Source organism: Butyrivibrio sp. ob235 (genome assembly GCF_900109475.1).
In the GTDB taxonomy this organism is placed as follows: domain Bacteria; phylum Bacillota; class Clostridia; order Lachnospirales; family Lachnospiraceae; genus Butyrivibrio.
Map to the genome: position 1 here is coordinate 1 of NZ_FOBE01000015.1, position 57671 is coordinate 57671.

Annotated in this window: 45 protein-coding genes and 1 pseudogene (1 of these 46 running past the window's edge); 43 read left to right on the plus strand and 3 right to left on the minus strand. The window is 43.5% G+C overall.

The features are described from left to right. Window positions 1-421: 421 nt before the first annotated feature. The 15 genes from BMW61_RS11555 (at window position 422) to BMW61_RS11625 (ending at window position 16608) form a co-directional block, all read left to right on the plus strand. Window positions 422-664, plus strand: a complete 243-nt coding sequence (locus BMW61_RS11555) for a hypothetical protein (RefSeq protein ID WP_022760705.1) — start codon at window positions 422-424, stop codon at window positions 662-664. A gap of 391 nt (window positions 665-1055) precedes the next feature. Beyond that, window positions 1056-1634, plus strand: a complete 579-nt coding sequence (locus BMW61_RS11560) for a glycerol-3-phosphate responsive antiterminator (protein WP_091822045.1) — start codon at window positions 1056-1058, stop codon at window positions 1632-1634. A 53-nt stretch (window positions 1635-1687) separates the two neighbouring features. Beyond that, window positions 1688-3187 (plus strand): glycerol kinase GlpK, encoded by a 1500-nt coding sequence (gene glpK, locus BMW61_RS11565; RefSeq protein ID WP_091822047.1) that lies wholly within the window; start codon window positions 1688-1690, stop codon window positions 3185-3187. Between the two features lie 92 nt (window positions 3188-3279). Next, a complete protein-coding gene (locus tag BMW61_RS11570; RefSeq protein WP_022760702.1) occupies window positions 3280-4002 on the plus strand; it encodes an MIP/aquaporin family protein in 723 nt (240 codons plus the stop codon). 295 nt (window positions 4003-4297) lie between these two features. Next, the gene (locus tag BMW61_RS11575; protein WP_022760701.1) at window positions 4298-5758 is read left to right on the plus strand and encodes an NAD(P)/FAD-dependent oxidoreductase; all 1461 of its coding nucleotides are present in this window, start codon (window positions 4298-4300) and stop codon (window positions 5756-5758) included. After that, window positions 5758-7020, plus strand: coding sequence for an NAD(P)/FAD-dependent oxidoreductase (locus BMW61_RS11580; protein WP_022760700.1), 1263 nt, complete (start codon window positions 5758-5760; stop codon window positions 7018-7020). Before BMW61_RS11575 ends, BMW61_RS11580 begins: the two co-directional genes overlap by 1 nt. Before the next feature lie 2 nt (window positions 7021-7022). Further along, a complete protein-coding gene (locus BMW61_RS11585; protein WP_022760699.1) occupies window positions 7023-7388 on the plus strand; it encodes a DUF1667 domain-containing protein in 366 nt (121 codons plus the stop codon). A gap of 162 nt (window positions 7389-7550) precedes the next feature. Continuing rightward, window positions 7551-8666, plus strand: a complete 1116-nt coding sequence (locus tag BMW61_RS11590) for a phosphate/phosphite/phosphonate ABC transporter substrate-binding protein (protein ID WP_026497893.1) — start codon at window positions 7551-7553, stop codon at window positions 8664-8666. 227 nt (window positions 8667-8893) lie between these two features. After that, window positions 8894-9667 carry a phosphonate ABC transporter ATP-binding protein gene (gene phnC / locus BMW61_RS11595; RefSeq protein WP_091822049.1) on the plus strand — a complete coding sequence of 258 codons (774 nt, stop codon included), beginning with the start codon at window positions 8894-8896 and terminating at the stop codon, window positions 9665-9667. A gap of 5 nt (window positions 9668-9672) precedes the next feature. Continuing rightward, window positions 9673-10494 carry a phosphonate ABC transporter, permease protein PhnE gene (gene phnE, locus BMW61_RS11600; RefSeq protein ID WP_026497892.1) on the plus strand — a complete coding sequence of 274 codons (822 nt, stop codon included), beginning with the start codon at window positions 9673-9675 and terminating at the stop codon, window positions 10492-10494. Window positions 10495-10555: 61 nt separating this feature from the next. Then, window positions 10556-11365 carry a phosphonate ABC transporter, permease protein PhnE gene (gene phnE, locus BMW61_RS11605; protein ID WP_022760695.1) on the plus strand — a complete coding sequence of 270 codons (810 nt, stop codon included), beginning with the start codon at window positions 10556-10558 and terminating at the stop codon, window positions 11363-11365. 3 nt (window positions 11366-11368) lie between these two features. Then, a complete protein-coding gene (locus BMW61_RS11610; RefSeq protein WP_091822052.1) occupies window positions 11369-12955 on the plus strand; it encodes a bifunctional metallophosphatase/5'-nucleotidase in 1587 nt (528 codons plus the stop codon). Window positions 12956-13245: 290 nt separating this feature from the next. Further along, window positions 13246-14304 (plus strand): FIST signal transduction protein, encoded by a 1059-nt coding sequence (locus BMW61_RS11615; RefSeq protein WP_026497890.1) that lies wholly within the window; start codon window positions 13246-13248, stop codon window positions 14302-14304. Window positions 14305-14317: 13 nt separating this feature from the next. Continuing rightward, window positions 14318-15277 carry a methyl-accepting chemotaxis protein gene (locus BMW61_RS11620; protein WP_022760692.1) on the plus strand — a complete coding sequence of 320 codons (960 nt, stop codon included), beginning with the start codon at window positions 14318-14320 and terminating at the stop codon, window positions 15275-15277. Further along, on the plus strand, window positions 15274-16608 hold the full coding sequence (locus BMW61_RS11625; protein ID WP_091822055.1) for an MATE family efflux transporter: 1335 nt from the start codon (window positions 15274-15276) through the stop codon (window positions 16606-16608). Before BMW61_RS11620 ends, BMW61_RS11625 begins: the two co-directional genes overlap by 4 nt. An 87-nt stretch (window positions 16609-16695) precedes the next feature. On the opposite strand, the gene BMW61_RS11630 is transcribed toward BMW61_RS11625, so the two are convergent. Beyond that, on the minus strand, window positions 16696-17817 hold the full coding sequence (locus tag BMW61_RS11630; protein WP_091822058.1) for a hypothetical protein: 1122 nt from the start codon (window positions 17815-17817) through the stop codon (window positions 16696-16698). 679 nt (window positions 17818-18496) lie between these two features. On the opposite strand from BMW61_RS11630, the gene trpD reads away from it, so the two are divergent. The 17 genes from trpD (at window position 18497) to BMW61_RS11715 (ending at window position 40006) form a co-directional block, all read left to right on the plus strand. Continuing rightward, window positions 18497-19531, plus strand: coding sequence for an anthranilate phosphoribosyltransferase (trpD, locus tag BMW61_RS11635; protein WP_091822062.1), 1035 nt, complete (start codon window positions 18497-18499; stop codon window positions 19529-19531). A gap of 117 nt (window positions 19532-19648) precedes the next feature. Further along, a complete protein-coding gene (gene trpC / locus BMW61_RS11640) occupies window positions 19649-20425 on the plus strand; it encodes an indole-3-glycerol phosphate synthase TrpC (protein WP_091822065.1) in 777 nt (258 codons plus the stop codon). Window positions 20426-20582: 157 nt separating this feature from the next. After that, window positions 20583-21206 (plus strand): phosphoribosylanthranilate isomerase, encoded by a 624-nt coding sequence (locus BMW61_RS11645; RefSeq protein WP_091822068.1) that lies wholly within the window; start codon window positions 20583-20585, stop codon window positions 21204-21206. Window positions 21207-21276: 70 nt separating this feature from the next. Further along, on the plus strand, window positions 21277-22467 hold the full coding sequence (gene trpB / locus BMW61_RS11650) for a tryptophan synthase subunit beta (protein WP_026671197.1): 1191 nt from the start codon (window positions 21277-21279) through the stop codon (window positions 22465-22467). Next, complete coding sequence (gene trpA / locus BMW61_RS11655) at window positions 22460-23236, plus strand: tryptophan synthase subunit alpha (RefSeq protein WP_022760687.1); 777 nt, start codon at window positions 22460-22462, stop codon at window positions 23234-23236. The genes trpB and trpA overlap by 8 nt, the downstream gene beginning before the upstream one ends. Before the next feature lie 59 nt (window positions 23237-23295). Continuing rightward, window positions 23296-24774, plus strand: a complete 1479-nt coding sequence (gene trpE / locus BMW61_RS11660; protein ID WP_091822070.1) for an anthranilate synthase component I — start codon at window positions 23296-23298, stop codon at window positions 24772-24774. A 66-nt stretch (window positions 24775-24840) separates the two neighbouring features. After that, complete coding sequence (locus BMW61_RS11665; RefSeq protein ID WP_022760685.1) at window positions 24841-25404, plus strand: anthranilate synthase component II; 564 nt, start codon at window positions 24841-24843, stop codon at window positions 25402-25404. Between the two features lie 203 nt (window positions 25405-25607). Continuing rightward, window positions 25608-30368 carry a leucine-rich repeat protein gene (locus BMW61_RS11670; RefSeq protein ID WP_091822073.1) on the plus strand — a complete coding sequence of 1587 codons (4761 nt, stop codon included), beginning with the start codon at window positions 25608-25610 and terminating at the stop codon, window positions 30366-30368. A gap of 113 nt (window positions 30369-30481) precedes the next feature. Beyond that, window positions 30482-31546 carry a class B sortase gene (gene srtB, locus BMW61_RS11675; protein ID WP_091822076.1) on the plus strand — a complete coding sequence of 355 codons (1065 nt, stop codon included), beginning with the start codon at window positions 30482-30484 and terminating at the stop codon, window positions 31544-31546. Between the two features lie 71 nt (window positions 31547-31617). Further along, window positions 31618-32799 (plus strand): flavodoxin family protein, encoded by a 1182-nt coding sequence (locus BMW61_RS11680; protein ID WP_091822078.1) that lies wholly within the window; start codon window positions 31618-31620, stop codon window positions 32797-32799. 8 nt (window positions 32800-32807) lie between these two features. Then, window positions 32808-33800, plus strand: coding sequence for an AEC family transporter (locus tag BMW61_RS11685; protein WP_091822081.1), 993 nt, complete (start codon window positions 32808-32810; stop codon window positions 33798-33800). Window positions 33801-33843: 43 nt separating this feature from the next. Continuing rightward, window positions 33844-35232 (plus strand): TrkH family potassium uptake protein, encoded by a 1389-nt coding sequence (locus BMW61_RS11690; RefSeq protein ID WP_242876714.1) that lies wholly within the window; start codon window positions 33844-33846, stop codon window positions 35230-35232. 15 nt (window positions 35233-35247) lie between these two features. Then, on the plus strand, window positions 35248-35907 hold the full coding sequence (locus BMW61_RS11695) for a potassium channel family protein (RefSeq protein ID WP_026497881.1): 660 nt from the start codon (window positions 35248-35250) through the stop codon (window positions 35905-35907). 10 nt (window positions 35908-35917) lie between these two features. Continuing rightward, entirely contained in the window at window positions 35918-36676 is a 759-nt protein-coding gene (locus BMW61_RS11700) for an SDR family NAD(P)-dependent oxidoreductase (protein ID WP_026497880.1), read from the plus strand. Between the two features lie 5 nt (window positions 36677-36681). Continuing rightward, window positions 36682-36981: an ATP-dependent Clp protease adaptor ClpS gene (locus BMW61_RS11705; RefSeq protein WP_091822083.1), complete on the plus strand. Its 300-nt coding sequence runs from the start codon at window positions 36682-36684 to the stop codon at window positions 36979-36981. A gap of 1 nt (window position 36982) precedes the next feature. Beyond that, entirely contained in the window at window positions 36983-39196 is a 2214-nt protein-coding gene (locus tag BMW61_RS11710) for an AAA family ATPase (RefSeq protein ID WP_091822085.1), read from the plus strand. Window positions 39197-39268: 72 nt separating this feature from the next. Continuing rightward, window positions 39269-40006, plus strand: coding sequence for a nucleoside/nucleotide kinase family protein (locus BMW61_RS11715; protein WP_091822088.1), 738 nt, complete (start codon window positions 39269-39271; stop codon window positions 40004-40006). A gap of 11 nt (window positions 40007-40017) precedes the next feature. On the opposite strand, the gene BMW61_RS21910 is transcribed toward BMW61_RS11715, so the two are convergent. Then, window positions 40018-40167, minus strand: a complete 150-nt coding sequence (locus BMW61_RS21910; protein ID WP_022760674.1) for a hypothetical protein — start codon at window positions 40165-40167, stop codon at window positions 40018-40020. Between the two features lie 456 nt (window positions 40168-40623). Here BMW61_RS21910 and BMW61_RS11720 point away from each other — a divergent pair, with 456 nt between their 5' ends. The 5 genes and pseudogenes from BMW61_RS11720 to BMW61_RS11735 all read left to right on the plus strand — a co-directional run bounded on the left by BMW61_RS11720 (window position 40624) and on the right by BMW61_RS11735 (window position 44140). Continuing rightward, the gene (locus BMW61_RS11720) at window positions 40624-41814 is read left to right on the plus strand and encodes a Gfo/Idh/MocA family protein (RefSeq protein ID WP_091822090.1); all 1191 of its coding nucleotides are present in this window, start codon (window positions 40624-40626) and stop codon (window positions 41812-41814) included. A 50-nt stretch (window positions 41815-41864) separates the two neighbouring features. Next, window positions 41865-42122, plus strand: coding sequence for a GIY-YIG nuclease family protein (locus BMW61_RS11725; RefSeq protein WP_022760671.1), 258 nt, complete (start codon window positions 41865-41867; stop codon window positions 42120-42122). A 24-nt stretch (window positions 42123-42146) separates the two neighbouring features. After that, window positions 42147-42209 (plus strand): annotated as a pseudogene (locus BMW61_RS23060) (zinc-ribbon domain-containing protein); the annotation flags it as partial. 126 nt (window positions 42210-42335) lie between these two features. Next, window positions 42336-43112, plus strand: a complete 777-nt coding sequence (locus tag BMW61_RS11730) for a PrsW family intramembrane metalloprotease (RefSeq protein ID WP_242876716.1) — start codon at window positions 42336-42338, stop codon at window positions 43110-43112. A gap of 227 nt (window positions 43113-43339) precedes the next feature. Continuing rightward, window positions 43340-44140 (plus strand): Rpn family recombination-promoting nuclease/putative transposase, encoded by an 801-nt coding sequence (locus BMW61_RS11735; protein ID WP_022760669.1) that lies wholly within the window; start codon window positions 43340-43342, stop codon window positions 44138-44140. A 106-nt stretch (window positions 44141-44246) separates the two neighbouring features. On the opposite strand, the gene BMW61_RS11740 is transcribed toward BMW61_RS11735, so the two are convergent. Then, the gene (locus BMW61_RS11740) at window positions 44247-44792 is read right to left on the minus strand and encodes a hypothetical protein (RefSeq protein WP_022760668.1); all 546 of its coding nucleotides are present in this window, start codon (window positions 44790-44792) and stop codon (window positions 44247-44249) included. A 264-nt stretch (window positions 44793-45056) separates the two neighbouring features. Between BMW61_RS11740 and nagA the strand changes: the two genes are divergently transcribed. From nagA to BMW61_RS11770, 6 genes are all read left to right on the plus strand, one after another. Next, window positions 45057-46250 carry an N-acetylglucosamine-6-phosphate deacetylase gene (nagA, locus tag BMW61_RS11745; protein ID WP_091822095.1) on the plus strand — a complete coding sequence of 398 codons (1194 nt, stop codon included), beginning with the start codon at window positions 45057-45059 and terminating at the stop codon, window positions 46248-46250. Window positions 46251-46813: 563 nt separating this feature from the next. Next, window positions 46814-49354, plus strand: a complete 2541-nt coding sequence (locus tag BMW61_RS11750) for a response regulator (RefSeq protein WP_175475175.1) — start codon at window positions 46814-46816, stop codon at window positions 49352-49354. Between the two features lie 20 nt (window positions 49355-49374). After that, window positions 49375-51531, plus strand: coding sequence for an HD domain-containing phosphohydrolase (locus tag BMW61_RS11755; protein ID WP_091822101.1), 2157 nt, complete (start codon window positions 49375-49377; stop codon window positions 51529-51531). After that, window positions 51524-55822 carry a hybrid sensor histidine kinase/response regulator gene (locus BMW61_RS11760; protein WP_091822103.1) on the plus strand — a complete coding sequence of 1433 codons (4299 nt, stop codon included), beginning with the start codon at window positions 51524-51526 and terminating at the stop codon, window positions 55820-55822. Before BMW61_RS11755 ends, BMW61_RS11760 begins: the two co-directional genes overlap by 8 nt. 15 nt (window positions 55823-55837) lie before the next feature. Beyond that, a complete protein-coding gene (locus BMW61_RS11765; protein WP_091822106.1) occupies window positions 55838-56596 on the plus strand; it encodes a response regulator in 759 nt (252 codons plus the stop codon). Window positions 56597-56620: 24 nt separating this feature from the next. Next, window positions 56621-57671 carry the 5' portion of an HD domain-containing phosphohydrolase gene (locus BMW61_RS11770; protein WP_091822108.1) on the plus strand. 1304 nt of this gene lie beyond the right edge of the window, so only the first 1051 of its 2355 coding nucleotides appear in the window; its start codon is at window positions 56621-56623; its stop codon lies off the right edge, out of view.

Here is a 57671-nt window from a genome sequence, read left to right on the forward strand (position 1 = left end):
TAACTACATCTGGAAACTGTTCTAAAAAAGGAAGCCAGAGGCTGACGCCTCTGCCCTTGAATAAAGTGCGCTGGAGCGCACAATTATCCTTGATCTGCTTGACTACAGACTATCTGTCAGGAAATGTCTGTCAACCCCAAAGCCGCTACGCGGTGCGCTCTGCGCAGGGTTGACTGATATTTCCTGACAGATAAAGTAGTCAACAAGCAGACCAAGGATTAAAAATGACAGCCTTGAACTGTCATCTTACCAAGCGATATAATGAGTAAGGTTTGAACATCTGAACTAATCACAGGGGATATCCACCCTTTCAAATCCTACAGTAAATTTACGCCGTCATCGTTATTTAATAGAATTTTAGAATTATTCGGATATAATTATCATAACAACACTGTTTCTTATGGAAAGGGGAATTCTTATTATGAGCAGAGTATCAGAAGTTACAGGATTGCAGCAGCAGAGAATAATGAAATATGATCAGGTAGTAAAAAAGGGCGATGATGCTGAGATTCAGAAAATGGCGCTGGAGAACATGATGATGGCTCTCAATGATATTTCGCAGACTCTTGCCATGATCGCAGACAGAGATTCAGCAAATCAGCATGATACCTTTGAGTCGATGGCACGAAGCCTTGCAATGATGGCTGATGCGGGGAAAAAGTAACGTATCCGAATGCTTTAAAGATAATTCATTAATGCCGGCAAAACATGTCAGATACTGCATTTGACAAGTTTTCGCCGGCATTGTTTGTGATAAAATCTATACATTTTGACTATGCTTTATGAAAAAGGTAGACAAATAGCACAAACAAAAATCGATTTAACGTGTTAAAGTGTAAAAAATACACATAAAAAATAAAAAAACTATAAATTTTATGTTGAAAATTTCATAAAAGGGCGTTATCATAGATTCATAAGTTAATGAGCGCCGGTGAGATTAGAGAATGTGGCTTTTACAAATATACAGGCTGAAACCTGTTTGTTAGACATGTTCTTTTTTTGCGCCATTTTTTAAATAAATACGATTTAATAAATTGAGATAAGGCTGAATTTTAATGTATAGAGATTTTATAGATAAGATAGAAGAAAATCCGGTAATCGCCGCAGTTAAGGATGACAAAGGATTATCGGCAGCACTGAAGACAGACTGCGGAATCATTTTTATTCTATATGGTGACATTTGTACCATTGGTGAAATTGTACAAAAAATAAAAAATGCCGGACGAATAGCGATGGTTCATGTGGATCTGGTGACGGGCCTGAACAACAGTAAGGACGTAAGCCTTGATTTCATCAAGAACAACACTAAGGCAGACGGAATTATAACCACTAAGAGCAATCTTATACAGCATGCCAGAGATTTGGGGCTTTATTCAGTGCTCAGGTATTTCGTAATAGACAGTATGGCTCTGGTGAACATTGAGAAACAGGCTCAGTACGGATCATGTCAACCGGATGTGATTGAGATTCTTCCGGGAGTTGTGGTTTCAAAGATTATAAAGCGCGTCAACGGAATAAGCAGAGTGCCTGTTATTGCAGGCGGACTTATTTCAGACAGAGATGACGTTATGAATGCGCTCTCAAGCGGAGCGATGGCGGTTTCTACTACCAACAAAGAGGTATGGAACATGTAAATGTGCCTAAAGCCGAAACGGCTATATAAATAGACTAAAGGAGGATAAGAAAAATGGCAAAATATGTAATGGCTCTGGATGCAGGAACAACCAGTAACAGATGTATCCTTTTTAACGAAAAAGGTGAGATGTGTTCTGTAGCTCAGAAGGAGTTCACACAGTATTTCCCGCAGCCCGGTTGGGTTGAGCACGATGCCAACGAAATCTGGCAGACACAGCTTTCCGTAGCACGTCAGGCTATGCAGAAGGTTGGAGCTAAGGCTGAAGATATCGCAGCAATCGGTATTACTAACCAGCGTGAGACAGTTATCGTTTGGGATAGAACAACAGGTCAGCCCGTTTATCATGCAATCGTTTGGCAGTGCCGTCGTACTGCAGACTATGCTGAGCAGATGAAGGGCAAGATCCCCGGAATCGTTGAGAAATTCCAGCAGAAGACAGGTCTTAAATTTGACCCTTACTTCTCAGGAACAAAGATCCGTTGGATCCTTGAGAATGTTGAAGGCGTTCGTGAAAGAGCAGAGAAGGGTGAGCTTTGCTTCGGTACTGTAGATACATGGCTTATCTACAAGCTGACAAAGGGTAAGGTTCATGTAACCGATTACTCCAACGCTTCAAGAACACTCCTTTACAACATCAATACACTTGAGTGGGATGATGAGCTCTGCCAGATCCTCGAGGTTCCGAAGAGCATGCTTCCTGAAGTTAAGCCTTCAAGCTGCATCTATGGCGAATCTGATCCTGAGTTCTTTGGCGGCCCTATCCGCATCGCAGGCGCAGCCGGCGACCAGCAGGCAGCTCTGTTCGGACAGACCTGCTTCCAGGAAGGCGAAGCAAAGAATACTTATGGTACAGGTTCCTTCATTCTTATGAACACAGGCGAGAAGCCGATCTTCTCCAAGAACGACCTTCTTACCACAATAGCATGGGGACTTGACGGAAAGGTTACCTACGCTCTTGAGGGTTCTGTATTCGTAGCAGGCGCAGCTATTCAGTGGCTCCGTGATGAGCTTAAGATCGTTGATTCCTCACCGGATTCAGAATACTTCGCAACAAGAGTTAAAGATACAAACGGATGTTATGTAGTTCCCGCATTTACAGGACTCGGCGCTCCCTATTGGGATCCTTACGCACGCGGAGTTATCACAGGACTTACACGTGGCGTAAATAAGTATCATGTAATTCGTGCAACTCTTGAGTCACTTGCATATCAGAGTTATGACGTGCTTCACTGCATGGAACTTGACTCCGGCAAGCACCTTACATCCCTTAAGGTTGACGGTGGTGCTTCCATGAACAACTTCCTCATGCAGTTCCAGTCAGATATCATCAACACCAACGTTCTTCGTCCTTGCTGCGTTGAGACAACAGCTATGGGTGCTGCATATCTTGCAGGTCTTGCAGTTGGCTACTGGACAAGCAAAGAAGATGTTATCAAGAACTGGGCAGTTGATAGGGAATTCAAGCCCGAGATGGCTGACGAAGACAGAACAAAGGCTCTTAAGGGCTGGTCACAGGCTGTTGCAGCTACACGTGGATGGGCAAAAGAGTGATCCACACTGGGATGAAAAAGTTTGTATGAAAAGTTAATAATCGGTCCGCCATAGTGGCGGACCGCAATAAAAAGAAACGGGGGTAACCGAATATGTCAGTTTATATTGGCGAGTTTATTGGTACTTTATTACTTGTTTTACTTGGCGATGGTGTTTGCTGTAACGTTTCGCTTGAGAAGTCCGGCTTCAAGGGCGGCGGAGCAGTACATATCCTTATCGGATGGGGTATGGCAGTTATGGTTCCTGCATTTGCAATGAGCAATTTCACAGGATGCCCTTCGGCTTTTAACCCTGCTGTAACAATCGGTCTTGCAATCAGATCAGGTGACTGGAGCACAGTTGCTGGTCAGATCGTAGCTCAGATGCTTGGTGGTTTCTGCGGCGCAGCTATCCTTATGGTTCTCTATGGAGATCACATCAAGGCTACAGCTAATGATGATGTTGTTCGCGGATGCTTCTGCACAGCACCTTCAATCCCGAACCAGGTATTGAACTTCCTTTCTGAGTTCGTAGCTACATTCGTTCTTGTATTCACACTTGCTCTGATCCCTGCTGGCTCAGATCGTACTGTATGGGTACTTGTATACGGCGTAATCGTTGCTTGCGGTGCTTCCTTCGGAGGACTTACAGGATACGCAATGAATGCAGCAAGAGATACAGCTCCTCGTCTTGCTTATCTTGCACTTGCTCCCAGCTTTGGCAAGAAGAACGGCAACTGGAGCTATGGATGGATTCCTGCTGTAGCACCTATCTGCGGCGGTATCGTTGCATCTCTTCTTTACAACGCACTTGCAGCTGCTCACATGTTTGGCTAATTTCTAAATTTTTTAAAAACAGTAATCTTGTATTACTTTTCTGATTCAATAGGGATTATAATTATGAAAAGAAGTTCCTATTCTGAAATGGAAATAACTTAATAAAGATACACTGAGGGATGGAGTCGGTATGAAACGTATGATGAGATACGCTTATTAACCGACTCCATTTTTAATGTAGCTAGGGCCGAAAGGCCTGTCTCCGGGGCGAAAAGGCAAGTATACTATATGAGCCACGGAGAGCAACGAAGGCAGGCCTTTCGGCCTTAATAATAAAGAAATAGGAGATAAAACTATGTTATATGATGTAATTGTCATAGGCGCAGGAGTTTCGGGAAGCGCGATCGCCAGAGAACTCTCCCGTTATGAAGGCAACTTCTGTGTCCTTGAAAAATGTGAAGATGTTTGTGAGGGAACATCAAAAGCAAATTCCGCAATTGTGCATGCAGGCTTTGATGCTGCAGCAGGTTCACTTATGGCAAAACTGAATGTGCGCGGAAATGAGATGATGGATGATCTTTGCCGCGATCTGGACATTCCATTTAAGAGAAACGGATCCATGGTTGTATGCATCCATAAGGAAGCACTTCCCGGACTTCAGGACCTCTACGACAGAGGAATCAAGAACGGCGTTAAGGATATGAAGATTCTTAGCCGCGAGGAAGCTCTTGAGATGGAGCCTAACCTTTCAGACAACGTAGAGGGTGCTCTCTATGCACCTACCGGTGGAATTATCTGCCCGTTCAAGCTTTGCATCGCTATGGCTGAAAATGCAAATGAGAATGGAGTTGATTTCAGATTCAATACTAAGGTTGAAGATATTAAGAAGAAAGAAGACGGATTGTGGCATATTCGCACAAACAACGGCGAGTATGTTTCAAGATATGTAGTAAACGCAGCAGGCGTTTATTCCGGAGTAATCCACAATATGGTATCTCAGGATGACGACAAGATTGAGATTATCCCGAGACGCGGAGATTACTGCCTGCTTGATAAGGAAGTTGGTGGACATGTAAGTCATACAATTTTCCCGCAGCCTACTAACCTTGGTAAGGGCGTACTCGTATCACCTACTGTTCACGGCAACCTCATTGTAGGACCTACAGCTATTGATATTGAAGATAAGGAAGGAACAAACACAACAGCGGCCGGAATCAACGATCTTATTGCGAAAGCTAATGACCATGTAAAGAATCTTCCTATGAAAAAGGTTATTACTTCCTTCGCAGGACTCCGTGCGCATGAAGCTCGTCATGAGTTCATCATCGGAGAGGTAAAGGGCGCTGAGCACTTCATCGACGTAGCAGCCATCGAGTCACCCGGACTTACATCCAGCCCTGCTATCGGTGAGATGGTTGGAAATATGCTGAAGGATATGATGAGTCTCACAGCTAAGAAAGAATGGAAGAGCACAAGAAAAGACATCATGAATCCTGCAGATCTTTCTGTAGAAGAGAGAAATGAACTTATTAAAAAGAATCCCGCATATGGCAACATCATCTGCCGCTGCGAGTCTATTTCCGAGGGAGAGATCCTCGATGCGATCCACAGACCTTTGGGAGCAAGATCACTTGATGGTGTAAAGAGAAGAACAAGAGCAGGAATGGGAAGATGCCAGGCAGGCTTTTGCTCACCCCGTACAATGGAAATCCTTCATCGCGAACTTGGACTTTCATATGAAGAAATAACCAAGAGCGGCGGAACTTCCAACATTGTAATGGAACGCACCAAACACCAGAAGGGAGGAGAGCAGTAATGACTTCTTATGATATCGTAATCGTTGGTGGTGGCCCTGCAGGCCTTGCTGCCGCTATCTCCGCAAGAAAAGCAGGAGTAGATAAAATTCTTATATTAGAGCGTGACAGAGAACTTGGTGGAATCCTTAATCAGTGCATCCACAACGGATTCGGACTTCACACCTTCAAGGAGGAGCTCACAGGTCCCGAGTATGCACAGCGTTTCATCGATCAGGTTCTTGATGAAAAGATCGAGTACAGACTTCATACCATGGTAATGGATATCTCAGCTGACCGCGTTGTTACGGCAATGAGCCGTGAGGACGGAATGTATCAGATAAAGGCTGGTGCTGTTATCCTTGCAATGGGTTGCAGAGAGCGTCCGAGAGGAGCCCTCAATATTCCCGGATATCGTCCGGCAGGTATCTTCTCAGCCGGTACCGCACAGAGACTTGTAAATATGGAAGGCTATATGCCGGGCCGCGAGGTTGTTATCCTCGGTTCCGGTGATATTGGACTTATCATGGCAAGACGTATGACTCTTGAGGGAGCAAGGGTTAAGGTTGTTGCAGAGCTTATGCCTTATTCCGGCGGACTTAAGAGAAACATCGTTCAGTGTCTCGATGACTTTGGCATCCCGCTTAAGCTTTCACACACTGTTGTGGACATTGAAGGAAAAGAGCACCTTACAGCAGTTACAATTGCTGAGGTTGATAAAAACATGAAGCCCATACCTGGAACAGAAGAGCGCTACACCTGTGATACACTTCTTCTTTCCTGCGGACTTATTCCCGAGAACGAACTTTCAAGAAATGCAGGCGTAGAGATGAATCCTGTTACATCAGGACCTGTTGTTAATGAGTCTCTTGAGACCAACATCCCCGGAGTATTCGCTTGTGGTAACGTTCTTCATGTTCATGACCTTGTTGACTACGTTTCTGAGGAAGCAACAAGAGCCGGTGCAAACGCAGCCAAGTTCGTAAAGGGCGGCGAGACAGCCGGAGATAAAGTGGTAGAACTTTTTGCTACAGACGGAGCCCGCTACACAGTTCCTTCAACAATTAACGTTGATCGCATGGATGATCTTCTTACTGTAAGATTCCGTGTAGGTGCTGTTTACAAGGATTCATACGTTAGTGTTTACTTCGATGATGAGCGTGTTATGCACAATAAAAAGCGCATCATGGCTCCCGGAGAGATGGAACAGGTAATACTTCAGAAGACAAAGCTTCAGGAAGCTTCTCCGAAGAAGATAACAATCAAGATTGAGGCGGAGGACTGATCATGGAAAAAAGAGAACTTACATGTATCGGCTGCCCCATGGGCTGCCAGATCACAGTAGAATTGGAAGAGGGCGAAGTTATAGCCGTAAAGGGCAACACCTGCGCCATTGGTGATAAGTATGCAAGAAATGAGGTTACTCATCCTGAGCGCACAGTCACAAGTACTGCAGTTATCGAGGGAGGAGACAAGCCCCGCGTATCAGTTAAAACTGCATCAAATATCCCGAAGGATAAGATTTTCCAATGCATGAAAGAAATTGATGATGCATGTGTTAAAGCACCCGTCCACATCGGCGATGTTGTGGTAAAAAATGTTGCGGGAACCGGAGTTGATGTTGTGGCAACAAGAGAAGTTGCTGCTAAGTAATTTGGAAACTTAAGAATATCTTAATATTTTCCGAAACATCATCTCGTTGACATTAATTTGTAAGTTAAATATAATTTTAATGGTTGTTGTATGGAGCTCATGTGGGGATTCTGCATGGGCTCTTTTTACGAAAAAAAGGAATGTTTTTTAGCAGGAGGAATTATGAAGAGATTATTAGCAATGATGATCGCAGGTGTCAGCACAATCACAATGCTTGCAGGCTGCGGAGCTAAGACAACAGACACAGCTACTGAGACTCAGACAACAGAGGCTACAGAGGCTACAGAAACCACAGAGGCTACAGAAGACACAGAGACTGCTGCAGCACCCGCTGAGACAGTTAAGATTGATAAGCTTACAATCGGTTTTGTACCTTCACGTGAGCCCGATGAGATCGTAACAGCTACTGAGCCCCTTAAGCAGCTCCTTACAGACGAGCTTGCAGGCCTTGGCTATGAGGTTGGTACAGTTGACATCACTGTTGGAACAAGCTATGAGGCAGTTGGTGAAGGCCTTTCAGCAGGCACTATCGATATCGGACTTATCCCCGGTGGTACCTTTGTTCTTTACGAGGATGGCTGCGATGTTCTTCTTACAGCAACAAGAGACGGTCTTTCAATCGAGAGCCCCAATGCTAAGGATTGGAATGACAACAAGCCCACAGAGCCCACAGAGGATCAGGTTACTTTCTACCGCGGACTTATTATTGCAGGTCCTTCAGAGGCAGGTCAGGCTGTAGCTGAGAAGGTTAACAACGGTGAGAGCCTTACATGGGAAGACCTCGACGGACTTAACTGGAGCGTAATGAACTCTTCATCTTCTGCAGGATATATTTATCCTTCACTTTGGCTTCAGGCAAACTATGAGAAGCATGTAACAGATCTTTCACACGCTGTACAGGCAGACTCTTACGGTAATGCATTTGCAAGACTTGCTTCAGGCCAGATCGACGTTGTTTGCTGCTATGCTGATGCAAGACGTGACAACGAGGACAAGTGGACAACAGATTACGGCAGAGAAGCCAGCATCTGGGATGAGACAAACGTAATTGGTGTAACAGACGGTATTTACAATGATACAATCAGCGTAAGCAAGACATCTCCTGTTATGGATGATGCTTTCAAGGCTGCGCTCAAGACTGCATTTATCAATATCGGCAATTCAGACGCAGGAAAAGAAGTTATCTCAATCTACAACCACAACGGTTATGTAGAGGCTAATTCAGCAGATTACGACGCTGAGAGAGCTGCGCAGGAACTTATCAAGTCTATGAACTAACACCGGTTTCAGTCATAATATAGTACACAAAGGGAAGGTGTTTTAGGATACCTTCCCTGTTTTATTGTGTTTTAGCCTTCCCCTTGGGGGGCGCTCGACGTCCAGGGGACGTCGGTTCAGCGCGGACCGAAACGGAGTGAAGACAGGTGTCAGCGCAGCTGACGGATGAGGGGATACAATAGGCCAGCCTAATATAATTGATTTTGTAAGAATTCAGGAGAAATATCATGATCAGGTTTGAAGATGTAGGAAAAAAATATCCCAATGGTTTCGAGGGCTTAAAGCATGTTAACCTCGAAATTGAGCAGGGAGAATTTGTAGCAATTATCGGACTTTCAGGTGCAGGTAAATCCACACTTATTCGTACCATCAACAGGATGCACGATGTTACGAGCGGAAAACTCACCGTGGATGATGTTGATGTGATGAGTCTGTCCGGAAAGCAGCTCAGAAGGTTTCGCAGAAAGATTGGTATGATATTCCAGTCCTTCAACCTGATCACAAGAACTACCGTAATCAAGAACGTACTTACAGCATTTGTTCCGGATATGCCTTGGTTTAGATCTACCTTTGGCATATACACAAAGGATGAAAAGATGAAGGCGCTTGAGTGTCTTGATAAGGTTGGGATCCTTGACAAGGCTTTTGTTCGTGCAGATCAGCTTTCAGGTGGTCAGCAGCAGAGAGTTGCTCTTGCGAGAACTCTTGCACAGAGTCCGCAGATAATTCTTGCGGATGAGCCGGTTGCTGCTCTTGATCCTGTAACAGCTAAGCAGGTTATGGATGACTTTAAGCGTATTAACGAAGAGATGAAGATTTCAATTCTTATCAATATTCACCACGTAGATCTCGCGCTTCAATATGCTACAAGAGTCGTTGGAATCAGAGAAGGAGAGATTGTATACGACGGTCCTGCCGGCGAAGTAGATAAGGAGGTACTCAGCCTTATCTATAAGGGAAAAGTGGATGCACAGGGCAATGTCCAGGATGAAGAGGGGTGATTACAGTGAGCATATACGATAAGATTTTCAAACCTAAAGTATATACACTGCCTAATGGGAAGACTGTGGAAAAGAAAGCATCAAGAATGCCGGTTTATTTTATTCTTGTTTTTCTTATGTGTGCTGTTTCCGTAAAAGTCACAGGCTTTGATATGAAGATATTATCCGAGCGAATCGGACAGTTTTTTGTAATTCTGGGAGAGATGTTCCCGCCTAACGTTTCTTATATCGAGAAGGTGTGGTCACCTCTTTTCGACACTATAAAAATGTCACTTCTGGGATCAGTTCTGGGAGCGCTTTTATCAGTACCATTTGCAATGCTTGCGAGTACTAACGTATGCCCCAATAAGGTGGTTGTATCAGTGATAAGAGTTATGTTTTCACTAATAAGAACTCTTCCTACACTGGTTACAGCGCTTGTAGCAACACTTGTTTTCGGACTCGGAACCCTCGCGGGTACTTTTGCGATTGCGGTATTTTCCTTTGCATATATCGGTAAGCTCACCTACGAAGAGATTGAGACGGTAGACATGGGAGCGTTCGAGGCTATGGAAGCTATGGGAGCAACAAAGGCGAGAGCTTTTATATCTGCAATTGTTCCGCAGGTGCTTCCGTTCTATCTCTCAAACTGCCTTTTTAACTTTGAGGGTAACGTAAGATATGCAGCTGTTCTCGGATATGTAGGAGCAGGCGGTATCGGTCTTATTCTTAATGAAAAAATCTCCTGGAGAGAGTATTCAAGCGTGGGAACCGTGCTTGTTGCACTTTTCATAGCAGTATTTATCATTGAGTCAATCAGCAGAATGCTTCGTAAGAAGCTTGTATAAGTTCACTGCTTAGAGGACTTGGTGAGTTTTTTAAACACGGTTGATTTTTTAGGAGATAATTATGAATCAAAGAATTAAAGAAGCATATGAAAAGCGTCCACGCACTTGGATATATCATCTTGCTATTGCAATTATATTTGTCGGACTTATGGTCTGGAGCGGAACTGCTGTTGAAACTGCCGGAACCACTATGGATGGCGGTGAGATAGCCCTGAATATCATAAAGGGAATATTCCAGCCGGATCTGTCCTTCCTTTTTAACCTGACTACAAAAGGCGTTCCTTATCTGATGCTCGAGACTATATGTATCGCATTCCTTGGAACAATTGTCGGAGCTATACTTTCAGTTCCGCTTGCCTTTATATCAGCATCAAATCTTACACCTAAGCCGATAGCTTTTGCAGGCAGAATCATTATTATGGCTGTCCGCACAATACCGGCAGTTGTGTATGGTCTTATGTTTATCCGTGTAACGGGTCCCGGACCTTTCGCAGGTCTTCTCACAATGGGCGTGTGCTCCGTCGGAATGATTAGTAAGATGTACATCGAGGCAATAGAGGACCTCGATACTCGTGTTGTAGAGTCTCTTGATGCTGCAGGTTGTGATACCTGGCAGAAGATCCGCTATGGTATTTTGCCTCAGCTCTTACCCAACTTTGCATCAACAGCAATTTACAGATTCGATATCAATCTTCGAGACGCTACAATCCTTGGTATGGTTGGAGCCGGTGGTTTTGGTGCACCTCTTATTTTCGCAATGAATTCCTACAAATGGAACGAAGCAGGCGCTATCCTCGCCGGACTTATTGTACTAATTCTCATAATAGAGTATATTTCTACACAAATTAGAGTTAAACTAACAAGAGGATAAACCATGCGAATAATTTTCACTTCAGACACACACGGACACGTCTTTCCGATCAACTATGCTACAAACAGCCATGAAAACTCAGGCCTTTTTGGCATAGCGGCCCAGATGAAGGGTGAGAAGGAAAAAGACGGTAATACACTGGTTATAGACGGCGGTGACAGCCTTCAGGGAACGCCGCTTTTAGCCTATTATCTTAGCCACATGGATGAGTATGAGCTTAATCCTATGGCTGAGGGCTTTAATGCCATGGGACTGGATTGCTACACATTGGGTAATCACGATTTCAATTTCGGTTATGAAGCAATCAGGGATTTTGCCAAAGCTATGAAAGCTACTCTTGTGTGCGCCAATGTAACGGACAAAAAAGGCGACCTTGGAATAAAGAAGCACATAGTTAAAACTCTTGAGGACGGAACCAGGGTTGGAATTACAGGTGCTGTAACAAGCTATGTAAACGTATGGGAGCAGAAGAAAAATCTCGTCAATTTTGAGATTGCTGATCCGGTTGCGGTTTTAAAGGATGAGCTTGCCGAACTTAAAGGGCAGTGTGATATCACTGTTTGTATCTATCACGGCGGCTTTGAGGAAGATATGACCACAGGCGATAAACTTTCGGAATCGGATGAGAACCAGGCCTGCAGGATCGCCAGAGAACTCGATTTTGACATCATACTTACAGGACATCAGCATCTGCCGATAGAGGGAATATTCCTGGATGGAACCTTCGGAGTTCAGCCTCCGGATAAGGCGATGAGATATTGCGTTATCGACGCCGATTATGTGGGCGACAGCGATGAGAAGGTTTTGAAGGGAAGTACCAGAACCTCCGGTGGATGGAGCGTTGTCTCATATCTTATCCCTGTGGAAAAAGAGTATGCGGATTTTGATAAAATACAGGCAGAGAATCCGGGACTCAAGGAGATGAACGAGAAGCTCCAGGTATGGCTTGATGAGCCCATCGGAAGCCTTGAAGAGGAGATTCTCCCCGAGAAGAAGTTGGATGTTGCTCTTAAGGGTAGCAGAGTTGCTGCAATTTTTAATCAGGTTCAGCTGGAGCTTACCGGCGCTGATTTTTCATGCACAAGTCTCTCAAATGAGCCGCTTGGACTGCACAAGGATATAACGGTCAGAGATGTACTTGGAATTTATCAGTTTGCAAATACTGAGGAGGTCAAGGAGATGACCAAAGCTGATCTGAGGGCTGCCCTTGAGAGATCAGCAGAATATTATGATTATGATGAGACTACCGGTGAAGTAAAAATTTCAGAAGCATTTCTTCAGCCCAAGGTTGAACATTATAATTACGATATCTATGCAGGACTCTGGTATGAATTTGATATCAGAAGACCTGTGGGCGACAGAGTGGTCGTTATGAGAAAGCTGGATGGAACAGAATTGTCCGATGATGAGACCTATACGCTGGTAACCAGTAACTACAGGGCGACAGGAACCGGAGGTTATTCGAGCATCGGTAAGGCTAAGACCATAAGGACCTATCCTGATGAAATGCCGGATCTGGTTATCGATTTTGTAAGGAGAAACAGCCCTGTAGGCAATATTTGCAACAACAAATTTAAATGTATTTACTAAATTCTGGATACATATTTAAACGGTCTGAATCAAGCAAGACATCCTTTGAGATTGATAAATAATCTCAAAGGATTTTTTTTCTATATTTTTGTATGGGGTGTTTATGAAATTTTAATAGATTCATTAATGAAATATTGTTTTTAGGGCATTGTTACCCTATATATAAGAATGTTATCATTTATGTTAAGTGGAGAAATTATGTTTTAATTTTCTGCGCTTATGTAGTGTGATAACAATTTATGCGGCAGATTTCGTTATGAAGGAGCCAGAGTGTAAGGAGTATATGCCTTATGAAAATGTTTAACGCGAAAAGTTCATCAGCTGATGTGTCGGAAGCTACAAGAGGATTATCCGGACCGAAGCTTATTTTATTCACAAGCGATGCAAATCACTTTGATGCGAATGTAGCGGAGATTGAAAAGAAATATCCGGGTGTTCCAAGTATTGGCTGCGTAGCTATGGGCTACGACTCTTCGATTCAGGAGAGTGGGCTTATTGTTACTGCTTTCACTGAGGGAGTTAAGGTTAAGACCGGAGTTCTTGAGAAGGTATCCAAAATGCCTGCCCGCTATATCGGAAGGCTTGAAAAGGATATAGAGGAAATCAGACCAGGAAAAGAGAATACTGCGATAATCGATTTTTGCGCAGGAAATGATGCAGCGGTTCTTACAACTCTTCGCGGACTTATTGATAAATATAACCTTCAGGTTATGGGCGCGACAGGCGATGCCGGAAAGGTTTCCGTAAACGGCAAAATCTATGAGGATGCAATGACCTATGCGGTAATAAGAAATGAAGGCGGTAAGGTTAAAGCCTATAAGGAAAATATCTATGAGCCCAAGGATAACAGACAGCTTATCGCGTCAAAGACAGATAAGGCGAAGTATTACCTGGGTGAACTTAACGGTCGTTCCTCCAAACAGGTATACATGGATCTTACCGGCGCGACAAGCGATAAGCAGATTATAGACCAGACCTTCCAGAATCCTCTCGGAAAGATGATAGGTAATGATGTCTGCATCTGTTCCATCAAGGATGTATCGGGTAGCGGACTTATTCTCTACAGACAGATCAACGATTCGGATATCCTGACGCTCCTTGAAATGAGAGATCCCATGGAGGTTGCTCAGCATACGGTTGAAAAGATTAAGAACGATTTTACAAGGATTTCATGCATCTATTCCGTTAACTGCATCTTCAGATATCTGGTACTGAAGGAAAGAGGCGAGCTGAATACGTACCTGTCAAAAATTGCTTCGCTTGGACCTTCCTGCGGACTTATCGGATTCGGAGAGCATTACAATACACAGTTCGTTAATCAGACAATGACCTGTATAGTCTTTGAATGAGGGAGATAGAAATATGCTGACAGATATTTTTAAGAAAAAAACTGAAGAAATCGCAGAAACTGTTGAAACTCCGAAATCCGCATCGGATGATGAAAGGCGCGAATCCCTTATTTACATAGCGGATTCTGTTAAGAAATTCCAGCGCGAACTCGTGGAAAATGAAGTTACTTCACTTACAGAAATCCATGATATGGGTGAAGCTATTGAGGATGTAATTGAAAGCAATACTCAGCTTCATGATCAGATGGACGCATTCAATGAGATGTTTGCGGCAGTAAATGACAGTGCAGGTAAATTCGAGGACGTTAAGGTCAATATTCTAAATAGCGTGCAGAATGCTCAGAATAAAGTATCAGAGCTTAAGGACAGTTCAAATGAAGTGCGTGCCACTTTTGATGAAATGACACAAAGCTATGAAAACTTTAAGAGTGCGGTTGATCAGATTTCCGATTATATGAAGAAGATTATCGGAATCGCAACCCAGACGAATCTGCTTGCACTTAATGCTTCAATTGAGGCAGCAAGAGCCGGCGCTGCAGGAAAAGGCTTTGCAGTAGTTGCTACCGAAGTAAGAGAACTTGCTGATGAGATTAAGGTCATGATCAGCCAGGTTAATGCTTCTATCGAGGCAGCAGGAGAAGAGAGTGAAAAACTCTCTCAGAATATTCAGAACTCTATAGCAGCTATGGATAAGAGCATTGAAGAGGTTGACGAGACCAACGCTACCTTTGATGAAATTATTGAAAGTGCAAACGGAGCAAATGCGGTTCAGCAGGAGATTTCAGATACTGCTGATACAGCTTCCGATGAGCTTAACAGAATCGGCAGCAGCTTTTCTGATATCAACAGCAAGTATGATGCTCTTGTTAGACAGCTTGAACGCGTTAATTCCCTTGGAACAACAAAGAGCAGTGTATTTGAGCATATCGACAATCTGATTTCACAGATTGAGCCTATTGTAAAGGATAGATGAGTAATGAATTATTTGAGAAAGCACCGATAAGAACCGCATATTTGAAGCTGGCAATTCCTGTTGTACTCAGTATGGTGGTGTCACTTGTTTACAGTATGGTTGATACATACTTTATAGCGCTGACGGGAAACACGGCACTTATCGCGGGAGTATCTATCTGTGCGCCTCTGTTTACATTGTTCCTTGCATTTGGAGATATGTTTGCACTTGGAGGGACCTCTTATATTTCGAGACTTCTTGGAGCAGGAAAAGGGGAGGATGGAAAGAGACTGAGCGTTTTTTGTCTGTATGGTTCAGTGGCATTTGGAATCATAATGACAATGCTTCTTATGCTTTTTCAGCGACCCGTACTGATATTTCTGGGTTCCGATGAGGGAACCATGAGCTATGCAAGACAGTATTATCAGTTTATTGTTCTTGGTAGCACTCTTATTATGGCATCACTGGTTTTATCCAACATGTTAAGGACAGTTGGTCAGCCCAATGCATCTATGATTTGTTCAATAATCGGTGCAGTGGTCAATATGGTTCTTGATCCGGTTTTCATCTTCGGATTTGGCTTGGGAGCTGCAGGCGCGGCTATAGCTACAGTTATAGGGTATGTCTGCTCAGATGTTTATGCATTTTGGTTCATAGCAGCAAAATGTGATGGTTTGTCGGTTGATCCCCGTGACTTTGGCCTTAAGGAAGGTGAACTTGCAAAAATCTTTGCAGTAGGTCTTCCCGCATCGGTAACGAATTTTACTCAGACACTTGGAATTACACTTACTAATCGTGCCTTGTCGGCTTACGGCAGTGATTCCATTGCCGTTATGGGAATTGTAATAAAAATTGTAAATATAGTCATGTTGATAATCGTGGGACTTGCCTTTGGAGGACAGCCCCTCACTGGATATATTTACGGATCAGGTAAGAAGGAGCGCCTGCGCAAGGTTCTTTCCTTTGCCTACAGAATTGTTGCGGGCACAGCTGCAGTTCTGGCAACAGTAGTTGCGCTTTTGGCGCCGCTTTGCATGAAAGCATTTTTAAAGGATGAGGCACTTATATCTCAGGGAGCACTGATGCTGCGCCTCCAGATGCCGGGAATGGTTCTTATGGGACTTGGACTTGTGACAATTTGTACTTTCCAGTCCATGGGTAAAGGACTTCCCGCACTTATTCTGTCACTTTGCAGGCAGGGAGTTGTGTACGCAGTAGTAATAGCTGTATTCTCTGCACTTTTCGGCTACATGGGAGTCATTTCCGCTCAGCTCGGTTCGGATGTTATTTCAGTGGTTATCGCAGCTGTTCTTTTCTGGATGGTAATAAAGCCGGAACTGGCTTCGAATTAGGTCGTGATCGCTATATAAAGATAAAAAAGGAGTCAGTCGGGAATTGTATCACAATCCCAACTGACTCTTCGTTTTTTTGTATGCGCTTTATTCTACAACTGTAGGATTAACAAAGAATGCTACATCAGCACAAGTGCCATTAAATTCGGATTTATAGAACTGTAAGGTTCCTGTGATTGATTTGCCTTCGTCTGCGCTGTAATCATAGACGTAATCAATTACATAGCCGTTCTCATCGAGAACAAGTGCCTTAATATATCCTGGGGTGAATTTGTCAGCTGAATATACTGTATAATCAATCTTCAGATCACCGTTATCTGTGCCGACAGACCAGTCACTTTCCCAGTATGCATCTTTAAAGCTGGAGTCAGGTATCTGGATTTCATCCCAGTGAATCTCACCGGTAGGAACATCAGTACAAGGAACATCAAAAATTGCTGTGTTTCCGGGACCTACAGCTGATTCATAAAGTGAAAACTCGCCAATATTTTCTCCGGAAGAAGCCTTTGCATAACCTGTGCCGTCAAAAACAATAGCCTTGTTATACAGATTTGTTACGCCAACTATGAGATGATAATCATCTTCTGTGTAGAATGGTGTTACGGAGATTACAAGGTAATCCATACCGGTGGGAGAATACTGAACACCCCATTTTACTTTGTTGTAATCAGATTCAAGCTTATCAAGAGTTGCCTGTGCATCTGCATTCAGATAGCTTGCTGTATTGGCAGATGTATTGCTGCTTTCGCTATCTTTTTCTGTAGTCCCGGGATCGGAAGCTAAGGTGTTATCCATATCCTGATCGCCTGCAGTCTCATCCGTAGTATCATTTGAAGCTACATCGGAATTGTCATCGGATTTGTCTTCGGTGGCAACTGAGCTATCGATAGTTTCATCAGTAGTGTCGATAGGATCCTCAGGTGCATCGCTGGCAGCATCTTCCTGATCATCAGTTACATCCTCAGACTCAGGTGTGAGCAAATCGTTGTCCTCAGTAACGATTTCTTCTGTAGTCTCATCAGTGGCTACTTCATCATCATAGTTGGTATCCCCGGGATTTTCTGCTGCAGCATCTTTATCCTTTTTTGCATCCATTGCTACTTTTGCAACGTCATATGCGATTCCGACAAAACCGCAACCTGTAAGGCTTGTGGCTATAGTCACAGCGCACATCCCTGTTAATAAAATCCTAACAATCTTATTTTTCATACTTTACTCCTTTTATTACAATGTATTGTTTTTTTGCTCTTATACCATATATACAGACTGGGTCATGAAAATGTTGCAGCCCCTTCATAAATTTTTTAATTATATTTCTCAGACTTACCGCATAATTCAGGCAAACGCTTTAATATCTTACCATATTTTGATGAGAGAAACTAAAAAAGTTGTTGACAATTTATTTCACAGACATTATTATGTATAACAAGTTAATACTTTAAACCGATGAAGCGGAGATAAAGGTAATGATGCCTACACAGAGAGTCCGGGGTGGTGAGAGCCGGGTAAGAAACAAGTTATCAAATGGACCGCTGAGGGTACGATACAAAAGTGAGTAATTGCTGAGTATATCGTAACGTGATGGCATACGTCAGTTGCCGGGGATATGTTGGTATCCTGCTAAGCGCGTAGCACATAGCTATGAATTCAAGGTGGCACCGCGGATAATAGATTATTCGTCCTTGACAGAAATATATTTCTGTCAAGGATTTTTTTATTGGCTCAAACCTTGTAATAGCAAGAAACTGAACAAGTACAATCCCTAAATACAAAGAATAGTTGGGGGAAGATAACGTATTAGAAATTCGAGCGATTTTGCGTGAGCAATCGGAGCGAGAATTTTTAATATGTTATCTGACTCCGACCGGCTTAAAAGGAGGAAAGGAACATGATTAAAGAGGCAATCGTAAAAATCGTAAACAAAGAGGATCTCACATATGATGAGGCATACGCTGTAATGAACGAAATAATGGGCGGCGAGACAACTCCCACTCAGAATGCTGCATTCTTATCTGCACTCTCAACAAAGAGTGCAAGAGCAGAGACAACCGAGGAAATCGCAGGCTGTGCGGCAGCCATGAGAGACCACGCGACCAAGGTAGATACAGGAATGGATATATATGAGATTGTTGGTACAGGCGGTGACAACGCTCACAGCTTCAACATCTCAACAACCTCAGCACTCGTTGCGGCAGCAGGCGGAATGAAGGTTGCAAAGCACGGAAACAGAGCAGCCTCATCAAGCTGCGGAACAGCTGACTGCCTTGAGGCTCTCGGAGTTAACATCCAGCAGGATCCCGAAAAGTGCATAGAGCTTCTTAATGAAGTAGGAATGTGCTTCTTCTTTGCTCAGAAATATCACACATCAATGAAGTACGTCGGTGCTATCAGAAAAGAGCTTGGATTCAGAACTGTTTTCAACATCCTTGGGCCACTTACAAATCCCGGTTCACCTAAGATGCAGCTCCTTGGCGTATATGATGAATATCTTGTTGAGCCACTGGCACAGGTGCTTGTAAGCCTTGGTGTAAAGAGAGGCATGGTTGTATACGGAATGGATAAGCTTGATGAAATATCCTTAAGTGCACCCACCAAGGTTTGCGAAATCAAGGACGGATGGTTCAAGACTTACATGATAAAACCTGAAGATTTCGGACTTACAAGCTGCACCAAAGAAGATCTTAAGGGCGGTACACCTGAAGAAAACGCCAAGATCACAAGAGAAATTCTTGCAGGAGCCAAGGGCCCCAAGAGAGATGCGGTTCTCATGAACGCCGGCGCATCACTCTATATCGGTGGAAAAGCAGAAAGCTTTGCAGACGGAATTAAGCTTGCAGCAGAGATCATCGATTCCGGCAAGGCAACCAAGACACTTGAGAAACTAATTGAAGTAAGTAATAAATCGGTAGAAATGACTGCGTAAACCAGCCTTCCCCTTGGGGGGGCGCTCGACGTCCGGTGGACGTCGGTTCAGCGCGGACCGAAGCGGAGCGAAGACAGGTGTCAGCGAAGCTGACGGATGAGGGGACAAGGAGCGAAAATGACAATACTCGACGAACTCGCAGAATACGCCCGCGTACGCTGCGATCAAAATAAAAAAACAATCTCTGCCTCTGATTTACGAAGAGAGGCAGAGAACCTCCCTAAAGGCGATTTCGCTTTTGAGAAGGCTCTGAAAAAAGAAGACATATCCTTTATATGCGAGTGTAAAAAAGCTTCCCCGTCTAAGGGACTTATAGCAGAGGATTTTCCTTATCTTGAGATTGCAAAGGATTATGAAAAAGCAGGAGCCGATTGTATTTCGGTCCTTACCGAACCAAAGTGGTTCCTGGGAGATGACAGATATCTTAAGGAGATAACACAGGCGGTCACTATCCCCTGCATAAGAAAAGATTTCACAGTGGATGAGTATATGATCTTCGAAGCAAAGATACTCGGAGCATCGGCAGTCCTTCTTATATGTTCAATCCTTGAGAAAGAGGAGATCAGAGAGTACATAAATATCTGCGATGAGCTTGGTTTATCCGCACTTGTTGAAACTCATGATGAAAAAGAGATTGAGAATGCCATTGATGCCGGAGCAAGAATAATCGGGGTAAATAACAGAAATCTCAAGGACTTTTCGGTTGATACGACAAACAGCATGCGACTTAGAAAACTGATTCCGGAGGACGTGATCTATGTCTCAGAGAGCGGCATCAAAACCGCAGAGGATATAAAACGCCTTAGAGAAGCCGGAGTGGACGCGGTACTTGTCGGTGAAACACTTATGAGAGCGCCAGACAAAAAGGCAATGCTCGCCGAACTAAGATACTAAAGAATACTGCCTTCCCCTAGGGGGCGCTCGACGTCCGGGGTTGCTACTCGTCCGGGGGACGAGTGCTTAGCAACGACCGGAGTGGAACGTAGACCGTCGGCTTAGCGCGGACCGGAGCGGAGCGAAGACAGGTGCCCGAAGGGCGGATGAGGGGACTATGACAAAAACCAAATTTTGTGGTCTCACGAGACCCGAAGACATCAAAATTGTTAACAGGCTTAAACCGGATTACATCGGTTTCGTATTTTTCAAAAAGAGTAAGCGAAACGTAGAGCCGGAGGAAGCAAAAAAACTAAAGGAAAAGCTTGATTCTAACATAAAAGCGGTTGGCGTATTTGTTGATGAAAAACCGGAGTTCATTGCAGGACTTGCAAACGAAAACATCATCGACACAATACAGCTCCACGGAAATGAAGATGAGAAATATATTGGACAGCTAAGAAAACTGACAGCTGCAAAAATCATAAAAGCTTTTCAGATAAAAAATTATAACTGTACTAAAAACGGGACAGAAGATTTTTTGGAAGAAGTTCAAACATCCTCTGCTGACATGGTTCTTATTGACTCAGGACAGGGCACCGGCACAGCCTTCAACTGGGAGATACTAAAACAGATTACAAGACCATACTTCCTCGCTGGTGGAATTAACACTGAAAACATCGAGGAAGCTGTAACAGACATAAAGCCTTACGCCATCGATGTCAGCTCCGGAATAGAGACTGACGGTGTCAAGGATGAGGAGAAGATGAGTTTTATTATATCAATTATAAGAAATGACTAACCTCTATCTTAAGCCTTCCCCCTGGGGGGAAGGTGCCCGAAGGGCAGATGAGGGGAATGGGAGAAGAACAATGACCAACACAAACGGAAGATTCGGAGTACATGGCGGACAGTACATCCCAGAGACACTCATGAATGCGGTAATAGAGCTTGAAAAAGCCTACAACCATTACAAAAACGATCCTGAGTTCAACAGGGAACTCACAGAACTTTTAAACGAATATGCGGGCAGACCTTCAAGACTCTACTATGCTGAGAAGATGACAAAGGACCTTGGCGGAGCGAAGATATATCTCAAGAGAGAGGATCTCAACCACACAGGTTCACACAAGATAAACAACGTTCTTGGTCAGGCACTTCTTGCTAAGAAGATGGGAAAGACAAGACTTATCGCAGAGACAGGCGCAGGTCAGCATGGCGTAGCAACTGCAACAGCTGCGGCTCTCATGGGAATGGAATGCGTTGTATTTATGGGAGAAGAGGACACCAAGAGACAGGCCCTCAATGTATACAGAATGAGACTTCTCGGCGCAGAGGTAATCCCTGTAACTTCAGGTACAGCAACCCTTAAGGATGCGGTTTCAGAAGCAATGAGAGAGTGGACTTCCAGAATTGATGATACTCATTACTGTCTTGGATCTGTTATGGGACCGCATCCTTTCCCGACAATCGTAAGAGACTTCCAGGCAGTTATCTCAAAAGAGATAAAAGAACAGATCCTTGAAAAGGAAGGAAGACTTCCCGATGTGGTCATGGCCTGTGTAGGCGGCGGATCAAATGCCATCGGAACCTTCTACAATTTTATAGAAGATAAAGACGTTAAGCTGATTGGCTGCGAAGCAGCGGGAAGAGGCATTGATACCTTTGAGACAGCAGCTACCATCAATACCGGAAAACTCGGAATTTTCCATGGTATGAAGTCATATTTCTGCCAGGATGAGTACGGACAGATTGCTCCCGTTTACTCGATTTCCGCAGGACTTGATTATCCCGGAATCGGACCGGAGCACGCAAACCTTCACGACACAGGAAGAGCTCAGTATGTGCCTGTAACTGATGACGAAGCGGTTAACGCATTTGAGTATCTCTCCAAGACAGAGGGAATAATTCCTGCGATTGAGTCAGCGCATGCTGTGGCTCACGCAATAAAGATTGCTCCGACAATGAGCAAGGACGAGATAATAGTAATAACCATTTCAGGAAGAGGCGACAAGGACTGCGCCGCTATCGCAAGATACAGAGGGGAGGACATCCATGAGTAAAATAGCAGAGGCTTTCAATAATAAAAAAGCATTCATTCCATTTGTGACCTGCGGGGATCCCGACCTTGATACAACCAAGAACATCTTAAGAGAGCTTCAGAAAAACGGCGCTGACCTCATCGAACTTGGCATTCCATTTTCAGATCCCACAGCCGAGGGCCCGGTAATTCAGGGAGCCAACATAAGAGCACTGAAAAACGGCATAACCACCGATGACATCTTTGCCATGGTAGAAGAAATCCGCAGTGAGATAACGGTGCCTATGGTTTTCATGACCTACGCCAATGTGATTTTCTCCTATGGAATGGACAGATTTTTTGAAAAGTGCCAAAAGATCGGAATGGACGGAGTGATACTTCCCGATGTCCCTTTTGAGGAAAAGAGCGAGTTCGACAAATCGGCCGGCACCTATGGAGTCGATTTTATTTCAATGGTTGCTCCAACATCTGAGGACAGGATTGCGATGATTGCTAAGGAAGCCAAGGGCTTTATCTACATCGTATCAAGTCTTGGTGTTACAGGAACCAGAACCTCCATAACAACCAACGTTAAGGACCTCGTTGATCAGATAAGAAAGGTCACCGATGTTCCCTGCGCAGTCGGATTTGGAATCTCAACTCCCGAGCAGGCATCAAATATGGCAGAAATTTCAGACGGTGCAATCGTTGGATCCGCAATCGTCCGCATCATCGAACAGAACGGCAAGGATGCACCTGCCAAGGTCGGAGAATTTGTAAAGAACATGAAGAGCGCCTACAAGGCATCATAATAAATAATGCCTTCTCCTCAGGAGAAGGTGTCAGCGAAGCTGACGGATGAGGACATAAAATGAAAATTACACCTGACTTTACCGAAATTGAAAAGCTTGCCGCTACCGGAAAATACAACGTACTTCCTGTCAGCTGTGAAATCCTTTCAGATTTTATAACACCCATAGAGGCTATGAGAATCCTCAAGAAAGCATCAAAGCATGTCTATATGCTTGAGTCTGCGCAGGCTAATGAGACCTGGGGAAGATACTCATTTCTTGGCTATGATCCGACCATGAAGATAACCTGCATCGACGGGAAAATCGGCATCACGGATGAAAACGGAAATGAGACGACAGCAACAGGAGATCCTTCTGAGTGCCTTAGAAAAATCCTAAAGGACTACAAAAGCCCCAGATTTTCAGATCTTCCGCCCTTTGCGGGAGGAATGGTGGGCTATTTTTCCTATGACTTCCTGGGCTATAGTGAGCCTACAGTCAGAATGAATGTAGAGGATTCCGAGGGATTCATGGACGTAGATCTCATGCTCTTCGACAAGGTTATTGCCTTCGATAATACTAAGCAGAAGATCGTACTTATAGCTAACATGAAACTTGATCCGTCCGCTTTACAGACGAATTATGATAAAGCAATAGCTGATCTTGAGAACATAATAAAGCTCCTTACCACAGGAGAAAAAGCGACTGAAGTTCGCGGCAGACTCCTAAGTGAGATGACACCTCTTTTCAATAAAGAACAGTACTGTGAGATGGTGGAGAAGGCAAAGAGACACATATTTGAGGGCGATATTTTTCAGATAGTGCTCTCCAACAGATTTAGTGCACAGTATGAAGGAAGCCTTTTTGATACTTACAGACTCCTTCGAACAATCAACCCGTCACCTTACATGTTCTATTTTTCAGGAACCGATGTGGAGGTTGCCGGTGCTTCTCCCGAGACGCTGGTTAAATTGAAGGATGGCATTTTGCACACCTTCCCGCTTGCGGGAACCAGACCCAGAGGCGCTTCTGTGAAGGAGGACAAAGAGCTGGAAGAGGAACTTCTTGCTGATGAAAAAGAGCTTGCTGAGCACAACATGCTTGTGGATCTTGGAAGAAATGATCTAGGGAAAATCAGTAAATTCGGAACTGTAGAGGTTGAAAAGCTGCATTCGATAGAGCGCTATTCACATGTAATGCACATAGGATCTACAGTCCGCGGAGAAATAAGAGATGACAGGGATGCGCTTGATGCGATATCCTCCGTGCTTCCCGCAGGAACACTTTCCGGGGCACCCAAGATCAGAGCATGCCAGATAATCGGTGAACTTGAAAATAACAAGAGAGGCATCTATGGCGGAGCTATCGGTTATATTGATTTCACCGGAAACATGGACACCTGCATTGCAATCCGAATTGCCTACAAGAAAAACGGAAAAGTCTTCGTAAGAAGCGGCGCCGGAATAGTAGCCGATTCCGTTCCGGAGAAGGAATTCGAGGAGTGCATGAACAAGGCGAAGGCTGTGATGAAGGCACTGGAGACAGAGGACGAGCTCTAAAGCCTTCCCCCTACTGGGGGAAGGTGTCAGCGAAGCTGACGAATGAGGGGCAGAAAGGACAACATAATGATTTTATTAATAGATAACTACGACAGCTTTTCCTATAACCTTTACCAGCTTATCGGTGAGATAGAACCGGACATAAAAGTCATAAGAAACGACGAGATGACGATATCCGAAATTGAGGCTCTTAGTCCCGACAGGATAATCCTCTCCCCTGGCCCCGGAAGGCCTGAGGATGCCGGTATTTGCATGGAGGTGGCAAAAACAATTGCAAAGAAAATCCCGACCCTGGGTGTATGCCTGGGGCATCAGGCTATCTGCGCCACATATGGAGCTACGGTAACCTATGCCAAAAGGCTGATGCACGGAAAACAGTCCGATGTCAAATTTGACCTTGATTGTCCGATTTTCAAAGGACTTCCGGAAGAAGCACCTGTAGCAAGATACCATTCTCTGGCAGCGGATGATTCTACAATACCTCAGGAACTAATAGTTACCGCACGCACCACGGATGGTGAGGTTATGGCGGTAAAGCACAGGGATTATCCGATCTACGGAGTTCAGTTCCATCCCGAATCCATAATGACACCGGATGGAAAAGCGATGCTGAAGAATTTTGTTCTGTAAATATTTGCCGGACGGCTCTTACATTGACAAATTGTAAGCGGCCGGACGGCTTTTTGTTTATCTTCATAAACTAATTCTGAAACCTTTATTAAAAGAGTGAGATATAGGCCCTAATTCGTTGAAAACGCTCATTATAAAGAATATATTTGAAATAGGAGCCTAAAATCGTGATTTCGCAATGCTTTATAAAGGAGAGATGAACGATGTTAAAGAAGGTTTATAGGATAATTACAATTGCGCTCTCTGTCATGATGATACTGGGAGTGTTAGGTACGAACACTCTAAATTCAAAAGCAGCGTCACTTGTCATTTTTTTTAATATAAGATGGACGATTGGCAATATTTCCGGTGAAGGAAAAATCGAGAAAAACAATATAGATGTTTTTAATAAGTGGGATAGGAATGAGATAAAAAGTGCCAGGAATCTCACCATCTCCGAACAATACGGTGAGTATGTTTATGATTTTAATGAACAGATTAATACCGGAGAAATCGAGAATATTACAGTAAAGCTAAGTAATCAGAGTAAAGCGATTGCAATAAAACTATATAATTCCTGGTCTCAGGTATCTAATACTGATGCCAATGAGCATAGTCAGGTTGTGTGGAATCAATTCCGTGACGGAAACGGGGATATAGTTATAACACCGTCCTATAGCGGGAATTTCCGTTGCATAGGTTTTATGTCAGTCATGTCCGGTTCTACATCCCTGTCTATAGAATCAATTACGATTAATAAAAAGGCTGCATCAGGCGGGACTTCAGGCGGATCATCCGGTGCTTCTTCAGGTTCATCAGCTTCAACTGCTACGGATAATCAGAAACTTACGACGATTACTTATGATTGTACAAATAAAAATCTCAAAAGTAGTGGAAATAATGGAAATAAAGTAAAGTTTATAAACAGATGGTCTCAGGACGATGTTGGAAAAAATATAATTGAAGATGGAAAACTAACTTTTGTAAGAAACTGGCAGGAGACAGCTTTTGCACTGGGCAGAGAAATAGATGTAAGTAAGCTAAAGGCTTTGAATGTATATGTTGAAAATCAGGATCCGAATCTTAAGCTTGCATTTATGCTATACGATTCATCGGGTGATCATTCGTTTGTTCAGTACGATATGGATGAAAGCAGTGTCTATAGCATGGAACCAACTGGTGGAGCGGCATATTACTTCGGCGTAATGTCCAATACAGGTACCAGAACTGATGATTATTATTCACCCTACAGGAAGGTGAATATCACTAAGGTAGAGTTTGTGCTTGCGGATACGGTTAATCCGAACCTTGATTCGAGTGTTATTATACAGGTTGTTAAGGACGCAACCGCTGAGGCAAAAACAGAAGAAAAGAATGCTAAAAATGCAAAAAAAACAGTAAAGAATAATCCTTCGGCTGAAACTATAGCAGCGGCAAAGGAAGCAGCTCAGAAGGCTACAGATGCTGCAACTGTAGCAAGGAATGCGGCGCAGACAGCCACAGATCTTGCAGCAGGAACAAGCGACAGTACGGTTAAATCCAAGGCAACAGATGCTGCCACCGCAGCAACAGAGCAGGCAGCTAAAACGGAAAAGGCTGCTAATGATGCTTTGGATGCAGCCAATGCCGCACAGGAAAAGCTTGATAAGGCTGTAAAGGATGCAACAAAAAAAGCGGAGTCCGCAGCGGCTTCAGCAAAAAAAGCAACAACAGCAGCCGGTAATGCAAAGACAGCTGTCTCAGGTACAGCCTCAACCACTACAATAGCAGCGGCCCAGAAGGCTGCAGATGCAGCGGAGTCCGCAGCAAAGACTGCTGAGGATGCGGCAAGTGCGGCAGAAAAGGCAAAGGTCGGGGTAAGTGATGAACTTGCAACAGCAGCTCAGAAGGCAGCGGATGCAGCGCGAGATGCGGCAGAAAAAGCTAAGGCTGCGGCTAAGGAAGCTGATGAAGCAGCCAAGACTGCTCAGGAAGAGCTTGATGCTGCGGCTGAGACAGCGATTCAAAATGCTAATACAGCAATAGATGCGGCAAATGCAGCAAAAGAAGCGGTTAATAGTGCAAAGGAAGCACTTGGAGAAAATGGAGAAAAAGCTACGGCAGGTTTAGTAGCAGATGCCAAGGCAAAGGCGAAAGTTGCTAAGACTGCGGCAGAGAATTCTATAGCAGCTGCTGAGGCTGCGGAAGCAGCGGCAAAATCCGCAAGTAGTAATGAAGCTTCAAATGCAAATAAAGCTGCGCAGGATGCGAAGGATGCCGCCAGTGAAGCAAGCAAAGCAGCACAGGAGGCAGAAACTTTAGCGAATACTGCACAGGAGAAACTGGACGAAGCAGCGGCAAAGGCAGCTGAAAATGCTACGGCAGCCGAGACGGCAGCAGCTAATGCAAACAGTGCGGCAGAGGTTGCGGAGGTTGCAGCTAATGCAGCAACTGCGGCAGCAAAAGCAGCAAGAACTAACCAGTCGGATGCGACAATAAAAGCAGCTGAAAATGCTGCTCAGACAGCAAGAGATGCAGCAAAAGCAGCGGCCGAAGCACAGAAGGCTGCGGAAGAGGCAGCCAAAAGTGCGGAAGGTCAGGCTAAGACAGATGCAGAGGCTGCGGCAGCTGCAGCGAAGGATACTGTAGAAAAAGCGGAAGCTGCAGCAGGAGATGCAGAACAAGCAGTAAGTGATGTAAGGAGTAAGCTTGCAGATGACGCAAAAGAGGCAGCTATTAGTGCGGCAGAGGGTGCAAAGGGAGCAGCAAATACAGCAAAAGAGGCGGCAGAAGCAGCAAAAAAGGCGGCAGAAGCAGCAGAGGATTCGGGAACAACCGGTGCTATAGAAGCAGCAGAAGCTGCAGCAGCGGCAGCCAGATCAGCAGCTGAAGTCGCTACAGAGGCTGCAGAATTAGCAGAAAAGGCAGCAGAGGCTACCAGTGATAGCACGGCAAAATCAGAAGCAAGCAGCGCAGCTTCGCTGGCAGCACAGGAAGCAGATAATGCTAAAACAGAAGCAGACAAAGCAGAACAAGCTGCAAGTAATGCCAGAGCTGATCTCGATGAAGCAGCAGGCACTGAGGCAGGAAATGCCAGAAATGCGGCAGGTGCTGCAATAAAAGCAGCAGAGGCTGCAATAGCAGCAGCTGAGAGTGCAGAAAGTGCAGCAGATGAGGCAGGCGCAGATCCATCTATAGCAAAACTTGCAAATGCTGAAAATGCTGCAAAGACAGCATCCGGTGCAGCATCTGATGCAAACTATTCAGCAGATGATGCAAAAGCAGCTGCAGAGAGTGCAGAAAAAGCAGCGACATCGGCAAATACCGCTACCGTAAAAGAAGATACAACAGCTGCAGCTAAGGATGCGCGGGCAGCAGCAAGCGCAGCAAAAGCAGCAGCAAAAGCTGCAGATGCAGCAGCGGCAGCGGCAAGGGCAATAGCTGCTACTGCAAGAGCAAAGGAAGCAGTTTGGGAAGTAAATAATAATAATAATCCGTCAGCATCAGCAATTAGTGCTGCAAAAGCAGCAGCAAAATCTGCTAAGACTGCAGGAGAAACAGCTTATGCAGCAGCTACTGCAGCAAAAGAAGCTGCAACTGCAGCAGAAAATGCTAAAGCCGGAGTAAGCTCTGATATTGCAAGCAGCATTCAGGATGCTGCAGATGCGGCAAGAAAAGCAGCAGAAGCAGCAGAAGCAGCAGCAGAGAAAGCAAAAAATACGGCATCATCAGCTGAAAGTGACGCAGATACAGCAGAAAAGGGTCTTTCTGACAAAGCAGCACAGGCAGCAAGGGATGCGGCGGAAGCAGCTAATAACGCGGCAGGCTTGGTGGATGCAGCGATTAAGGCTGCTGAGGAAGCAGCAAAAGCAGTTTCAGATAATCCTAATGAGGATACTATAGCAGCAGCTGAGGAGGCAGCGAGGGTTGCAGAAAGTGCAGCAAAAACTGCTTCAGATAAGTCGAAGGCAGCTACTATTGCTGCAGGTGCTACCGAAGATAGTACAGCTAAGGGCGATGCTCTTGATGCAGCCAAGACAGCTAAGGATGCGGCTAGTAAGGCCAATACAGCAGCTCAGAAGGCCAGGGATGCAGCACAGGCAGCCAGAGATAAACTGGACAAAGAAGCCAAAACTGCTGAAGAAGAGGCTGCTGAGAAAGCTGAGGAAGAGGCTCGGATAGCTGCAGAAGAGGAAGCAAAGAGATTAGAAGAGGAGAAGAAGGCCGAAGAGAAAGCTAAAGAGGCTGAGGCAACTCCCAAGAGTAATTCGGAAGATGATGGTAATGGTGACGGAGGTGAAAATCCTCAGGGTGAGAATCCTGGTAGCACAGGAAATGAAGGCGGTACCGGAGCCGACACAATTCAAGGCGAAAATGGTGAAGGAAATGAGCCCGGTATCGGTGAGAATGGAGAAAACGACGAATTCGGTGAGGATATCGATGACGACAGTAACGTCCTGAATACAGGTGGTAACGGAGGTGGAAGCGGCAATGGAAATGGAGCCGGAAACGGCAACGGATCCGGAACCGGACAGGGCACAGTAGCTGAGGGCACCGGTAATGGAGCAGGAGGCGGAGCCGCCGGCGGTAACTCAGCTCTTCCGATGATTGTAGACATAAGAGGTGTCACATATTATATCGGAACCGACGGTAATGCTATAGCTAAGAGGATTGGCAAGGTGAAGAGTGTTTCAATCAACAAGATCATTGTTAACGGTGTTTCCTATCCTGTAACCGAAATCTCCGCAAAAGCCGGTAAGGGTAATAAACAACTAAAGCGTGTATCTATCGGCTCAAATGTGAAGAAAATCGGTACCATGGCATTCTTCAGGTGTAATAAGCTTAAGAAGGTTAAAATAGCTCCAAATAAGTCTCTGAAGGTAGGAAAAAATGCCTTCAAGAAGATAAGCGACGGAGCGGTTATCACAGTAAAAGGCAAAAAAGGAAAAGGCAAGGATAAGATTATAAAGAAGATTAAGAAACAGACAAATGCAACGGTAAAATAACCACTTTGGAAGGAACGCTGTCACACTCGTACAGGTGTGGCAGCCTTCTTCTTTATATGGTACTATTATTGCTGTACGTTTAGTTTTATTAAGAAGTTGGGAATGATTTTACAGTGAGCAGTTTTAAGAAAAAATTATTTACAAAACTGGTACAGAATGCCGGTGAATATAATAAAAAGCATAAAAGCAGTGCAAAGCGCGTGACATATTTTACGCTGGGACTCATCGTTTTTTTGAGCATCCTGTTTTTTATACCTGAGAAGATTTGTGAGCTTCTAGGTCTTGTTTTCAAGAAAAAAGGCGTATTAATTTCAATAGCAATAATTGCAGCGTTGGCGCTTCTTTACGTATGGCATGCATCAGCGCCTCAGAAGAGCACAACCACTGTTCAGGAAAATGCAGAAGAAGTTGTGACATCGGAGGAAACACAGGAAGAAGGTACAACAGCTTCAGATGTAGCTCAGGAAGATATGATTGAAGAATCATTAGAAGAAAGTAACGAGAGTGAGACTTCGGAAGTGCAGCCTGTAGCAGATACTCCCGAGACTGATGAGCCGAAATCCTATGTTACAGAGTCCGACCAACCTGCATCAGAAAATTCCGATTTTCCTCAGATTGACCTCACTGCCTACATAAAAGAAAATCCTGATGTTGTAGGATGGCTTGTCGTAGACGGAACCCAGATCAGTTACCCTATAATGCAGGCTGAGGATAATGAAAAATATCTGATAAGCAATTCCGACGGAGAGACTTCAGATACGGGAGCGATTTTCTTAGACAGCAGATCCAAATCCGATTTTACCGATTCAAATTCGATTATTTACGGACATAACATGAAGGATCGTTCCATGTTCGGAAGCCTTCGCGACTACAGATTTGAAAAAGGCTTCTATGATGATCACAAGTACATCTATGTTATTACTGCGGAGAAGATACTTAAATATCTGATATTCTGCTACATGGATGTGCCTAAGGATTATGTGATTTACGATTATGTTGGGGCTGCTTCGGATGAGTTTGTTGCGGACGCAGAACCTGTAAGACTTAAGTCCTACATGGATTCGGAGATTCCGGTTAAGAGTACAAGTAAAGTCATTACATTATCCACATGCACGGACAGTAAGGACACTCACAGATTTGTGGTATGCGGTGTTTTGGAAGAGGAGATTTCGGACTGACAGAATGTTAGGAATTAATGGTCTGATTGGAAACGTGTGAAAAAGAGTTTTTTGAAAATGGGGAGATTTCTATGAGGCTCTTAATACATGATCTTAATGACGAGGAATGGAATAGAATCGAAGACGATTACAAGGACTGGGAGATAATATCGGATAACGGTAGTATTAAGCCCTGTGTGGGCTGTTTTGGATGCTGGACCAAGACTCCCGGCGTATGCATGATTAAGGACGGCTATGACCGCATGGGAGTATTGTTCCACAAGGCGGGTGAAGTCGTAGTTATGAGCAGATATACCTACGGCGGCTTTAGCAGCTTTGTGAAAAATGTATTCGACCGCAGCATAGGCCTGGTGCTTCCATATATGAAAGTGTTTAACGGGGAGATGCACCATGAAAAAAGATATCCCGAAAAGCAGGAAATCACTTTTATTTTCAGAGGGAAAGCTTTTACTGACACACAAAAAGAGCATGCAAAAAAGTATGTGGAAGCGGTGTGCAGAAATTTTCACGGAGATATCAAGGCACTTAAGTTTGAAAACATCGAAGAATCCGATAATACATTTTCGGATAACGCAGCTGAAAGCAAAGAGAATACCAGCTCTTTAGAGACGGTATCAGAATCTCAAAATATTCTACTGATCAACTGCAGCTCAAGGGGCGATGATGCAAATTCTCTGAAATTCCTGAAATACTTAAGCGGCAGCATAGAATGCGAGACAGAAAGCATCAATCTTTTGACCTACTTAAATAAGTACGATGAACTTGCAGAGCTTGTTACTTCATATAAAAGGATTGTCTTCGGAATGCCACTCTATGTCGACGGGATTCCCTCTACTGTTTTGAGACTCTTGGAAAAACTGGAGGCGAACGTAAACAGAGACAAAAAGAAGATATATGTCGTAGCTAACATGGGATTCTACGAAAGCAGACAGATATGCAACCTCCTTGGCATGATGGAAGAGTGGGCTGAAACATGCGGATATGAATATTGCGGAGGAGTTGCAATAGGTGCAGGAGAGATGATGGGACAGATGATGCGCATGCCTGATCCCACAAAGGGACCTGCCAGAAATGTCGCGCTTTCACTTAAAAAGCTTGGACAGGCTGTAAATGAAGGCACTTCTATAGAGAATATCTATGCGGATGCATATAAGTTTCCGCGCGTGCTGTATCAGATTGCAGGGAACTCAGGCTGGCCAAGATCAGCCAAAAGAAACGGACTTAAGAAGAAAGACCTGCTTAAGAGGTGGTAGTGTAAGATATGCAAAATTTGGTTTTTAGTTTAAATGCAACACTTCCGATTTTCTTCCTTATGACACTCGGAAATGTGTTCAGGAGACTTGGAATAATAGATGATAACGCTGCGGCGTTTATGAACAAATTTGTATTTAAAGTTGCACTGCCGGTTCTGCTCTTTTCGGATCTGGCAAAGCAGGACTTTATAGGGACCTGGAACCCGGGCTTTGTACTCTTTTGTTTTGTCACCACAATAGTCAGCATACTTTTTATAAGCTTGTTGTCACGAATATTTGTAAAAACGCCCTCCAGACGAGGCGAGTTTTTACAGGGCGCTTATCGAAGCAGCGCAGCGCTTCTGGGTATTGCGTTTATTCACAGCATTTACGGCGAATCCAGTAGCGGAATGGCACCTCTGATGATCCTTGGAAGTGTGCCATTATATAACATCTTTGCAGTTATTATACTGACAGTGACAGCTCCGGAGGACGAGAATGTATCGACTGACGGTAAAAACGCGGAACACTCGTCAGCTGGTAATAACATACTTTTAAAGAAAACTGTACTTGGGATTATAAAAAATCCCATCATCCTTGGAATACTTACGGGACTTATATGGTCTGTTTGTAAGCTGCCCGTTCCCAAAATCATGGACACCGTAGTAAGTGACGTCGGCGCACTTGCGACACCGCTCGGACTCATGTCGATGGGTGCGACCTTCGATTACAGAAAAGCCTTGCAGAACGTGAAACCCGCACTGGTAGCAAGCTTCATCAAGCTGTTTTTACTGGTTATGATATTCATGCCTGTCGCAATTCGTCTTGGCTTTGTGGGAGAGCAGCTGGTGGCGATTCTTGTGATGCTAGGTTCAGCCACTACAGTCAGCTGTTATATCATGGCGAAGAACATGGGACATGAAGGGACGCTCAGCAGTAGTATAATAATGATAACTACCTTTGGCTGTTCTTTTTCCCTTACGTTTTGGCTCTTTGTATTAAAAACGCTTGGGGTTATTTAAACCTTAGGTTACAAGTAAACTATCGCTTACAGAGGTACACCGATTGCGAGTTTTTAGTGAAACAAAGATAGAAAAAAGCAGATTAACATCAACACAGATAATTGTGCTTGGCTTTTTGCTGGCAATAGTGGTTGGTTCATTTCTTCTGATGATTCCGGCAGCAACGGCAAGAGGCGAGCACACTGACTTTATCACCGCTCTGTTTACGGCAACCACTTCAATATGCGTTACCGGTCTTGTGGTGGTCGACACCTTTTCTCACTGGTCATTTCTTGGACAACTGATAATCCTGATATTAATTCAAATAGGCGGATTTGGCGTAATTACGTTGTACTCCGCGATAATGATGCTTATGAAAAAGAAGTTTTCCTTAAGCACCAGACTTCTGATACAGGACTATTACAATCTTGATTCTATTCACGGACTGATCAAATTCCTCATAAGAGTTATCAAGGACACCTTCGTAGTTGAGGGCATCGGAGCTGTTCTTTATTCATTTGTCTTTATTCCAAAGTTCGGTTTTTTCAAAGGAATATGGGTGTCTGTCTTTAACGCAGTTTCGGCTTTTTGCAATGCCGGAATGGATGTGATGGGGGCCAATTCTCTTATTGATTATCAGACCAATATCCCGGTGAACCTGATCACAATCACACTGATTGTTCTTGGCGGCGTCGGATATGTCGTATGGTTCGATTTTATTGAAAACCTGAAAAGATCGGTAAAGCACAGATACAATATCAGAATCTTCTGGAAAAGGCTTGGCGAACATTCCAAGCTTGTAATCAACCTGACGTTGTTTTTACTGATATCCGGAACCCTTCTGGTTATGCTTTTTGAGTGGGATAACCCTGATACAATAGGAAAAATGACAGTGGGAAACAAAATCCTTGCAAGCTTTTTCCAATCGGTGACCTTCAGAACAGCTGGTTTTGCAACTGTTCCCCAGGAGTCGCTGACACCTTCGACCTGTATCGTGGGATGCATGTACATGTTCATCGGAGGATCTCCGGTGGGCACAGCGGGAGGAATAAAGACGGTTACAATCTTTGTGGTTCTCCTCAATGTCTTTTCATTTATCAGGAACAGGACAGAGCCCGTTGTGTTCAGCAGAGCTGTCTCGGAAAAGCTGATCAACAAGGCAAGTGCCATCGTAATGTCAAACCTTATGCTGACAATGGCACTGATGATCGCACTTATGCAGGTATGTGATGCGCCGGCGCTTTCCGCAGCGTATGAGATATTCAGTGCAACAGGAACCGTAGGTCTTTCCAGGTCGCTCACGGCGAGTCTTAATGTGCCGGGAATGATAGTGGTAATGATCGGAATGTATGCAGGAAGAATAGGACCTATTTCCATGGCACTGTTTTTCAGCACTAAGCGTTCGGATAAAAATGATATCAGATTTTCAAACGGACACTTTATAGTAGGATAAAAGGAGAGTGGACTGATGAAGTATAATTCTTTTGTGGTATTTGGTCTTGGAAAATTCGGCCAGGCAGTGGCCGATAAGCTTATAGAGAGCGGTGCGGATGTTATGGTAGTAGATAACGACGAGGACATCATCGATTCCTATTCCGCCAAGGCGACAACAGCTATTGAGGCTGATCTTACGGATCCCGCTGCCATAAAGGCGCTTGGCATATCCAACATCGACTGCGCTGTGGTTGCCATGGGTATGAGTCTTGAAGCGAGCATAATGTGCACGATGATATCCAAGGAGTGCGGAGTTAAGTGGGTTGTTGCCAAATCAAGTAACGAGAGAATGGGATCTGTTTTATCCAAAATCGGAGCAGATGAGGTTATCTATCCCGAAGAGGAGAGCGGTATAAGAACGGCAAGAGGGCTTATTTCCAGCAACTTCCTTGAGTATTTTGAAGTAAGTGATGATATATGTCTGATAGAGATGCTGCCCAAGGAAAAGTGGGTGGGTAAGTCATTAAAAGAGCTTAACCTCAGAAAAAAATATGGTATAAACGTGGTTGCAATAAAAGACGGTGTTGTCAATGAGTATGTGGATCCTGATGTTCCGCTAAAGGCGAAGGAGGCACTGCTCATGCTGATTCATAAAAAGAACCTTTCAAAGCTTGATAAAGATATTGTCTTATGAGGAGAGTAAAGTGAAAACAGTTTTTATTACAGGAGCGACATCCGGAATAGGGCAGGAATTTGCCAGAGTGTATGCGAAAATAGGATATAGGCTAATCCTCACGGGAAGGCGCACGGATCGCCTTGAAGCCATGCGTACAAAAATCGGTGAAAACTGCAAAGTTATAACAACGGATCTATCTGATGAGAGTCAGTGTAAAAAACTCTTGGAGAGTATTTCCGAAGAACATATCGATGTTTTCATAAATAATGCGGGTTTCGGGACAGCGGGATCTTTTCTTGAAACTGATCTTGAAAAGGAAATATCAATGATAAAGGTCAACGATATTGCCATGCATATTCTTTTCAAGGGTGTGCTTCGCAAAATGAAAGCGCAGGGAACGGGGACAATCCTGAACGTAGCTTCATCGGCAGGCCTTCTTCCGGCAGGCCCTTACATGGCGACCTACTACGCATCCAAAGCGTATGTTGTTTCGCTTACCAAAGCTGTTGCGAGAGAGCTTAAAGAACAGGGAAGCGGCGTTTATGTTTGCTGCCTCTGCCCGGGACCGGTGGATACTGAGTTTAACAGTAAGTCGGATGTGATGTTTGCTCTTAAAGGTATATCCGCTAAACAATGCGTAAAAGAATGCCTTACGGGTATGAAGAAGAGGCAGACAGTAATAATTCCGACTCTTGGGATGAAGCTTGCTATTGCTTTTCAGCATTTCATTCCGGAGAGTCTATTGATAATGATCACAGGAAGACAGCAAAAAAAGAAAAGGCGGTGATTATTATGGCAGTTCAGGGACAGACAAAGGAGCGTACAAAGGATAAAGTTAAGGAGCCGCGTCAGTTCAACGTGGTCATGTACAACGACGATTTCACCACTATGGAATTCGTGGTGGAGATTCTAATCGATATATTTCATAAGGACGAGGTCACAGCTCAGTCCATTATGCTTGGTGTCCATAAAAAGGGACAGGCAGTTGTTGGAAAATATCCTTACGACATCGCATCAACCAAGGTGAACGCAGCCCTGATGCGGGCGAAACAGGAGGGCTTTCCGTTTCGCATGAGCGTGGAGGAGGCATAATATGAATCTATCTGCAGAAGCTATGCTTGCACTTCAAAATGCGGTGGAGTATGCAAGTAGTAACCAATATGAATATGTGACACCGGAGCTGGTGCTCCTTATGATGCTTGATGATGAGGCATTTCGCGAGGCTTATGAGGAGTGCGGCGGTGATATTCAGGCTCTTTCGAAGAACCTTATGAATTATGCGGCAAAATACATTGAGAAGGTAAAAGGAAAAGAACCTGTGCTCTCTCTTTCCACACAGCATATGATTAATTTTGCGGGACAGAGCGCCTATTCAAGCGGCTGCTCCGAGGTCCATATAAGGCATCTTATCCATGCAATCTGGAATCTTGATAACAGCTATGCAGTATATTACATGGAGCAGGATGGGCTTACGGAAGCTGAACTTCTTGAGGAACTTTCATATATTGAAGATGAGAACGTAGACTATGGCGGCAGTGCCTCTACAGGCGGTCCCGAGCGCGAGGAGGATACGGGCAATCTCAAAATATTTGCCCCCTGCCTTAATGATACTTTGGAGGATGTGAATCCCCTTATCGGTAGGAAGGAAGAACTTGAGAGAACCATCCAGATTCTGTGCCGCAAGGACAAGAACAACCCGCTTCACATCGGGGAACCCGGAGTCGGTAAGACAGCAATAACCTATGGACTTGTGGAGCTCCTTAGGAAAAACGAAGTGCCGGATGCAATAAAAGGTGCCAGAGTTTTTGCATTGGATCTCGGAGGTATGCTCGCCGGAACACAGTACAGAGGTGATTTTGAGAAGCGCTTCAAGAAGGTATTGTCAGAGATAGGAAAAGAAGAAAAGCCAATTATTTATATCGATGAGATACATAATCTTTCAGGTGCCGGCGCAGTTGGAGAAGGCTCTTTTGATGCATCGAACATGCTTAAGCCCTATCTTGCAGATGGACATATCAGATTCATCGGGGCGACAACCTTTGAAGAATACAAGAAGTATTTCGAGAAGAACAAGAGCCTGGTCCGCCGTTTTCAAAATGTGGAGATAAAGGAACCCTCAGAGGAGGAGAGCATCCGAATACTTGAGGGACTAAAGGATAAGTATGAGAACTATCACGGCGTAATATATGAGGATGAAGTTCTTCCTTATGCTGTGAAAATGAGTGCAAAATACATAAATGAAAGATATCTTCCGGACAAAGCGATTGACATTATCGATGAGGCAGGATCCTTCAGAAAGCTTCATCCGTTAAAGGCTAAGAAGCAGATTGTTGATAAGGAAGTAATTAACGAGATTCTCACCAAAATATGCAGGGTGCCTATTGAGACTGTTGAGACAGATGATGTTACAGGGCTTGCAACTCTTGAGAATAGACTTAAGGGCAAGATTTTCGGTCAGGATGAGGCTGTATCACAGGTTGTAAATGCCGTAAAATTCTCTAAGGCGGGTCTATCGGAGGAGAACAAACCGCTTGCAAGTCTTTTGTTTGTGGGACCTACCGGTGTCGGAAAAACAGAGATTGCAAAAAGGCTTGCGGATGAGCTTGGTGTAAAACTCATTCGTTTCGATATGAGTGAATACGGCGAGAAGCATGCGGTTGCAAAACTAATCGGATCACCGGCAGGCTATGTTGGCTACGAAGAGGGCGGAATACTCACAGAGGCCATAAGGAAGAGTCCTTCTGCCGTTCTTTTGCTCGATGAAATTGAAAAGGCTCATCCCGATATCTATAATGTCCTGCTTCAGGTCATGGACTATGCGACGCTGACCGATAACCAGGGACGAAAAGCCGACTTCAGGAATGTCGTCGTTATTATGACCTCAAATGCAGGGGCTAACAAGCTTGGCAAAAGCGGCATAGGCTTTGTCAGCGAGGGCCACGACAACAGCGTACTGATGGAGGAGGTTAAACGCGTCTTCCAGCCTGAGTTCAGAAACCGCCTGAGTAAAGTTGTTGTATTTAACAGCATGGATGAGGATATGGCAAGTCTCGTGGTAGACAAGAAATTATCCGAATTAAAGGATCAGCTTTCCGTGAAAAAGATAGTATTTTCTGCAGATAAAAAGGCCAAGGATCTGGTGATAAAGCGAGGAATCAGCCAGGAATTCGGAGCAAGGGAAGTTGACCGCGTAATACGAAACGATATCAAGCCACTTTTCGTAGATGAGATTCTTTTCGGCAAATTAAAGAACGGCGGCAAACTCACACTCACAGTAAAGAGTGGGGAGTTTTCGGTCCGCACATAAAGCCTTTGATTTCAAATAAAGCCTTCCCCCTACGGGGGAAGGTGGCACGAAGTGCCGGATGAGGGAAATTTTATGAATTACAACGTAAACATAAACGGAATAGACGTGCACGCAAGCTACAGTGAAGAATCCTTGCGCAAAATATTCATTCCTTTATTGTCAGAACTGACTATATTGCAAAAAGAAAAGGACAGGAGAATCCTTGTCCTTCTGGCAGCGCCTCCCGGAGCCGGTAAGAGCACATTATGCAGCTTTTTGCAGAGCCTGTCTGAGAAGTATGAGGAATATACCGATATTCAGGCAATCGGAATGGATGGTTTTCACAGATACCAGGATTATCTCCTTACACATAACACAATTCGTGACGGTAAGGAAATTCGCATGGTCGATATCAAAGGAGCACCGATAACCTTTGATTTGGACCTACTTACAGCGCGTATAAAGGATGTCGTCAGCAAGGAAAAAGTAGGCTGGCCCACTTATGACAGGCACCTTCACAATCCGACTGATAATGCGATTACAGTAGAGAAAAACATCGTACTTCTCGAGGGGAACTATCTTCTGCTTGATGAGGATGGCTGGCGCGAGATTAAGACTTATGCCGATTACACTATCTCTATCGCCGCAGATGAAAATATGCTGCGTGACAGACTTGTGGACAGAAAGGTTAAGAGCGGCAATACACTTGAAGCAGCAGAAAAATTTGTGGACTTTAGCGACATGGCTAATGTCCGTCTGTGCCTTTTAAAGACCATGAAGGCCGATCTGGAGCTTATAGTAGACGAAAATGGGGATTATCAGTGCAGCTGATTCCCCATTTTTTATGCTATTGCTATGCTATCAGCAAAACTGATAAGTTCCGATTCAATCTTTTGATAGTCAGATTCCTGCATATATCCAAAGCTGTCAGTAGTAACGGTTTTTGCAATACATCCGATTTTTGATTCGATCATCTCAATAATATAATCCATGGTAAATTCTCCTTTATAATTTAAATGTTCTATTATCTTCCGCAAGGGCAGGTGATGTATCTCTTAATGTGAATTCCGAATAAGTTAAGAATGTTAATAATCATTGTCATGGTGATTACCTCCTTCTATGTGAAACTCATTAGCTGTTTTCCTTTTGTTGAGTTAATCATATCAGTGTGAACATCACAGAATTATCACACTGAGGAAAACTTACATTTTCTTTTTGATGCCGGAAGTTTGCGATATAATATTCTTATGCTGAAACGATTCTCGCAATAAGAGAGGAGTCCGTATATGAATAAGCAGCCGGCGTCAAATTTTGAAAAAGAATTCTTTTGGAAAGAACTCCTTTTCAGGCACGAAAAAGGGTTTGCTTGTCAGGAACCCTAAATTAAAAACAGCAAAGAAATACATTCGTTATCATACAATGCCATCATGTGAGAAGGAGAGAACGGAATGGGTTCAGGACAAAAATATAAAAAAGTAAAAACCGCAATTATCGGTTGTGGGATGATTAGCGATATTTATATCCGCAATCTGAAGGAGATGTTTGACATCATCGATCTTGTGGCAATAGCAAATCGCTCGATGAATGGCGCAAAAGCCAAGGCTGAGAAATTCGGTATAGCCAGAGTTATGACTATAGATGAGGTTGCTGCATCTGACGACATTGAGCTTGTTGTGAATCTGACACCTGCTGATGTTCACTATGAGATAGTAAAGCAGATGCTTGAAGCAGGGAAGCATGTCTACACTGAGAAGATGTTTACCACAAGCCTCGAGGAAGCTGAGGAACTTATAAAAATATCAGAAGAAAAAAATCTGATGATAGCGGTAGCGCCTGATACGGTTTTAGGTGCCGGAATTCAGACCGCCAGAAACTATCTTGACTCCGGGATCATAGGAGAGATAACAAGCGGATTTGTCAGTGTCAACCGTGACCAATGCCTGATGTCTGAGCTTTTCAGATTTTTGCAGCAGGAAGGCGGTGCTATTCCTTATGATGCAGGAATATACTATGTTGGTGCGCTTATTGCACTCCTTGGAAGTGTGAAAAGAGTTACAGGCTTCGGAGCACCGGCCCTGATGCATGATAAGCAGCTCTTATATGTCAAAGGTAATCCGGATTCCTGGCAGATCCCCGGAACAAATGTACTTTGCGGAGCGCTGGAATTTGAGAACGGCGTGCTTGTATCACTTCATTTTAACGGAAATAATGTTGGCGGAGAGAAGACCAGATTCGAATTATTCGGAACGAGGGGCAACATGGAAATAGGTGATCCCAATAAGTTTGACGGTGAGGTTATCATATCACTCCCTGAAAACGAGCCGATAAAAATGCCCTTCACTCATGGCTTTGATGGTAAAAATATGGTTGGAGAGCCTATGCCTTTTGACGGCTACGGTCACCGCGGAGTGGGCGTTGCTGAGCTTGCTTATGCCATCAGACAGGGAAGAAAGAACAGACTTAGCAAGGAATATGGTTATCACTGTATGGAGGTTTTGCTTGGACTTGATGAATCCATCAGAACGGGCAAAATCTATGAACTGAAATCAAGAGCGGAGGTTACGCCATTAAAGCCGGGGTACTATTCCTCTATGTTTGGAGGGCAGGTGAGAGCTGATGCGGAACTGTCGCTTATATAAAAGGCAGCATATATCTGGAAAAATACTATGGAGCGGGCAGGGATAATCTGATGAACTACACTTACTTGGTCGAATGCGCTGATGGGTCTTTATACTGCGGCTGGACTAATGATCTGGAAAAGCGAATCGCCGATCATAATGCCGGAAAAGGCGCAAAATATACAAAACCCAGACTTCCGGTGAAGCTCGTGTATTATGAGACTTTTGACACAAAAGAAGAAGCCATGAGCAGAGAGTGGCATATTAAACATTTGCGCAGAAATGAGAAACTGAAGCTGATAAACTGCACCATGACCGATAAAAAATAGTTCTTTAGGGGAGAGGAGTCAGACGTGTACTGTACTAATTGTGGAAGTGAGATACAACCCGGACAAAAGTTTTGCGGCAACTGCGGAGCTGCTACGCAAAATTCGAACTTGTCGGTGCAAAACCCGAGTCTACATGTGCAAAATTCAAGTCCGTCAGTGCAAAATCCGAGCATAACGGAACAGAAGGACACATTCTATGTTCGAAAGCTCCCTATGGTTATGATAGTCGTCCTGACTTTAAGTCTGATTTTTACTTCCCTTGTCATGGGAGCCGGCAGCATGACGCTGGCAATGCTTCTATCATGTGCGCAGGGGATTATATTGATATTTTTTATATACAAACTGGACAGCATCGAACCTGAACCGATACCGCTTCTTATCAAGCTGTTTCTATTCGGAGCTATTCCGCTTCCGATTGTTGTAACTATAATTGAGTCGGGAATTCAATATGTTGTGGATATATTAACTCCTCAGGGATCTCTGATTAACAGCGTCCTGGTAGCATTTCTGGTTGCGGCTTTTTCGGAAGAAATTTGTAAATATGCTGTATTGAAGAAGCTGACCTGGAAACATCCTGCATTTAACTACCGCTTTGACGGAGTGGTTTATTCGACCACCGTAGCTATAGGCTTCGAGGTTGTTGAGAATCTTTTATATCTCTTTACTTCCGATGCCGGAACAGCGTATCTGAGGGCAGCTTTTCCCGGCCACTGTATCTTCGGAATTTACATGGGTTATTACTACGGACAGGCCAAGAGCCTCGAACTTAGCGGCGACGAAAGCGCAGCAAAGCAGATGAGGACAAAAGGCGTCCTTATTGCAATGCTTATTCATGGTATCTACGATACCGTAGCTATTTCATGCAGCGCATCAGAAGATGGATTGTTTATCTTGTCCGGTATGCTTGTGCTTGTTGTGATAATGTGCGTTTTAAACGTTAATGCCTATAAAAACATCAAGAAATATGCGCATGAAGACAGACCGGTGTGATGTAAAAATGAGTAATAATATGCAAAACTATAAAAAGGGTGCAATGGAAGGAATGAACCTTCCATTGCACCCTTTAATGTTGACTCGAATAAATTATTGTGATATCGTATCCAAGTCTTAATTCATTGGTGGGGTCGCCAAATTATTCAAAAAAACATCAAATATATAAACGTTCGGATATAGTGGCTTTTTGCCCTTTTTTCGAATAAAATATAAGGAGAAGAAATTTGATTAAAGATTTAGAAGAGTATGAACATTTAACAATTACAAATAACTTTATTTTCTGCAAAATTATGCAGTATTATCCTGATTTATGTAAGGAATTGGTTGAACTTATTTTAAACAGGAAAATTGGAAGCATAGTTAAGAATGACAGCGAGCATACTATAGAAACGAGCCCGGATGGCAAGGGTGTTCGCTTGGATGTGTATTTTGAAGATGATCTTTCTTGCATGTATGATATTGAAATGCAAGTGATCGATAATAAGGATTTGCCACGCAGATCAAGATTTTATCAAAGCATTATCGATAACAGAGATCTGGAAAAGGGGTATGATTACACACAGCTTAGAGATAGTTATGTGATATTTATATGTCCCTTTAACATCTTTGATGAGTATGGCTACCATATTTACACATTTCAGGCGCGTGCAAAGGAAAACACAAACATTATTTTGGAAGATGGGACATCAAAAGTATTTGTTTGTGCAAAAGGATGCAGTGATGATGTTTCAGAGAATATGAAATTATTTTTGGATTATCTTTCCGGTGAACTTAGCGACAATAACTTAGTTAGAAAACTGGATGATGCTGTCAAGTTTGCCAGGAAAAGCAAAGAATGGAGGGCAGAATATATGCTTACACAGCAAGACAAATTGATAATGCAGCACGAATATGAAGCTCTTCTATCTGAGAAGGACGAAGCCTTGGCAGAGAAGAACGAAGCTTTAGCAGAGAAAGACAAAGCCATAGCAGAGAAGAATGCTGAGATTGCCAGGCTTAAAGCACTCTTGGATAAAAAAGAGTAAACTTAGTATAGTCCAAAAACTATAAAAATCAGGGTGTAACGGAAGGAATGAACCCTTCGCTACACCCTGCATTATTATATAAATACTTAGAGAGAAAACAGTTTATTTACCTTTCAGGATGCAAGAAATCATAGGTCACTTTTCCGTTTTTGCAAGCTATAAGATGTTCTTCGGGATCGGTCTCATCGAGAAGAATTACATATACATGCCTATCATATTTTTTATAAGCAGCATACAATGTTTCACTTATATCTCTCATTGCTTCAACCATGTAATCCCAGGTGGGCTGGTACGTTTCGTCTATTGCAGCCAGTTTTACAAGGTCGTTCATTCCGGTATACCACATCTCAACAACTATACGGTCATCATAGGTTCTGAGATTGTAGCCGCTGCTTTCATCATCATCACAGCTTGATTTAAGCAATTCGTCGGTATAAGCAACAAGTTCATCTAGAGTCATAGCGTCCACTTCAGGACTGATTTCCACAGTGGTTTCTTCTGTTACTGTCCCTGCAGCTGGCTCAGATGCGGATGTTTTTACAGTACCTGTCATTTGATTAGCGGCTAAAACCCTGACTGACGGAGCCATTACTAGTGACATCATTATTGCCAAAGCCGTAAATGTAGCAAGCTTCTTATTGATCTTAACCATAAAAAATCCTCCTAACGCCTAGTCTTTTTCCACGTTACTTATAAATCAATTATATTTTGCAAAGTCTTTTTTTAGCCATAAAAATCCTATTAAATACGCCTGAAAAAGATTTTATATATCAGTAAAAACACCAATAACTGAAACTAAATTTTTTACTTTTGCTCTTTTTCCGAATAAAATAGGAGGAGAGGATTTTTTAGAAAACCAATAAAACACAAAAACTCAACTATGGATGTTGTATTTGGGAGCGATTAAGGAGTCGTTATGAGAGTAACCGGCGGACTTGTTTTTGATAATTATTTCAAATTTGTGGAAAAAGACATCTATACGGATGGAGAATTCTTTGCGGATAGAGTAGCTGCAGTGGCAGCATCAGATTCTATTGATGATAAGGTTGTTGATGCGTCCGGATGCTATGTTATTCCCGGGCTTGTGGATATACATGTCCATGGCTGTATGGGTAGTGACTTCTGTGATGGAAGTTTGCAGGCTATAGAAAAGTTCCTGACCTACGAGGCGTCCTGCGGAGTTACAGCCATCTGCCCGACAACCATGACTGTTTCAAAGGAGAAGCTCCTGAAGGTAGCTGATGCTACCCGGGAGTTCTTTTTGCAAGCTGATTCGAAAGACAATTCCGAAGAGTCTGTCACGAAAAAATCACTTCAAAATATGGCGCATTTTATCGGAATAAACATGGAAGGTCCCTTCATTTCTCCTGAAAAGAAAGGTTCTCAGGAACTGTCGGATATTATCGCTCCTGATGTGGATTTTGCCAGAGAAATGATAAAAAGAAGCGGCGGAAAAATAACACTGATTGATATCGCTCCCGAAACCGAGGGAGCCATGGATTTCATAAGAGAACTCGCTGGGGAGGTGACAATCTCCATAGCCCATACGGACTGTGACTATGACACTGCTATGGAGGCGATGAAGCTTGGAGCTCATCATGTAACTCATCTCTATAATGCCATGAGTCCATTTCTCCACAGGGCTCCGGGAGTTGTAGGAGCTGCAGCGGATGATCCAGCGTGTATGGTAGAACTCATAACAGATGGAGTTCATCATCATCACAGCGTGGATCGAAACACCTTCAGACTTATTGATAAGGACAGAATTGTTCTTATAAGCGACAGCATGCGTGCAACCGGACTTCCGGACGGAACCTATGAGCTTGGAGGACATGAGGTACATGTAAAGGGCAAGTGTGCACTACTTTCAGATGGCACAATCGCGGCCAGCGTAACTAATCTCTATGACTGCATGATCACTCTTGTTAAGGATATAGGTATTCCTCTGGAGACAGCAGTGCAGTGCGCTACCATCAATCCCGCAAAATCAGTTCATGCTGATGACAAGCTTGGCAGCATAACTCCCGGAAAATATGCGGATTTTCTTCTTGTTGATAAGAACACACTTGAGCTTAAGGCTGCTTTCTGTAAGGGAAAATGTGTTATCTGATGTATTTTAATATATGGATATAGGCACTAATTATGAGATAATTGCCAAGATGCAGCCTGCTTTTGCTATATATTGGTAGTATTCTACAGACAATAAACCAAGATAAAGCTGATTTCAGTTATATATTGGTATTATTTTTGCAAATCTGAACCAAGATATAACCGGTTTTAGAAATATCTTGGTATTATTCTGAATACTATGGACCAAGATAAAGGCGATTTTAATAATATCTTGGTGATATCGAAGTAATCCCATACCAAGAAAAGCTACAAATAGCCCATATATTGGTACTGGTTCCCCTCACCCCAAAAATCACAAGACACTTTCAACAATAATGTGCACATTTTTAGTATCACAAGCGTAAAGGGATATCTAAAACAGCTTTCGGTACTTGCAGGTCTTATTGCGGGCTACAATGGAGATAAAATAATTTTTTTATAGTATTTATACATAAATTCTTTATCGTTATTTAATATAATCACCAATTGATTTGATGTACCATATATTTATAGATATTTTGCCCTCAGTGTCGGAACGACTCCTTTACAAGGAAGGTGAACGTCTTGAAAAATATACGGAGATCAAGTCAAATCTTCATAGTTTTGCTATGCACCTTTATGGTGCTTATTAGCACTGCTATGTCTTCAAACAGCGTAGCGGCAGCTTCAAAGAAACCACTTATCGTGGGTGTTCCGGCTGACCGCTGCCCTATGTATTATGTTGATCATCGGACAAACGAAATTGTCGGTATAGGGGCTGATCTTCTGCGTAAAGCAGGAGATGCAGCCGGCTATGAAGTACAGTTTAGGGCAATGCAGGAAGGAAATATTAAGGCGGCCCTCGATAATGATAAGTATGACCTTGTCATGCCGCTTGGAAGTGCTATTTCAAGCGAGGGTGGTCTGCAAAGTGTCATAACGGATGCCTTGGTAGAGACGCCGATGACACTTGTTACTGTGAGTAATCCGGAACTTCCTGCATTTAACAAGTTAAGAGTAGGTATGCTTAAATCTCAGGCAGGTATTGCGGAGACACTCAAACAGACTGTACCGGGAATGGATATAACTTTATACGAAGATGTTTCTGAATGTGTGAGCGTGCTTAAGGCGGGAAAAGTTGATGCACTTTTGAATAATGCATATGTATGGAGCTACCTGCTTCAAAAGCCATTCTATTCGAATCTGAGGGTTCATCCGACGGAAGTCATTTCCATGGGAGTTTATGCAGGCGCGCCTGATACTTCAAATAGCCGTAAGATTATTGAGAAGCTGAACAAGGAAATAGCAACGATTTCAGATAGTGAAAAGCAGGCTATTATTCTTGATTACACGACAAGAAGGCTATACAAATATGATCTTTTGGATTATCTGTACGCGTACAGAGTTATTCTGGGATTATTCTTTATAGTTGTCGTGGTTGGAGCCATTATGTACTTCAGACTCAGAAAAGCCTACAAGATCGCAGAGGAAGCTTCCAGGGCTAAAACTCTGTTTCTTGCAAATATGTCCCATGAGATCAGAACCCCCATAAATTCAATTATGGGTATGGGGGAACTTGTGCAGAGAGAGACGAACGACAAAAAAATCAAGCAGTACGCATTCAATATAAACAGTTCTGCCAATGCGCTTCTGTTCCTTGTGAATGATATTCTTGATTTTTCCAGGATGGAAGAGGGCAAGTTAAAGATAAAAAAAGAGTCCTATCATTTATCGAGCATGATTCACGATGTCAATATGATGATTACAGAACGTGCAGAGAGCAAGGGACTTTTCTATAATCCAATAGTTAATCCGAATATTCCCGATGGGCTTATCGGCGATGAATCAAGGCTGAAGCAGGTTCTGATCAACCTTCTTACAAACGGTGTGAAGTACACCATGGCAGGCTTTGTGGAGCTGAATATAGACTTTACAAAGGTTGAAAATGATTGCATCGATTTGAAAATTCACGTCAAGGACTCAGGCATTGGAATGAAACCTGAGGAGCTTGATAAACTGTTTAGTACATTGGAGAAAATTGAAGAAGGCAATAGAAGATCTCTTGAGGGAATAGGGCTTGGTTTGAGCATTGTCAAACAGATTCTTGATGGAATGGACAGCAAGCTTGAAATTAAGAGTTCGTATGGCGTAGGTAGTGAGTTTTCCTTTGTAGTAAGACAGAAGGTAGCCAACTGGGAGAAGATAGGGGCATATGACAAAATTGATGAGGAAGTTGCTACCGGACAGGGCAATTACAGTCCAAGCTTTATTGCTCCCAATGTAAAAATCCTGGCAGTTGATGATAATGAACTGAATCTTAAGGTTGTTACAGGGCTTCTGGAACGTACAAGGATGACAGTGGATACTGCCCTTAGTGGAAAGACGGCTCTGGATCTCCTTAGCAAAACGAAATATGACATTTTGCTGATAGACCACCGTATGCCCAAGATGGATGGTGTAGAGCTCCTGAAGCATATCAAATACGATGCTGATGGAATAAATTATTACAGCGTTTGCATAGTCCTTACAGCTAATGTTGTCAGCGGAGTAAGAGACATGTTTATTAAGGCCGGTTTTGATGATTATCTGGAAAAACCGGTTAACGGAAAACGTCTCGAGGATATGCTGAAGAAGTATATTCCGGCTGAGAAAATAATTACTCCGGGAAACGCCGAGGCTAATACTATTGAACAAAATATTGGTAATGGCTCGGAAGAAACTGAAGGCAGTGACGATAATAACGAAGAACCTCCGGTAGTCAGATCCGACACTAAAAAAGTGCTTAACAGTCTGGAGAAAGAGGGCTATATCGATATCGAAGCAGGAGTGGACTACGCCGGAACGGAGGAATTGTTTGTCGATACACTTCGTTTCTTCAGGGACAGCGTGGATAAGAAATCGGATGAAATAGAAGAGCTTTACTTTAAAGAAGAAATTGAGGATTACACAACAAAGGTTCATGCACTAAAGAGCTCCGCCAGAATAATCGGAGCGAGGGACCTGTCCGAAAAAGCAAGACTTCTTGAGGAAGCCGGAAATCGCGGAGACCTTGATTACATTAAAGATAACAATAGCGAATTGCTTGAAGATTATCGAAAGTACAAGGAGGTACTGGAGCAGTTGTAGTGTCTGTGAGAGGATAAGCAGTGAAGGCAAATACTTATCGGAACAAGAAATACAACCTGCTCGGAGTGGGAACCATTTCATTCGGTATTGCAGTCAATGTGATTATTTCCTATGTGTCCTATAAATTGGACTTGCCCATTTTTCTCGATACAATAGGAACCATAATTGTTGCTGCAATGGGTGGACTGTTTCCCGGGATAGTGACAGCTGTAGTGACCAATTTGATCTGCACTGTATTTAATGACATTGCGGCTTATTTTGGATTCGTAAACACTTTGGTTGCTATCTATGTAGCATGGTTTGTAAGAAAAAGATCGTTTCGTAAAATTCAAAATATAATCCTGTTCATAGTGGTTTCGGGAATTATAAGCGGCGGAATCAGCGTGCTTATTCAGTGGGGCCTTTTTGGAGGCCCTCAGCAGGACTACACTCTGAGAATCCTTTCTGCGATCGGTGCAGAAGATGAATTTTACAGGTTCTTTATGTCTCTTGTAATAAACATCTGCATGGATATTATTGACAAGAGCATTTCTATAGCAGCAGCGCTTGCGGTTATTCATTTTATTCCATCTAAAGCGCGGGATATCATGCAGGAGATGGGATGGCGACAGCGGCCACTGTCGCCTGAAGAAATCCGGGAGATGGATGAGCATGCAGGTAAAACTCATCATTCCGTGAAAAGACGAATGACGCTTATGCTGCTTGCGATTTCTGTTGCGCTTGTTGCAATAATCAGTGAGCTTGGAATAAGACTCTATTTTGATAATACAAAACAAGAAAGAATGCGGGTTGCAACTACTGCAGCCGATTTTGCTGCGTCCGTTGTTAATCCTGATATGATCGACTCCTATATTGAATACGGGAAAAGCATGTCCGGTTATAAAGAGACCGAGGAAATGCTCAGAAAGATCAGGGAAAATGCAAACGGAGTAAATTATCTTTTCGTTCTTCAGTACAGAGAAGACGGCTGCTACACCGTTTTTGACCTTGGGGATGAGAACGGCAACACAAACCCTCCGGGATCTGTTCTTCAGGTTGAAGCTTCAATGGCACCATACCTGTCACAGCTTCTTGCGGGCGAGGAAATAGAACCGATAGAAACTGATGCCATCAATAAATGGGCGCTTGCTACTTACAGTCCTGTCAGGGACAGATTCGGGAAAACAGTTGCCTATGCGGGTGCTGTGGTTTCTCTGTCATATATGGCAGATTATATGGGTAATTTTATCCTGCGTGTACTTCTTAGTATGTCGGGACTATTCGTGCTGATTCTCGCCTATGGAATGTGGTATACAGGCGCATTTACAACCTATCCGATAAATAGCATGGCTCTTTCAGTAGAGGATTTTATAGGTGCTGGTACCGACCAGAAAAGACTCGATGCAGCCGTGAGAAAATTGCGAGCTCTTGATATTCATACAGGCGATGAAACAGAAAAACTCTATAAGGCTATCTGTGACATGGCACTTAATCAGACAGAGCAGTTCAGAAGTCTTCGCAGATTTTCCGAAAATACCGTGAAAATGCAGGATGGTCTGATCATAACGATGGCGGACCTCGTCGAGAACAGAGATTCCGATACCGGAGCACACGTCCAGAAAACAGCAGCCTATGTGAAGATAATAGTTGAGGGACTTAAGAAAAAGGGATATTACGCTGAAAAAATTACACCGAAATTCATATCAGACGTTGTTCGAAGTGCGCCTCTTCATGATATCGGAAAAATAAATATCCCCGACAATGTGCTTAATAAACCGGGAAAGCTTACGCCTGAAGAATATGAGATTATAAAAACGCATACCACCGCGGGCAAAGAGATTATGGAGAAAGCCATAAGTACAGTGGAAGGCGCGAACTATCTTAAGGAAGCAAGAAATATGGCAGCGTATCACCATGAGAGGTGGGATGGAACAGGTTATCCCGAAGGCTTACACGGTGAGGTGATTCCGCTCTCTGCAAGAATTATGGCAGTTGCGGATGTTTTTGATGCGCTTACTTCTCCCCGGGTTTATAAACCGCCGTTCACCCTGCAGGAATCCCTTGCGATGCTGCAGGATGGTGCCGGAACACAGTTTGACCCCAAGTGTGTGGAAGTGTTTATGGATGCCCTGCCTGAAGTTAAGGTAGTGCTTAGAAAGTACAATGAAAATGTGAATATGGAGGTTGCCGATGAGTAAGAATTCTTTAAAAACAAGGCTAGCGGCAGCCTTTACAGCATTTGCATTATTCCTTACCATAGCGGCGAAAGCTTCTGTGGCAGTAAGTGCTGCAGGAGATACCGGCGATGGAGAAAGCTATGATCTTATTTCTGATACCGCAGTAACTGCACAGAATTCTCTGGATGAATACTCGCTGTATGGTGGCGGATACTCCGCTACGGGACAGATCCCCGGAGTATCTTATACTGCTAAACTGTATACTGCCGAAAAAGGGCTTCCGACCTCAGATGCCATGTTTTTACTTGGAGCAAGTGACGGTCACGTGTGGATTGGCGGCTACAGCGGAATAATAAAATATGACGGAACAGAGTTTACGAGACTGGACACTTCTGACGGACTGACCAGTGCGAGAGCGTTTTTCGAGGACAGCCTTGGCAGAATATGGGTTGGGACAAATGATAACGGAGTTGTAATACTCGATGGAGAGAAAAGGACCTGGCTTACATATGATGACGGTCTCCCTTCATCTTCCACAAGGGAGTTTGCAGAGGATAATGCCGGTAATATTTTTGTCGGAACCACAGCCGGTGTCTGCTATATAGATAAAAATATGCAGATACATACTTCTGTAGATGAGAGATTAGCGGATGAACGTGTGCTGAAGATGGATTCTGATAGTACGGGAAGAATCTATGGACAAACATCAAGCGGTATTGTTTTTGCGATAGATGACTGCGCGGTCAGTGAGCTCTATACCAGTGAAGAACTTGGACTCGGGAAAATAACAAGCCTTGCAGCAGACCCTTACAATAATGGTAAGCTATATTTCGGAACAGAAGGAAGTAACCTGTTTTACGGGGACTTTGGCCTCAATGCCAAAGCACTAAAACGTATATCGGTATCACCACTTGAGGGTGTTCATTGGCTTAGCTATGACTGCGGACGTGTATGGGTAGCTTCAAGAAGCATAGTGGGCTATATTGGTGATGAAGGTCATTTCCATGCTCTTCGAAATATTCCTATGGACAACAACATCGAGATGATGACTTCGGATTATCAGGGGAATATGTGGGTTGCATCTTCTACCCAGGGTGTGATGAAAATTGTGACAAACAATTTCATGGATCTCACCTATGAGGCAGGAATGGAAGAGGCGGCAGTAAATGTCACCTGTCTTATAAAAGGTAATATTTATACCGGTACGGATGAAGGTCTGAAAATTATTGGTAAAAATATAGGACAGGTAAAAAATTCGATTACATCTTTTGTCGGAGAAACAAGAGTCCGTGATATCGAAAGAGATCTGCTCGGAAATACCTGGATATGCACATATTCAAACGAGAAGGGACTTATCTGTGTCCTTCCGGATAATACTATTACTTCGTACACCGTAAAGAATGGCTTGCCTCATAACCAGGTGAGATGTATTGCCTTTAGTCCCGATGGCACAGCTGTTGCGGGTACAAATGACGGAATTGCCCTAATTAAAGACGGTGAAGTGGTAAAAACATTTACCGCGAAGGACGGAATAAAGAATTCTTTAATACAAACGATTTTTGTCGATGATTCCGGGATAATATTTGCAGGTTCGGACGGCGGAGGAATATATGTTATAGAGGGTGATAAGGTTTCGCATCTTGGAAGAGATGACGGGCTTACAAGCGATGTCATAGTTCGAATTATGAGAGATGACAGGCGCGGTGTTTGCTGGATTCTTACCTCCAATTCAATAGAATATATGAAGGACGGAGAAATAATTCCAATAACGACTTTCCCTTATAGCAACAACTATGACATTGCATTTGACGATAAAGATAACGCATGGGTTTTATCCTCCTATGGAGTATATGTTGTAAACGCAAATCTTATGCTCAGGAATGAAATCAGTGATTACAGATTATACACTGTTGAGAACGGACTTCCTTACGGAATTATGACCTATTCCTTTGCTACTAAGGACTATACGGGCAACCTTTATATTCCCGGAAGGAACGGTGTTATCAAGGTCAATATCAATGACTATTATGAAGAAAACGAAAAAGTTAAAACCGGTATAAGTTCTGTATTTTGTGATGACGAGGAAGTTCCAAGGCGTGAGGACGGATCTTACAGGATTCCGGCTTCAGACGGAAGAATTCAGATTTCTGCCGCTGTTATGGATTACACGATGCTTAATCCTCTGGTAAGGGTATTCCTCGAAGGCGGGCAGGATGGTGGCATTACTGTGCTTAGGAGTAAGCTTTCACCACTTGAATTTACAAATCTCAAATATGGCAATTACACCTTGCACATTCAGATATTGGACACCAAAACCGGTGACATTTTACAGGATGATACCTACACAATTATAAAAGAGGCAAAATTTACCGAACTTTTCCTGTTCAGAATGATAATGGCTTTGATTGTCATCGGCATTTCAGGGCGTATTATTTGGAGAATATCGACACATTCAGTAGTGCAAAAACAGTATGCAGAGATCCTGAAGGCAAGGGACGAGGCAGAGCAGGCAAACAAAGCAAAATCCAGGTTCCTTGCAAACATTTCCCACGAGATCAGAACACCTATAAATACGATCATGGGAATGAACGAGATGGTTCTGAGAGAGGATGCGACAGGAGTTCCCAAGGGATATTTTATGTCCATGATGAATTATGCTTTTGATATCAGAAATGCATCGGAATCCTTGCTTGGACTCATTAATAACCTGCTTGACATTTCAAAGATCGAATCCGGAAAAATGCACCTGGTGGAACAGGAATATGATACTCAGGAGATGCTGCGTTCAATCGTATCCATGATACGTGTGAGAAGTACGCAGAAAGAACTGACCTTTGATGTCATCGTTGATGAAATTCTGCCGAAGCGCCTGTACGGTGATTCCGGAAAAATAAAGCAGATAGTTTTAAACCTTCTTACAAATGCGGTCAAATATACAGATTCAGGAGGCTTTGCTCTGATTGTGTCCATGGATGAACGTGAGGATGATATAGCTGGTCTTCGCTTTTCGGTAAAGGATACAGGAATCGGTGTCAAGGCCGAGGATATGGAAAAGCTGTTCACAGCCTACGAAAGACTTGAAGAGGAGAAAAACGCAAACATTCAGGGAACAGGACTGGGACTTGATATTTCCAGACGTTTCGCCGAGCTTATGGAAGGAAAGCTATGGTGCGAAAGTATTTACGGTGAGGGCAGTGAATTTATTCTTACCGTGAAGCAGCGCATAGTTGACGATACTCCCCTTGGAGCATTTATGGAGCATGATGAAAACTCGCCTAAGGGACCTTATATTCCTAAGTTCATAGCACCTGATGCAGATATTCTGGTGGTTGATGATAATCCCATGAATCTCAGTGTTATGAAGGGACTCCTTAAAGCCACAAAGGTATATGTGACGACTGCTTCAAGCGGAGAGGATGCCTTGGATAAGATAAAGGATTCCTCCTTTGATGTGGTACTTCTCGATCACATGATGCCCGGGATGGACGGAATAGAGACGCTACAGAAGATCCGTGAGCTAGAACCCGATCTTCCGGTATACGCACTTACCGCAAACTCCATTGCAGGAGAGGAATTCTATTTATCGAAGGGCTTTAACGGATATCTTGAAAAGCCGGTGGATACGGAAATTCTGGAAAAAACCATCATGCGTCATCTGCCTGAAGAGAAGATGGAAAAGCCGACAAATGACTATGTGGTGGAAGAGATTACTGAGATGCCTGAAACTATGCAGTGGATATACAGCACAGAGGGCATAGATGTAGAAGAAGGTATTAAGAACTCCGGCGGTATTGCATCATATATTTTTGCTCTTGAGCTTTTCCTTGAAACAATTGACGGTAACTCAAAGGCATTAAATGATGCGCTTGAAAACGGAAACATAAGGCTTTACACGATAAAGATACATGCACTGAAAAGTTCTGCGCGTATTATTGGAGCAAAGGCACTTTCCGAGCTTGCATTTAAGCTTGAGGAAGCGGGAAATAAGTCGGATACTGATTTTATAGATGAAAATAACGATAAGTTCATGATGGAATATCTTGCTTATAAAGAAAAACTCTCTAAGTTAAAGCAGGAAGATACCAAAGAGGAAGAGGAAAAGGAAGTAATACCACCTGAAGAACTTGCGGATGCCTATGCTGCGCTATCTGACGTCGTTCCGCAGATGGATTACGATGCGGTTGAGATGATCCTTGAGCAGCTTTCACATTATAAGCTTCCGGAAGAAGATGAGAAAAAGATGAAAGAACTGGAAGCCATGATGAAGAACTTTGATTGGGACAATATGGAAGAACTGGTAAAATCATTGTAGTAAAGGGGAAAAACAATGACGACAAAACGGATGCTTTTCATAGGAGATAAGGAATCATTCATTATTCGTGTCCTTATTGGCAAGGTCAGGGATGCAGGGGTGGACTGCGTGTTTGTTCCGTGCACCGTGAACAGTATAAATGAGAATTGGCAGGATACGCAGCTTCTGGCATTTTACATCGATGATGCCCCTAAGTCCAAGGAAGAAGTCATTCATTTTCTGACAGACAGTATGGAGGAAAAGGGTGCTGAGCTTATCCTTATCGGAGAACAGCTTGATCTTGAGTATGTTTCAGATCATATTCCTGAAGAACTGGTATACAGAACATTTTCACGACCTGTCGATAATCAGGAATTTGTAGACGCAGTAAGCGAATACTTCACGAAGGTCGATGCGGGAGAGTTCAGGAAAAGCATACTCATAGTAGATGATGATCCTCAGTATCTTTCTCTTGTGAGACAGTGGCTTAAGGAAGATTATAAGGTTGCCATGGCTAACTCAGGACTGCAGGCCATAAAGTATCTGGGGAAAAACAAGGTGGACCTCATACTTCTTGACCATGAAATGCCGATCACAACCGGTCCCCAGGTGCTTGAAATGCTCAGAAATGATGAAGAGACAAAGGATATTCCTGTGATTTTCCTCACCGGCAAGGGTGATAAGGAAAGCGTAATGGCAGTTGTTGCGCTAAGACCCGAAGGATATTTTTTGAAGGATATTACAAAGGGAGAACTCCTTGAAAAACTGAATGAATTTTTTATCCTCCACAGGTAGTTATGTTAAAAGGAGTAGTAGGATATGTTTGAATTTATAAGGGCATATCAGCTGGATATCATGCAGTGGCTCTGCGCTGCATGTACGACAATTGCATTCCTTTTGTTTATTACAAGATTCCTCGACAGGCGGAGAAAGTGGATCCTCATTGCAATGGAGTTCACAGCGACTTTTCTCCTCTTTTTCGATCGTCTTTCCTACGTATACCGAGGCGATCTTTCGCCTAAGGGTATTTTTTTGGTGCGCATCAGTAATCTCTTGGTGTTCTTTTTGACTTCACAGGTGGTTTTTGTATTCAATATTTATCTTTATGATATTTTGAGAAACGTGGAGGGTGAAATACGGATTCCGAGAAGACTGCAGTTTTCAGGAGCGGCAGCAGCCTTCGGGATGATCTTTTCCGTGATAGCACATTTTACAGGTTTCTATTACTACTTTGATGAGAACAATGTCTATCATAGAGGTCCGGGATTTCTTGTGTGTTACATTGTTCCCGTAATATGCCCAATCATCCAGTATACAGCTGTCAGAATGTATAGAAAGAGAATAGCCAGGCTTATTTATATAGCACTTACGGCATACATTTTTGTTCCGATAGTAGTCGGGATTATTCAGATATTTGCCTATGGTGTTTCCATCGTAAACATGGCCATGGTTGTGGTATCAATCCTTATGTATGTGTTCTCTTACCTTGACATTAACGATACGGTTGAGAAGGCGCAGCGTGTTCAGATGCACGAACTTCGTGAGGAGAGGCGGAGTATGAAGCGCCTCTTTGATCAGACAGCGACAGCTTTTGTGACAGCAGTTGAAAAGAAGGATTCTTTTTCAGTGGGAACTTCCGAGCGTGTTGCGGATTGCGCCAAAAGGATAGCGGAGATTTACGGGAAAAGTGCTGAGGAGTGCGATGAGATATATTACGCAGCGCTTCTGCATGATGTCGGTAGAATAGGAATCGCTGATAATCTTATTGATAAGAATGAAAATTTAACGGATGAGGAGCTTCAAATTGTAAAGCAACAGCCGGTCATCAGCAGTGAAATATTATCCAGTATCAGGGAGTATCCTTCTCTAA

Bases quoted from the DNA above. Each gene is read 5' to 3' on its own strand.
- BMW61_RS11715 (WP_091822088.1), top strand. From the start codon at position 39,269: ATGAATTACAACGTAAACATAAACGGAATAGACGTGCACGCAAGCTAC.
- BMW61_RS11705 (WP_091822083.1), top strand. From the start codon at position 36,682: ATGGCAGTTCAGGGACAGACAAAGGAGCGTACAAAGGATAAAGTTAAG.
- BMW61_RS11670 (WP_091822073.1), top strand. From the start codon at position 25,608: ATGTTAAAGAAGGTTTATAGGATAATTACAATTGCGCTCTCTGTCATG.
- BMW61_RS11610 (WP_091822052.1), top strand. From the start codon at position 11,369: ATGCGAATAATTTTCACTTCAGACACACACGGACACGTCTTTCCGATC.
- BMW61_RS11685 (WP_091822081.1), top strand. From the start codon at position 32,808: ATGCAAAATTTGGTTTTTAGTTTAAATGCAACACTTCCGATTTTCTTC.
- BMW61_RS11740 (WP_022760668.1), bottom strand. From the start codon at position 44,792: ATGGTTAAGATCAATAAGAAGCTTGCTACATTTACGGCTTTGGCAATA.
- BMW61_RS11585 (WP_022760699.1), top strand. From the start codon at position 7,023: ATGGAAAAAAGAGAACTTACATGTATCGGCTGCCCCATGGGCTGCCAG.
- BMW61_RS11710 (WP_091822085.1), top strand. From the start codon at position 36,983: ATGAATCTATCTGCAGAAGCTATGCTTGCACTTCAAAATGCGGTGGAG.
- BMW61_RS11620 (WP_022760692.1), top strand. From the start codon at position 14,318: ATGCTGACAGATATTTTTAAGAAAAAAACTGAAGAAATCGCAGAAACT.
- trpD (WP_091822062.1), top strand. From the start codon at position 18,497: ATGATTAAAGAGGCAATCGTAAAAATCGTAAACAAAGAGGATCTCACA.
- glpK (WP_091822047.1), top strand. From the start codon at position 1,688: ATGGCAAAATATGTAATGGCTCTGGATGCAGGAACAACCAGTAACAGA.
- BMW61_RS11580 (WP_022760700.1), top strand. From the start codon at position 5,758: ATGACTTCTTATGATATCGTAATCGTTGGTGGTGGCCCTGCAGGCCTT.
- BMW61_RS11730 (WP_242876716.1), top strand. From the start codon at position 42,336: ATGGTTATGATAGTCGTCCTGACTTTAAGTCTGATTTTTACTTCCCTT.
- BMW61_RS11575 (WP_022760701.1), top strand. From the start codon at position 4,298: ATGTTATATGATGTAATTGTCATAGGCGCAGGAGTTTCGGGAAGCGCG.
- BMW61_RS11615 (WP_026497890.1), top strand. From the start codon at position 13,246: ATGAAAATGTTTAACGCGAAAAGTTCATCAGCTGATGTGTCGGAAGCT.
- BMW61_RS11760 (WP_091822103.1), top strand. From the start codon at position 51,524: ATGAGTAAGAATTCTTTAAAAACAAGGCTAGCGGCAGCCTTTACAGCA.
- BMW61_RS11765 (WP_091822106.1), top strand. From the start codon at position 55,838: ATGACGACAAAACGGATGCTTTTCATAGGAGATAAGGAATCATTCATT.
- BMW61_RS21910 (WP_022760674.1), bottom strand. From the start codon at position 40,167: ATGGATTATATTATTGAGATGATCGAATCAAAAATCGGATGTATTGCA.
- phnC (WP_091822049.1), top strand. From the start codon at position 8,894: ATGATCAGGTTTGAAGATGTAGGAAAAAAATATCCCAATGGTTTCGAG.
- BMW61_RS11625 (WP_091822055.1), top strand. From the start codon at position 15,274: ATGAGTAATGAATTATTTGAGAAAGCACCGATAAGAACCGCATATTTG.
- trpC (WP_091822065.1), top strand. From the start codon at position 19,649: ATGACAATACTCGACGAACTCGCAGAATACGCCCGCGTACGCTGCGAT.
- phnE (WP_022760695.1), top strand. From the start codon at position 10,556: ATGAATCAAAGAATTAAAGAAGCATATGAAAAGCGTCCACGCACTTGG.
- BMW61_RS11630 (WP_091822058.1), bottom strand. From the start codon at position 17,817: ATGAAAAATAAGATTGTTAGGATTTTATTAACAGGGATGTGCGCTGTG.
- BMW61_RS11695 (WP_026497881.1), top strand. From the start codon at position 35,248: ATGAAGTATAATTCTTTTGTGGTATTTGGTCTTGGAAAATTCGGCCAG.
- trpA (WP_022760687.1), top strand. From the start codon at position 22,460: ATGAGTAAAATAGCAGAGGCTTTCAATAATAAAAAAGCATTCATTCCA.
- BMW61_RS11720 (WP_091822090.1), top strand. From the start codon at position 40,624: ATGGGTTCAGGACAAAAATATAAAAAAGTAAAAACCGCAATTATCGGT.
- BMW61_RS11725 (WP_022760671.1), top strand. From the start codon at position 41,865: ATGAACTACACTTACTTGGTCGAATGCGCTGATGGGTCTTTATACTGC.
- BMW61_RS11560 (WP_091822045.1), top strand. From the start codon at position 1,056: ATGTATAGAGATTTTATAGATAAGATAGAAGAAAATCCGGTAATCGCC.
- nagA (WP_091822095.1), top strand. From the start codon at position 45,057: ATGAGAGTAACCGGCGGACTTGTTTTTGATAATTATTTCAAATTTGTG.
- trpB (WP_026671197.1), top strand. From the start codon at position 21,277: ATGACCAACACAAACGGAAGATTCGGAGTACATGGCGGACAGTACATC.
- BMW61_RS11590 (WP_026497893.1), top strand. From the start codon at position 7,551: ATGAAGAGATTATTAGCAATGATGATCGCAGGTGTCAGCACAATCACA.
- BMW61_RS11680 (WP_091822078.1), top strand. From the start codon at position 31,618: ATGAGGCTCTTAATACATGATCTTAATGACGAGGAATGGAATAGAATC.
- BMW61_RS11645 (WP_091822068.1), top strand. From the start codon at position 20,583: ATGACAAAAACCAAATTTTGTGGTCTCACGAGACCCGAAGACATCAAA.
- BMW61_RS11555 (WP_022760705.1), top strand. From the start codon at position 422: ATGAGCAGAGTATCAGAAGTTACAGGATTGCAGCAGCAGAGAATAATG.
- BMW61_RS11570 (WP_022760702.1), top strand. From the start codon at position 3,280: ATGTCAGTTTATATTGGCGAGTTTATTGGTACTTTATTACTTGTTTTA.
- trpE (WP_091822070.1), top strand. From the start codon at position 23,296: ATGAAAATTACACCTGACTTTACCGAAATTGAAAAGCTTGCCGCTACC.
- BMW61_RS11665 (WP_022760685.1), top strand. From the start codon at position 24,841: ATGATTTTATTAATAGATAACTACGACAGCTTTTCCTATAACCTTTAC.